At 55.1% G+C, this 42,845-nt stretch carries 39 protein-coding genes and 3 pseudogenes (1 of these 42 only partly in view); 14 read left to right on the top strand and 28 right to left on the bottom strand.

Going from position 1 to position 42,845, the window contains the following annotated elements:
* Both ACR0MQ_RS16905 and ACR0MQ_RS16900 read left to right on the top strand, forming a co-directional pair.
* A pseudogene (locus tag ACR0MQ_RS16905) lies at positions 1-95 on the top strand (bifunctional methylenetetrahydrofolate dehydrogenase/methenyltetrahydrofolate cyclohydrolase); the annotation flags it as partial.
* Entirely contained in the window at positions 92-574 is a 483-nt protein-coding gene (locus tag ACR0MQ_RS16900) for a hypothetical protein (protein ID WP_480609574.1), read from the top strand. The pseudogene ACR0MQ_RS16905 and the gene ACR0MQ_RS16900, both read left to right, overlap by 4 nt.
* Here ACR0MQ_RS16900 and ACR0MQ_RS16895 read toward each other — a convergent pair.
* On the bottom strand, positions 559-1,401 hold the full coding sequence (locus ACR0MQ_RS16895) for an EamA family transporter (RefSeq protein WP_480609571.1): 843 nt from the start codon (positions 1,399-1,401) through the stop codon (positions 559-561). The two genes, ACR0MQ_RS16900 and ACR0MQ_RS16895, sit on opposite strands and share 16 nt — an antisense overlap.
* Positions 1,402-1,542: 141 nt before the next feature.
* Between ACR0MQ_RS16895 and ACR0MQ_RS16890 the strand changes: the two genes are divergently transcribed.
* Positions 1,543-1,977: a group II truncated hemoglobin gene (locus ACR0MQ_RS16890; protein WP_480609568.1), complete on the top strand. Its 435-nt coding sequence runs from the start codon at positions 1,543-1,545 to the stop codon at positions 1,975-1,977.
* Between the two features lie 10 nt (positions 1,978-1,987).
* Here the strand turns inward: ACR0MQ_RS16890 and ACR0MQ_RS16885 are convergent, their stop codons facing one another.
* The 7 genes from ACR0MQ_RS16885 to ACR0MQ_RS16855 all read right to left on the bottom strand — a co-directional run bounded on the left by ACR0MQ_RS16885 (position 1,988) and on the right by ACR0MQ_RS16855 (position 8,883).
* Positions 1,988-2,698, bottom strand: a complete 711-nt coding sequence (locus tag ACR0MQ_RS16885; RefSeq protein ID WP_480609565.1) for a type 1 glutamine amidotransferase — start codon at positions 2,696-2,698, stop codon at positions 1,988-1,990.
* 64 nt (positions 2,699-2,762) lie between these two features.
* Entirely contained in the window at positions 2,763-4,091 is a 1,329-nt protein-coding gene (gene glnT / locus ACR0MQ_RS16880; RefSeq protein WP_480609562.1) for a type III glutamate--ammonia ligase, read from the bottom strand.
* A gap of 80 nt (positions 4,092-4,171) precedes the next feature.
* Complete coding sequence (locus ACR0MQ_RS16875) at positions 4,172-5,500, bottom strand: FMN-binding glutamate synthase family protein (RefSeq protein WP_480609592.1); 1,329 nt, start codon at positions 5,498-5,500, stop codon at positions 4,172-4,174.
* Positions 5,501-5,520: 20 nt separating this feature from the next.
* Entirely contained in the window at positions 5,521-6,204 is a 684-nt protein-coding gene (locus tag ACR0MQ_RS16870) for a GltB/FmdC/FwdC-like GXGXG domain-containing protein (RefSeq protein WP_170474697.1), read from the bottom strand.
* Between the two features lies 1 nt (position 6,205).
* On the bottom strand, positions 6,206-7,135 hold the full coding sequence (locus tag ACR0MQ_RS16865) for a class II glutamine amidotransferase (RefSeq protein ID WP_480609559.1): 930 nt from the start codon (positions 7,133-7,135) through the stop codon (positions 6,206-6,208).
* A gap of 146 nt (positions 7,136-7,281) precedes the next feature.
* Positions 7,282-7,497, bottom strand: coding sequence for a hypothetical protein (locus tag ACR0MQ_RS16860; RefSeq protein WP_010437786.1), 216 nt, complete (start codon positions 7,495-7,497; stop codon positions 7,282-7,284).
* A gap of 12 nt (positions 7,498-7,509) precedes the next feature.
* Positions 7,510-8,883 carry an ammonium transporter gene (locus ACR0MQ_RS16855; protein WP_010437788.1) on the bottom strand — a complete coding sequence of 458 codons (1,374 nt, stop codon included), beginning with the start codon at positions 8,881-8,883 and terminating at the stop codon, positions 7,510-7,512.
* Positions 8,884-9,225: 342 nt separating this feature from the next.
* Between ACR0MQ_RS16855 and ACR0MQ_RS16850 the strand changes: the two genes are divergently transcribed.
* From ACR0MQ_RS16850 to ACR0MQ_RS16830, 5 genes are read left to right on the top strand one after another with little or no spacing between them, the layout of a single operon-like run.
* Entirely contained in the window at positions 9,226-10,371 is a 1,146-nt protein-coding gene (locus tag ACR0MQ_RS16850; protein WP_319544380.1) for an aminomethyl transferase family protein, read from the top strand.
* A 55-nt stretch (positions 10,372-10,426) separates the two neighbouring features.
* Positions 10,427-11,023, top strand: a complete 597-nt coding sequence (locus ACR0MQ_RS16845; protein WP_480609556.1) for a dimethylamine monooxygenase subunit DmmA family protein — start codon at positions 10,427-10,429, stop codon at positions 11,021-11,023.
* Entirely contained in the window at positions 11,020-11,982 is a 963-nt protein-coding gene (locus ACR0MQ_RS16840; protein ID WP_480609553.1) for a PDR/VanB family oxidoreductase, read from the top strand. The genes ACR0MQ_RS16845 and ACR0MQ_RS16840 overlap by 4 nt, the downstream gene beginning before the upstream one ends.
* Before the next feature lie 13 nt (positions 11,983-11,995).
* The gene (locus ACR0MQ_RS16835) at positions 11,996-13,063 is read left to right on the top strand and encodes a heme-dependent oxidative N-demethylase family protein (RefSeq protein WP_319544383.1); all 1,068 of its coding nucleotides are present in this window, start codon (positions 11,996-11,998) and stop codon (positions 13,061-13,063) included.
* 27 nt (positions 13,064-13,090) lie between these two features.
* The gene (locus ACR0MQ_RS16830; protein WP_480609550.1) at positions 13,091-13,588 is read left to right on the top strand and encodes a GNAT family N-acetyltransferase; all 498 of its coding nucleotides are present in this window, start codon (positions 13,091-13,093) and stop codon (positions 13,586-13,588) included.
* Here ACR0MQ_RS16830 and ACR0MQ_RS16825 read toward each other — a convergent pair.
* The 9 genes from ACR0MQ_RS16825 to ACR0MQ_RS16785 form a co-directional block, all read right to left on the bottom strand.
* Positions 13,566-14,222, bottom strand: a complete 657-nt coding sequence (locus ACR0MQ_RS16825; protein WP_170547530.1) for a helix-turn-helix domain-containing protein — start codon at positions 14,220-14,222, stop codon at positions 13,566-13,568. The genes ACR0MQ_RS16830 and ACR0MQ_RS16825 overlap by 23 nt on opposite strands.
* Before the next feature lie 596 nt (positions 14,223-14,818).
* Positions 14,819-16,102 carry a glycerate kinase type-2 family protein gene (locus ACR0MQ_RS16820; RefSeq protein ID WP_480609547.1) on the bottom strand — a complete coding sequence of 428 codons (1,284 nt, stop codon included), beginning with the start codon at positions 16,100-16,102 and terminating at the stop codon, positions 14,819-14,821.
* A gap of 7 nt (positions 16,103-16,109) precedes the next feature.
* A complete protein-coding gene (locus ACR0MQ_RS16815) occupies positions 16,110-17,087 on the bottom strand; it encodes an HpcH/HpaI aldolase/citrate lyase family protein (RefSeq protein ID WP_480609544.1) in 978 nt (325 codons plus the stop codon).
* 17 nt (positions 17,088-17,104) lie between these two features.
* Entirely contained in the window at positions 17,105-18,400 is a 1,296-nt protein-coding gene (gene glyA / locus ACR0MQ_RS16810; protein WP_480609540.1) for a serine hydroxymethyltransferase, read from the bottom strand.
* Positions 18,401-18,421: 21 nt separating this feature from the next.
* A complete protein-coding gene (locus ACR0MQ_RS16805) occupies positions 18,422-21,052 on the bottom strand; it encodes a phosphoenolpyruvate carboxylase (RefSeq protein WP_480609537.1) in 2,631 nt (876 codons plus the stop codon).
* Positions 21,052-22,023 (bottom strand): 2-hydroxyacid dehydrogenase, encoded by a 972-nt coding sequence (locus tag ACR0MQ_RS16800; protein ID WP_480609533.1) that lies wholly within the window; start codon positions 22,021-22,023, stop codon positions 21,052-21,054. Before ACR0MQ_RS16800 ends, ACR0MQ_RS16805 begins: the two co-directional genes overlap by 1 nt.
* Entirely contained in the window at positions 22,023-22,913 is an 891-nt protein-coding gene (sucD, locus tag ACR0MQ_RS16795) for a succinate--CoA ligase subunit alpha (RefSeq protein WP_170775622.1), read from the bottom strand. The genes ACR0MQ_RS16800 and sucD overlap by 1 nt, the downstream gene beginning before the upstream one ends.
* Positions 22,913-24,109, bottom strand: coding sequence for a malate--CoA ligase subunit beta (locus ACR0MQ_RS16790; protein WP_170775620.1), 1,197 nt, complete (start codon positions 24,107-24,109; stop codon positions 22,913-22,915). Before ACR0MQ_RS16790 ends, sucD begins: the two co-directional genes overlap by 1 nt.
* Before the next feature lie 28 nt (positions 24,110-24,137).
* Complete coding sequence (locus ACR0MQ_RS16785) at positions 24,138-25,379, bottom strand: pyridoxal-phosphate-dependent aminotransferase family protein (protein ID WP_480609529.1); 1,242 nt, start codon at positions 25,377-25,379, stop codon at positions 24,138-24,140.
* 218 nt (positions 25,380-25,597) lie between these two features.
* Here ACR0MQ_RS16785 and ACR0MQ_RS16780 point away from each other — a divergent pair, with 218 nt between their 5' ends.
* Positions 25,598-26,227, top strand: a complete 630-nt coding sequence (locus ACR0MQ_RS16780) for a response regulator transcription factor (RefSeq protein ID WP_010443368.1) — start codon at positions 25,598-25,600, stop codon at positions 26,225-26,227.
* A 62-nt stretch (positions 26,228-26,289) separates the two neighbouring features.
* Here ACR0MQ_RS16780 and ACR0MQ_RS16775 read toward each other — a convergent pair whose 3' ends face one another.
* Together ACR0MQ_RS16775 and ACR0MQ_RS16770 are read right to left on the bottom strand one after the other, a co-directional pair.
* Positions 26,290-26,985 (bottom strand): HipA domain-containing protein, encoded by a 696-nt coding sequence (locus ACR0MQ_RS16775; protein ID WP_480609526.1) that lies wholly within the window; start codon positions 26,983-26,985, stop codon positions 26,290-26,292.
* Positions 26,986-27,069: 84 nt separating this feature from the next.
* A pseudogene (locus tag ACR0MQ_RS16770) lies at positions 27,070-27,739 on the bottom strand (IS6 family transposase).
* Between the two features lie 338 nt (positions 27,740-28,077).
* On the opposite strand from ACR0MQ_RS16770, the gene ACR0MQ_RS16765 reads away from it, so the two are divergent.
* The 3 genes from ACR0MQ_RS16765 to ACR0MQ_RS16755 all read left to right on the top strand — a co-directional run bounded on the left by ACR0MQ_RS16765 (position 28,078) and on the right by ACR0MQ_RS16755 (position 33,494).
* Positions 28,078-31,677: an adenylate/guanylate cyclase domain-containing protein gene (locus ACR0MQ_RS16765; protein WP_480609522.1), complete on the top strand. Its 3,600-nt coding sequence runs from the start codon at positions 28,078-28,080 to the stop codon at positions 31,675-31,677.
* A gap of 26 nt (positions 31,678-31,703) precedes the next feature.
* The gene (locus ACR0MQ_RS16760) at positions 31,704-31,961 is read left to right on the top strand and encodes a DUF4242 domain-containing protein (RefSeq protein ID WP_010443373.1); all 258 of its coding nucleotides are present in this window, start codon (positions 31,704-31,706) and stop codon (positions 31,959-31,961) included.
* Between the two features lie 117 nt (positions 31,962-32,078).
* The gene (locus ACR0MQ_RS16755; protein WP_480609519.1) at positions 32,079-33,494 is read left to right on the top strand and encodes an FAD-binding oxidoreductase; all 1,416 of its coding nucleotides are present in this window, start codon (positions 32,079-32,081) and stop codon (positions 33,492-33,494) included.
* A gap of 153 nt (positions 33,495-33,647) precedes the next feature.
* Here the strand turns inward: ACR0MQ_RS16755 and ACR0MQ_RS16750 are convergent, their stop codons facing one another.
* The 7 genes from ACR0MQ_RS16750 to ACR0MQ_RS16720 form a co-directional block, all read right to left on the bottom strand.
* Positions 33,648-34,307 (bottom strand): DUF2461 domain-containing protein, encoded by a 660-nt coding sequence (locus tag ACR0MQ_RS16750; protein ID WP_480609516.1) that lies wholly within the window; start codon positions 34,305-34,307, stop codon positions 33,648-33,650.
* Between the two features lie 12 nt (positions 34,308-34,319).
* Entirely contained in the window at positions 34,320-34,664 is a 345-nt protein-coding gene (locus ACR0MQ_RS16745) for a TfoX/Sxy family protein (protein ID WP_480609513.1), read from the bottom strand.
* On the bottom strand, positions 34,664-35,062 hold the full coding sequence (locus ACR0MQ_RS16740) for an MAPEG family protein (protein ID WP_170543683.1): 399 nt from the start codon (positions 35,060-35,062) through the stop codon (positions 34,664-34,666). Before ACR0MQ_RS16740 ends, ACR0MQ_RS16745 begins: the two co-directional genes overlap by 1 nt.
* 24 nt (positions 35,063-35,086) lie before the next feature.
* Positions 35,087-35,473, bottom strand: a complete 387-nt coding sequence (locus tag ACR0MQ_RS16735; RefSeq protein ID WP_170775608.1) for a VOC family protein — start codon at positions 35,471-35,473, stop codon at positions 35,087-35,089.
* A gap of 68 nt (positions 35,474-35,541) precedes the next feature.
* Positions 35,542-36,777, bottom strand: a complete 1,236-nt coding sequence (locus ACR0MQ_RS16730; RefSeq protein WP_480609508.1) for an RNA polymerase sigma factor — start codon at positions 36,775-36,777, stop codon at positions 35,542-35,544.
* A 3-nt stretch (positions 36,778-36,780) separates the two neighbouring features.
* Positions 36,781-37,152, bottom strand: coding sequence for a YciI family protein (locus tag ACR0MQ_RS16725; protein WP_170775604.1), 372 nt, complete (start codon positions 37,150-37,152; stop codon positions 36,781-36,783).
* A gap of 121 nt (positions 37,153-37,273) precedes the next feature.
* Positions 37,274-37,639 (bottom strand): VOC family protein, encoded by a 366-nt coding sequence (locus ACR0MQ_RS16720; RefSeq protein WP_170775602.1) that lies wholly within the window; start codon positions 37,637-37,639, stop codon positions 37,274-37,276.
* A 263-nt stretch (positions 37,640-37,902) separates the two neighbouring features.
* On the opposite strand from ACR0MQ_RS16720, the gene ACR0MQ_RS16715 reads away from it, so the two are divergent.
* Both ACR0MQ_RS16715 and ACR0MQ_RS16710 read left to right on the top strand, forming a co-directional pair.
* A complete protein-coding gene (locus tag ACR0MQ_RS16715; RefSeq protein ID WP_480609504.1) occupies positions 37,903-39,645 on the top strand; it encodes an adenylate/guanylate cyclase domain-containing protein in 1,743 nt (580 codons plus the stop codon).
* 328 nt (positions 39,646-39,973) lie between these two features.
* Positions 39,974-40,870, top strand: coding sequence for a LysR substrate-binding domain-containing protein (locus tag ACR0MQ_RS16710; protein ID WP_480609501.1), 897 nt, complete (start codon positions 39,974-39,976; stop codon positions 40,868-40,870).
* A 164-nt stretch (positions 40,871-41,034) separates the two neighbouring features.
* Here the strand turns inward: ACR0MQ_RS16710 and ACR0MQ_RS16705 are convergent.
* Positions 41,035-41,174 (bottom strand): annotated as a pseudogene (locus tag ACR0MQ_RS16705) (IS6 family transposase); the annotation flags it as partial.
* Between the two features lie 151 nt (positions 41,175-41,325).
* A protein-coding gene (locus tag ACR0MQ_RS16700) for a caspase family protein (RefSeq protein ID WP_480609498.1) crosses the window boundary here: on the bottom strand, positions 41,326-42,845 show its 3' portion. It continues 799 nt past the right edge of the window; the window shows 1,520 of its 2,319 coding nt (coding positions 800-2,319); the start codon falls outside the window, past its right edge; it ends in the stop codon at positions 41,326-41,328.

Here is a 42,845-nt window from a genome sequence, read left to right as displayed (position 1 = left end):
TAGGCCCGATGACGATCGCCTGCCTGCTTGCGAATACGCTGACCGCCGCGTGCCGGGCGAATGGCCTGCCAGAGCCCGAAGGCCTGACAGCGTGAGATTTGCTGCTGCTCTTCACGCAGACGATGGCAAGTCGGCCAGTTCCAAAGTGCTACAACATTGGCGATTGGCGGGCCGCGCCATGCGTATGGTGATAGTATCAATTGGCCCCTCTCCGACGAATGTTGCACGCGTCCGCGCTTTGATAGCCCGCGCGGCACAAATAGACATGGCACTGGATCAGCAGCTCTGGGGCAAAGAAATGTCGCAGGACGAATGTCGAACTCAGATCAAACAACTAAACGAGTCGGTGGATGTCTATGCTGTCCTGCTTTTACCTGATGCGCCTGCGCATATTGACGTACTCAACTTGCGAAGTGAGTTACAGGGGCATAAAGACCTAATTCGCCCCGGTGCATGGCACTATCCCGGACCCGTTCGTCGGGGCGAAGTTGATTGCGTATTAAACAGTGCGATTGCTGCCCATCAGACCCAATGGGATGCGCTGGATAACGGAGATGCTCAGATCGCGAGATAGCCGATTCCCGCAAAAGCGATAATGCATCCAAGCCATTGAAAGAAAGCCATTTCCTCTCGCAAAATTGCCCAAGCCAAAACAACAGTCAACAACCCAAAGATCGAGGCTGCAACGGACGCGTATTGGGCATTAGGCAACCCACCGGCAGACACGACGCACAGAATTGCCACCGCATCGAGCGCACCCATCAGGCACAACAGGGGCAGGGCTCTTGCGCCCGGCCAAAGCGACTTGCGAGATGCAATGGCGATTACCGCCAGCACAGGGATAGCGGTCAGACGGCCAATCAGTGAAACAATGTACTCGTCGCCCAGTTCGGCTGCGTACTGACCCAAAGCGAATGTTGCAGCGAACCCTATTGCAGCGAGTATAGAAAAGGCAATCGTCGGCCCGGTGGCAGGGTATTCCGTACTGTCGTCGGATCGGGTCGATACAATGGACACGCCGACACCAATGGCAATGATCGCCAGCCATTGCCAGATGCTGACCTCGGAACCACGCCATATCGCAAGTGTGACAGACAAGACCGGATAGCTGGCGACAAGCGGTGCGACGAGACGTACAGGCCCGCGTTGAAATGCGGCATACATACTGAGGCCAGCCAGCAAATAAAAGCCGCCTGCTACAACTGCGTAGGATACTGCATTGGCGGACATGGGGGTGAACCCAGCCCATATTGCCACAAGTCCGAACTGTAGCAGCGCCCCGGCAACCAGTACGGCCATCAATGCGGCAATGACGCTCACGGACTGACTGATATATCTCACAGCAAGATCGTGAAAACCCCAGCACAATGCTGCCAGCAGACCCAGAGCAAGGGCGTTCATCCGGTCGCCTCATGTATCTGGTCATGCACGGACATTCCGTGTCCACCTTTCGATATCAACCGCGCTATCATGTCACTGGTGATAAACTTATTTTCCTGTTATGCAATATTTTTTGACGGCTGTAATTCGGGGAAGAGACGTATGTCATCGGCATTGGATCAAATCGGCGGTGAAGATCGACTTCGGGCTCTGGTCGAACGGTTCTATGACCGCATGGAGACCGATCCGGCAGTGCATTCGTTGCACAGGCTACATTTTCGCGGCCATGGATTGTCTCATACGAGACAGGCACAGTTTGAGTTTCTGAGCGGATTTCTGGGCGGTCGGGCTTATTATCGTGAGCGATTTGGTCATATGGACCTGCGGGAAATTCATGCGCATGTGCCGATACGCGAGGCCGACGCCGAGCTTTGGCTGGATACGTTTGACGCCGCGTTGGCGGATTGTGGAATGGACGGTCCGATGGTGGACAAAATGCGTAGAACTCTGCGCCGTGCCGCATTGATGCTGGTCAACGATGTCCCAGATTGGAGAGATGAAGCCGACAGCGGAAAGAACCTTGAGGTTCATGACTGATCAGGTGTGATCAAATCTGTCGCAGTTTGGCGTAGATGCTGGACGTAATCTTGAATTGTTCCTCGGCAATACGGTCGCTGTCAGAGACCATCTCCTGCACCGCATCTGCGCATCCAAGCCAATCCACAGCGCATTGATGATTTGCCGGATCGGTCATCCACGATTGGATCGTGCCCTGAACAAGTTCGGGGTGAAACTGCACGCCCCAGGCGCGATCTGAGACCCGCAAAGCCTGTACAGCACAAGCATCAGATTTTGCCAGAACCGATGAGTTGGGCGGTAGGTCGATGGCCTCAACCCCATGCCATTGTAGCACCCGGAATTGATGGGGCAGGGCCCCGAACAGCGGATCACTGCGCGCGTTGACAGTCAGATTGATGGAAAGCACACCGATCTCAGGCTTTTGCATCGGTGCACATTTCCCTCCCAACGCATCAACCAAGAGTTGGTGACCTAGACATATCCCAAAGTACGGTCGCTTGAGGTCTTGAATCCAGGTCCTGATCGCTTGTTTTTCGGACACGAGCCACGGATGCGCCTCGGTTTCCCAGACGTCCATCGGGCCGCCCAGAACCAGAAGAAAATCAAAATCGTCGAGTTGCGGGATTGGTTGGCCATCATACAGATGCACGACTTTGGCCGTATCACCGCATGATGAAATGTGCTCCAGAAACGCTCCGGGGTTTTCGCCCGACGAATGCTGGAAAATCAGGACAGTCATTAGGCACGGGCCTCCATCTGAGCGTCGGCATTGGGGCGGCAGTGGTCTGCAGCCCCAAGGTTTCTTAGATATCGAGCGTGTGGTCCTTTTCCCAGCGTGAGAAATGGCTGACGAACGAGTTCCACTCCTGATGCTTCATCTTCAGAAACGCGCTTGAGAATTCCTGACCCATCATGGCTTTCAACTCGGTATCGTTGTCATATTCGCGCAACCCGTCGAGCATGTTCAGCGGTAGTTTGGGGGCGTCGGTGACGGTGTGGCCTTCAGCATACATGTCAATGTCCCAGCGACGTCCCGGATCGGCCTTGGAGCGGATGCCGGACAGACCTGCGGCGATAATGACCGCCTGCAGCAGATAGGGGTTGGTGGCCCCGTCGGCCAGGCGCAGCTCGAACCGGCCCGGGCCTGGCACCCGGACCATGTGGGTGCGGTTGTTGCCGGTCCATGTCACGGTATTGGGGGCCCAGGTGGCTCCTGACATGGTGCGCGGGGCGTTGATACGCTTGTAGCTGTTCACCGTCGGGTTTGTGATCGCCGCCAGCGCGCTGGCATGTTTCATGATGCCGCCGAGGAAGTGCTTACCCTGTTCGCCCAGACCCACCTCGCCGGTCGGACCGTCGCCTTCGCCGGCAAAGACGTTGGTTTTGGCGTCCGCTCCGGGTGCATCCCAGACCGAGATATGGGCGTGGCAGCCATTACCGGTCAGCCCTTCGACAGGCTTGGGCATGAAGGTGGCTCGCAGCCCATGCTTTTCGGCCACTGACTTGGTCATGAACTTGAAGAATGAGTGCTTGTCGGCGGTTTTCAGAACGTCATCGAACTCCCAGTTCATTTCGAACTGGCCATTGGCGTCTTCGTGGTCGTTCTGATAGGGTCCCCAGCCCAGTTCCAGCATATAGTCGCAGATCTCACGCACCACATCATAGCGGCGCATCACCGCCTGCTGGTCATAGCAGGGCTTTTCGGCGGTATCGAACGGGTCGCTGATATGCTCGCCATCGGGGGTTAGCAGGAAGAATTCAGCCTCAATGCCGGTTTTGACATGCATTCCCATCTCGGCGGCCTCGCCAATAAGGCGGCGCAGAACATTGCGCGGGGCCTGGGCGACATCCTTGCCTTCCATCACGCAGTTACCTGCAACCCAGGCGACCTCGGGCTTCCATGGCAGCTGGATCACCGATGACGGGTCCGGCACCGCCAGCATGTCAGGATGTGCTGGGGTCATATCCAGCCAAGTGGCAAACCCGGCAAAACCTGCGCCGTCTTCCTGCATCTCGGCAATCGCCTGCGCGGGTACCAGCTTGGCCCGCTGCCCACCGAACAGGTCGGTGAACGAGATCATGAAATATTTGACGTCTTTTTCTTTTGCGAAAGCTGCGAGATCTGTCGTCACGATGGCTTTCCTTTCCCTGTTGAATTTTCGATTTCCAAAGCAAAAACGCGGCCCCCGTTAAGGAGCCGCGCAGTATCAGTTCAGAACCCTTCCTTGCCCGGGTACCAGCTTGTCCCGGCCAACGGGACACGCGCCATTGCGGCGGCCTCCATCGTCAGAGCACACAAGTCCTCGGGTTCAAGGTTGTGGAGGTGATTATGACCACAGGCCCGCGCGATGGTCTGCGCTTCAAGTGTCATCACCTTGAGATAGTTTCGCAGACGGCGTCCTGCCTCGACCGGGTTCAGACGCGCCGCCAAGTCGGGATCTTGTGTGGTGATACCTGCGGGGTCCTGGCCTTCGTGCCAGTCGTCGTAGGCCCCAGTGGTGGTGCCCAACTTTTGGTACTCGGATTCCCATTTCGGGTCGTTGTCGCCAAGCGCCACCAGCGCGGCGGTGCCAATGGCCACTGCGTCGGCGCCAAGGGCCATTGCCTTTGCAACATCGGCCCCGGTGCGGATGCCGCCCGAGATCACCAGTTGCACCTCGCGATGCACGCCCAAATCCTGCAGCGCTTGCACGGCAGGGCGAATGCAGGACAGCGTCGGTAGACCTACATGCTCGATGAACACGTCCTGCGTCGCGGCAGTGCCGCCTTGCATGCCGTCCATCACCACCACATCGGCCCCTGCCTTTACCGCCAGCGCGGTGTCATAATAGGGGCGGGTCGCGCCAACCTTTACATAGATCGGCACTTGCCAGTCTGTAATCTCACGCAATTCGAGGATCTTGATTTCCAGATCATCTGGGCCGGTCCAGTCCGGGTGACGACAGGCTGAACGCTGGTCGATGCCCTTGGGAAGCGTACGCATTTCTGCGACGCGGTCGCTGATTTTCTGACCCAGCAACATGCCACCACCGCCGGGTTTTGCGCCCTGACCCACAACGACCTCAATCGCGTCGGCCTTGCGCAGATCATCGGGGTTCATGCCATAACGCGAAGGTAAATACTGATAGACCAGCTTGCTGGAATGGCCGCGCTCCTCGGGTGTCATGCCACCGTCGCCGGTAGTGGTCGACGTGCCCGCTGCCGAAGCGCCTCGCCCCAAGGCCTCTTTTGCCGGGCCAGACAACGCACCAAAACTCATACCTGCAATGGTGATCGGAATGTCCAGTTCAATCGGCTTTTTTGCAAAGCGCGTGCCCAACGTTACCGAGGTGTCGCAGCGCTCGCGGTAACCTTCGAGCGGATAGCGACTGATGCTGGCGCCCAGAAACAACAGATCATCGAAATGCGGTACCTTGCGTTTGGCTCCGCCACCGCGGATATCATAGATACCGGTGGCCGCAGCGCGGCGGATTTCCGCATTGATCGGATTGGTGAATGTCGCCGACTGAATCGGCAGGGTGCGGGGGATCTGATCGTCCATGTCTTTCATACCCTTCTTCCTCAGTAAGCAGCGGCGTTGTCGACGTCGAAGTTATAAAGCTGACGGGCGGAACCGTAGCGTTTGAATTCTTCGGGGCTGGCATCCGCGCCTGCGCGGTCCAGCAGGTCCTTCAAGATATCCAGATGCTCGGGGCGCATCTCTTTCTCGATGCAATCGGCGCCCAGGCTCTTGACCGAGCCGCGCACGAACAGCTGCGCCTCGTAAAGCGAGTCTCCTAGTGCGTCGCCTGCATCACCGCAGACCACAAGATTACCGGCCTGCGCCATGAAGGCCGACATATGACCGATATTACCATGCACCACGATGTCGATGCCTTTCATCGAGATGCCGCAGCGCGAACTCGCGTTGCCCTTGATGACCAGCAGACCGCCATGGCCGGTGGCGCCGGCATATTGGCTGGCGTCGCCTTCGACAACGACCTGACCGGACATCATGTTCTCGGCCACGCCGGGCCCGACCGAGCCTTCGACCTTAACCGTCGCCTGCTGGTTCATTCCCGCGCAGTAATAGCCAGTTGAGCCCTTGACCGTAACTTCGATGGGCGCATCCAGCCCAACGGCAATGGCGTGGCTGCCTTTGGGGTTCACGACTTCCCAATTGGTCTGGTTAGTCTCGGTAGATTGCGACTGCAGGGTGGCGTTCAACCCACGCAGGCCATCTGCTTCAAGATCATAGGTTTGCATATCATGCGGCCTTTTCGTTGGTCGTGGGGCTGTCATTGTGGGACCAGAAGTAAACCGTTGCTGGCTCCGGCTCCCAGACGCGGGCCTCGTCGATACCTGGCAGGTTCACCAGCGCCCGATATTCGCTGCCAAAGGCCACGTATTGATCGGTTTCGGCCATCACCGCAGGCTTACAGGCGATCGGATCGCGGACCACGCCGAACCCATCCTTGGTGCCGACGACAAAGGTGAAGAAGCCATCCAGATCCTCAAGGCTGCTTTCCAGCGCCTCACCCAAGGTGGCCCCGTTCATCATCTTCCAGGTCAGATAGGCGGCTCCAACCTCGGTATCATTCTCGGTTTGGATCACTACACCTTCACGGCGCAGTTTGCGGCGCAATGAATTGTGGTTCGACAGCGAGCCGTTATGAACCAGACACTGATCTGGCCCGGTGTTGAACGGGTGCGCGCCCATCGTCGTCACGGCAGACTCTGTAGCCATGCGAGTGTGGCCAATGCCATGTGTGCCGCTCATACTGCTTATGTCAAAGCGCGCGGCCACGTCCTTGGGCAGGCCCACCTCTTTGTAAATCTCCAGCATCTCGCCCCGGCTCATGATCCGGACTGAAGGCCGGATTTCCGCCAACGCGGCCCGTGTTGCTTCAAACTGCGCTGCTGGAATGTCGAGAACTGTGTGCGTGTCATTATCAGTCTGGCTTACCACCACGCCCAAGTGCTGCCCCAGCTCTTCGGCTAGACCGGCAAAGTCGTCCTTGGGATTGGGCGACTGCAGTGTCACCTTGGTCTTACCACCTGATTCCTTGCCATAAATCGCTATCCCCGCGCTGTCGGGCCCGCGATCCGTCATCGTGATCAGCATGTCTGTCAGCATATTGCCCAGTTGGGGCGCAAGAGACTGGTCTTTGAGGAATAGTCCAACAATTCCGCACATGGCTGGCAGATCTCCTTGTGTGTTTCGCTATGATTCTACGGTACCAACAATTCAAACGGACATCAATAATCATAGGAAATAAATTTTCCTGAGAGGCAATGGGCAAGAGTTTAGATATATGCCCATTGCCAGCTTTCAAAGCTGGATCAGTATCGTTCCAGCTGTGCTTTCACTTTTTCTTCGTCGCCAGTGTGGCGGGCCTTCTCGAGGTGTTCACCTTCTCGGACAAATTGGATGCGATGCCAACCTATCCAGAATACGACGCCCACGATGACCATAAGGACTTCGTAACCTTGGAAGGGATAGATCGGTCCGACCTCGGCCAGATCAACAGCCCAGCTTGTATATCCATTTGTAGACATTCTTTTTCTCCCTTACTCAGCTGGTACGCCACGGGCAGCCAGTTCTTCTTTGTCGGCTGCAATGATCGCGGCTTTGGCGTCTTCATAGGCATGGTGTTCAGCGTAATCGAGGCCCTGAAGTTCGACTTCTTCCGGAATTCGAAGCACACCTGCGGCCGATTGGATTTTCGCAAGAATCCAACCAGGCAAGAAGCCAAGAACAAAGAACATGATGACCGCGCCGGTGATCTGGCCGACCGGGTTGATCGTTGCATAGCCTTCGTATGGCGATGAAGGAACTCCCCACAGGACAAAGCCGGAAATCACCAGGCCAACGAACCCTGCATAGCCATGCACGGCAACGGCACCAACGGCATCATCCAGCTTGAACCGACGCTCGACCCAATAGTGCAGCTTGTACACGATCACGACACCGATCGCGGCGATGATCATTGCCTGCACCGGGTGATAAAGATCGTTACCGGCAGATGCGGTGATAATACCGGCCAAACCGCCCGAGAACGTCCAAAAGGCGTCACCTTTGGAAATGACATACGCTGCCATCAACCCGCCAGACAGAGACATCAGGAAGTTGAAGGTAATCGCGGAAAGCGTAGTCGGAGCCAGATAGATATTGGTCGCGGTCCACGTGACACCCGTTATCTGACCGTCGATTGCCTCCGGAGATATCGCCGGGACATTACATGCGGCATAGAATCCCCAGAAACCTGTGTAGATCAGGAATATCCCGATGGTCAGCAACCATGGGTTATGCGGCGGAATATCCCGCGGCGTACCATCTTTGGCAAATTTGCCTAGGCGGGGACCCAGAACCATGATCACCCCAAGTGCATAGCCGCCTGCGATTGCGTGAATAACCCCGGAAGCATAAGCATCGTGGTACCCAAGAACGCGCACCATCCAACCGCCGTAGTGCCAACCCCACGCGGCGTCGATGATCCACCAGACTGAACCAATCATCACGGCATGGACCCACAAGGCCGAAGATCTAATTCGCTCGATCACAGAGCCAGATACAATCGAGGCTGCCGTCCACGAGAACAGCAGGAACGCCGCCCAGAAGACGCCGGTGATTCTGTCGCCCAGATTGGTCGCCATGGTGTCGGCCCATGGCAGATTTGCAGCGCCCGCTTCGGTATCTAAACCGCCCCAGAACGGAAAGTTCGGAAAGGCCCAGTAAATCCACCAGCCGAAGAAGAAGAACGTGACCGTCACCAGCGGGATGATCATGATGTTTTTCATCAATGTGTGCATATGGTTACGGGCACGGCTAGCACCGACCTCGTACATGCAAAAGCCCACATGGATGAGGAACATGAAAACGACCGTTACCCAGTAGTAGAACTCGGTAAAGACCGTCGTTAGTGCATTTAGATTACCATCCACTTCGTAGTCTCCCTGTTGTTGCAGCAGGAGATCTTTCTGCGAAGAATTTCCTGCTGGGAATAATTATCTACTCAGGGGACAATTTCATTGGCGACCTGTCAATAGATATGTGGGGCAAACATCTTTTAGGCATTTGGTTCATGCACTTTCAGACCCGTCAAAATACAACCCATAACATTGATAAATAACCACTTTTACCGTTCTCGATAATTTGTGCTAGGGTGCACAAATTGCAGCCCAATATTCCCAACAGGAAAAAAATCTGCACATGGGTGTTGATTTTCAATCTGACATCGGCCTCAATATGGCCAACAAAAAAGCAATCAACGGGAGAGCTGAACAATGGCCATTCTTTGGAGGACGTCCGCCCTTGCGCAGCGCCATGCCGAGATCGGCGGCGAGCTTGAGGACTGGAACGGTATGGGAACCGCATGGTTCTATGACCATAGCCCGGAACGCGCCAAAGCGGACTACGAAGCCATCCGCACCAAGGCGGGTCTGATGGATGTGTCGGGGCTGAAAAAGGTTCATGTGGTCGGCGAAGATGCGGCTTATGTCATTGACCGCGTCACCACGCGGAATGTGGAGAAAATCATGCCGGGCCGGTCGACCTATGCGTCGATTCTGAATGCCGAGGGCAAATTTGTCGACGATTGCATCATCTATCGCCTGTCAGTGAACACGTGGCTTGTCGTGCACGGCACCGGAACGGGGATGGAACAGCTGACATCGGTGGCCGCCGGTAAGAATTGTTCGGTCATTTTTGACGATGACATGCACGATATGTCGCTGCAGGGGCCGGTGGCGGTGGATTTCCTGGCCAAACACGTTCCCGGAATTCGGGATCTGGCCTATTTTGGCATTATGCAGACCAAGCTTTACGGCTGCCCGGTGATGATCTCGCGGACCGGTTACACCGGCGAGCGCGGATACGAAATTTTCTGCCAGGCCAAGCACGCTGTGCATCTGTGGGACAGCATCCTGGCCGAAGGCAAGGACATGGGTATTGTTCCGGTCCAGTTCTCGACGCTCGATTTGCTGCGCACCGAAAGCTACCTGTTGTTCTATCCCGGCGACAACTCAGAAACTTATCCGTTCGACGATGAAACATGCGGCGATACGCTTTGGGAGCTGGGTCTGGAATTCACAGTTTCACCGGGCAAGACCGGATTTATCGGCGCCGAGAACCACTATGCCTCGCAAGGCAAAGAGCGGTTCAAGATCTATGGTGTCAAGCTGGATGGCACCACCCCGGCGGATGAGGGTGCTGACCTGCTGCAAAACGGTGAAAAGGTCGGTGTTGTCACCTTTGGCATGTATTCCGAAATTAATGGGCACAATGTGGGTATCGCACGGATGCCGGTCGCCTGTGCCTCGCCGGGCACCGAGTTGACAGTGCGCAACGGCGATGGGACAGAAATAGCGGCAACTGCGGAAGAGATGCCGTTCTACGATCAAGACAAATCGATTAGAACTGCAAAAGGCTGAGTTTCAGGGGGCGCAACGGGCACACCGTGGCGCCCTTTTCCTATTTGAGGGCACAATGTCAAAGTTCGAATTTCCCAAGTCAATCGCAAGCCGCCCAGTCTGGGGTACGCTAGAGGTTCGCTCAGGTGAACATCATCTCATGATTGCAGAGGCCGAAGGGGCCGAAGCCGTTCTCGGCATAGCTACACCCGACCTGATGGCTAAGACCCATCTGATCTACATCCCGAAAGGCACGGATTTTTCAGAAAAGCTACAGGCGCTGAACCCTGCGCAATTCTACGAGGGCCCGTCTTATGCAGCCGCGCTGCACCGTATTCGCCGTGTATTGGAGGACGCGCATATGGGGTTGCAGGTCTATCTGACCGGCACCGAAGGCATGATGGGGCAGGCCATGAACGAGGTGATGGCCGTTGGCCTTCCGCATACTGCGATTCAGACCGAACATCGCGGTTCTGTTGCACGCCGGATGCAATGTGTACATTGCAAAGGCGTCACCGAAGATGTCGAAGTTGACCCGTTTGTCTGCGCGCACTGTGGGCTCAACCTGTTTGTGCGCGACCACTATTCCCGCCGCCTTGCCGCCTATCAAGGCGTCCGAGTTGATGCCGAGGACCATGGCAACGTGCCCGAGCCGAAGGGGATCTACGAATGAGTGGTGCTGAGAAAATTCAGGTCAAAGTGACCGAAATTACCCCGCTGAACGAATTGGTGACGCGATTCCGGTTCGAACGCGTTGATGGCGGACAATTGCCCACCTTTTCAGGCGGCGCACATACCGTCGTCGAGATGCAGGATGGCAGCATCACGCGGCTTAACCCTTACTCCCTGATGTCCGACCCGTTCGATCAGTCGTCTTATACCATCTCGGTCCGGCGCGATGATCAGGGCAGGGGTGGTTCGTTGTTCATGCACCGTCAGGTCAAACTGGGCGACGAGATGACCATCAGCTATCCGGTCAACCTGTTTTCGCTTGATCTGCGGGCCCGCAAACACCTGTTTTTGGCCGGTGGCATCGGGATTACTCCGTTTCTGGCGCAGATCAAACAGCTTGAACTTCTGCATGGTCATTGGGAACTGCATTATGCATGTCGTAACAATGCGTTGGCATCTTATGCCGACCAACTGACAAACCGGCATCCAAACGAAACACATCTGTACTATGACGACCAAAATCAACAGATCGATTTAGAAAACCTGCTGAGCGGTCAGCCTTTAGGCACGCATGTCTATGTCTGCGGTCCCAAGGGCATGATCGATTGGGTGCGCGACACTGCTGCCGCCGAAGGCTGGCCCGAGGATTGCGTGCATTACGAAGAGTTTCTGGCGCCGCAGCCGGGCAAACCATTCGAAGTGCGCTTGGCGACATCGGACAAAGTCATTCATGTGGGTGAGAACGAAAGCCTACTGGAAGCCATCGAACGCGAAGGCGTGGATGCGCCTTATCTGTGCCGTGGCGGGGCCTGTGGCCAATGCGAAACAGTTGTGCTGGATCACGACGGCAATTTCGTTCATCGCGATCATTGGTTGACGGACGAAGAAAAAGCCGCAGGCAAGAAAATCATGCCTTGCGTATCGCGTTTCGAGGGCAAGTCCCTTGTGCTGGACCGCTAAGAGGAGGCCCAACATGACCATTCAATTCAACGATGAGTCCTTCCGCGACGACTATACGTTCCACAACTCGGAATGGGCGATCAAACGCTTTCCGTTCCCGTTTCACGAAGACAGCTACATGTATTCGGTCAACATGGAGCAGCACCGGGGCGGCCCCGAGGGTTCGGTCTACGAGATGCGGTTTGATGTGGACGAACACTACGTGTCCGAGATGAAAGACCGTGCGATTGTTCTGGACCAAGATCCGCTGCGTTGTCAGTCTTTGCCGCATATGACCTTGGCGGGCTGGGATTTGTTGGAACTGATCATGGTTAGCAAATCCGAAGACTATCCGGGCCTGTTCGAGCTGCATCGCAACGGCAACCAGTGGCGATGGATCAACAAACCATTGGGAATAGATCACAGCTTTACCTTCATGGATGAAACCACGCTGCCTTACGGGCCGATGGAGTACATAACTCGTCAGGCGCAAGGCGATTTCGCAGTGCTGGACCAGCGGGACGAGATGCTGTGGATGGACGCAGGTATGGTAACGACCCAGGCCGACTGGAGCCTGGATTTCGACATCGGCATGAACTTTTTTGAATGGCACGCACCTGTTCCAAAAGCACATGAGATGGGGATTTTCAAGCGTGCGCTGAAGTTTCTGTTGAACATTCAACAGGGCGCTCCGGCGCGCCGATTGAACTGGACCATGACAGTGAACCCGCTGCTGGATACCAGCCCGGAAAACTACCACAAATGGGGCATCCAAAAGACAACACTGACGCCCGAAAACATAGCCCACAAACAGCATCTTCGGGTCGAGTTGCAAACCTTCTTCCGCCTGCCGCGGTCCAACGCGCTGGTGTTCCCGATCCGCTGCTATCTGTGCAGTTTTCAGGATCTGATGACTGTTCCAAAATGGGGTCGTCGTCTGCACCGCGTTGTACGTGATCTGCCGGTTGAACTGGCGACTTACAAAGGGTTCATCGACAACCGTCCAATGATGCTGGATTACCTCAGTCAGTTTGATGATGGATTGCCGACTTCCCCCGGAGTCTGGCCGGATCTGGAAACGGAACCGCCTTTGTCAAAATAAACGAGCATTATGAAGTGTTTTGGCTTTATGACTGAACCGGACAAAACACTTTGGCTAATTCCTAGAGATGATGCCGCATTGTATGACGCGCTTGCGCTGCTCCGCGCGTCATTTCAGTACATGGATGCCCGGATCGACCCTCCGTCTTCTATCCATAGTCTGACCGTGGGCGGGATGCAGGCGCATTGTCGGAAAGGCGGTGAAATCTGGGCCATGGGCCGACCGCTTATTGCGTGCATGTTTTTGACGCCCAAAGCGAACACTTTGTACCTTGGAAAACTGGCGGTGAAGGAAGGAATGCGGGGGCAGGGTATCTGTCGCACATTAGTAGATCACGCTGCAAGTCGTGCAGCAGACCTTGGTCTATCAGCGTTGGAACTGGAAACGCGCGTGGAACTCACTGAAAACCATCGCGTGTTTTCAAGGCTTGGGTTTACAATCGTAGGTGCCGGCAGCCACGTTGGCTATGACAGACCCACGGATTTCTTGTTACGCAAGCCGATCAGTTTGTCTGCGGATAACTGATCACTGAAATGTAGCGTGCTGGCAGGTTAACCAACCGTTCCGGTCCATGCGGCGCATCGGCGTCAAAGAACAAGGTATCACCCGGTTTCAGGTGGTATATCTTGTCGCCGTGTCGGTAATCTACCTCGCCCTCAAGCATGTAGATCGTCTCGATTCCGCCATGTTGAAACGTTGGGAACACGTCGGATTCAACGGTCAGGGTAATCAGGTAAGGCTCTACAATTACGCCAGAACCATTGGCACCAATATGCCCCAACAAATTATATTGATGGTTGGCGCGTGTTCCTTCGCGCTCTAACTCGACGCCCTCGCCTGCTCTGGTATGAACCGCCTCGCGGCGCTCTTCAAATTGTCTGAAAAAGCTTGTCAGAGGAACTGAAAGCGCATCAGCGAGCGATTGGAGAGTCGTTAAGGAAGGCGATGTGTTACCGTTTTCGATCTTGGATAACATACCAATCGACAATCCGGTCAGCTGAGCCAATTCCGCAACCGTAGTATTCTGCTGTTTGCGAAAAGCACGAACCTCGCGACCAATGGCAACTTCAAGAACTTTTTCTCTGTCACCCGAGCGTACAGAATGCGGGTCCTGTGTCAGATTGGTCGCCATTTCTTTGTCGTTATTTTTCAATTTCATTCTTTCAATGTCTTGCTACACTTGTCCAAACGGGCTCTGCAAGAAGACAAGCTGCATTACCCAATCCAGTTCGGGCTACCATAGCATCAATTTTTCCTGTTAGTAAAATATTCATGCTGGCAGAAAAATACTAGAAATCGAAATCCAATGGTTTTACGGCTTTCCGATAGCGTGCCTAACCTCAGTCATAAAGCCGTTGCGAATAGCAAATGAGATTACACTGAATCTGGATTCGTGGTCGTCCATAAGTCTTAATGTTCGTACTGAACGCAACTATTTCATAATCCAAAAGCGGGAAAGAGCCAAACATGGCTATTGGTCTACAACTCGGCTACAGCGGTTCATGCTACCAGCTTGAGCATTCGGAAGCCTGATTGCGCTCCGGCAGTTAATCGCTCCGCATCAATAATCCGACTTCACCAACTCGCAGTCTTTGGCGTCTGAAACTCCGCCACTTGCTCAGCTTGAAATTCGAACATCAGGATTTCTTTGTTGACCCGAAGTATATGTCACGACGCCTCTGCACCATTGATCACTTAGAAACCCGGAGATCGCTAATAACGGATCTAAAGATCTGCCGTTTTTTTCGCCCGCTTTCACGCGTTAGATCCAAGCAATAAAACCTGAATGTCGGCAACATTGGTTCCGGTTGCTCCGGTCATCAGAAGATCACCCGACAGCGTCAAAGCCTTATGACTATCGTTGCTTGCCAACAAGGAGGCAGGGTCATGTCCAGACGCATGGATTCGGGCGATCGTACCTGCATCCACTATCGCGCCAGCTGCCGGGGTTGGGCCGTCGCGGCCATCCGTACCGCCGCTAAGAAAAACCCAGTTGCCGGGTATCGTGCGCTCATGCGCCAATTGGGCGACGCGCAGCGCCAATTCCTGATTGCGCCCGCCGCAACCTGTTCCTGTCAGGCGTACAGTCGTTTCACCACCAAACAGCAAGGCGGTTGGTTGGTCAAATTTTGCAGACATGGCTGCCTGAAAAATCTGTTCGGCTGCATCGGACACGTCTCCAATCAACGCGTCGGACACAATTTCAGCCCTACAGATCTGCGTTGCACAGCGAAACGCGGCTTCAAGACTAATCGTGTTCGATCCAATCAGGTTGTTTGCCGCCTCAACTGCTATAGAACGTTCAGGAATACTCTTCTCCAGGTGGGCACGGGCGGCTTTTGGGAACCGGTGCCAAATTCCGGCCTCGATGCAGGTCCTGCGGGCGTCCGCGTGGCTGCCGATTGGTGAGGCAGTTGGTCCACTGGCTACGGCCCGAATGTCATCGCCTATGACATCCGACAGGATATACGCCGTGATCGGGGCAGGCGAACCGTGCCGCAAAAACCCGCCGCCTTTGAGCTGGCTCAGGTGCTGACGCACAAGGTTCATCCGAACGATGTCCAGCCCGGAAGATAGCAAAATCTCATTGACCGCGATTTTGTCCGAAAGAGTCAAGCCATCAACAGGCGCGGGGACCAAGGCCGACCCCCCACCAGAGATCAGTGCAATGATCTGATCCTGCTTACGTGCTGCGCTGAGCAAGGCGATGATCTGTCGCCCGGCTTTCAAACCGCGTTCATTCGGGATGGGATGCCCGCTGGTCAATACCGTCGCGCCGGGAACTTCATTCCAGTTGTCGCTGTGGGTTACAATCAGGGCGACGTGATCGCCCTGAACATGCTGCAATGCCTCCTCCATCATGGCAGGGGCAGCCTTCCCAATTGCGATCAGGATGCTGCGCCCGCTATGTTCTGGTGATGGCAATGGGTCTGATTGCAACCGTTGGCGCAGAGACATCGCTGGATCTGCTGCTGCGACGGCCTCGGCAAAGATGGCGGCGGCGCTGTCGCGCAGCGATACGGACGATTGCACAGTCATGATGCGATCAAGCTGCAGCAATCTGTCCGGCTTTTTCCACCAGCACTTCGGCCTGACGGATTGAGGCATAGTCAATCAGACGACCATCCAGAGAAACGGCGCCTTTGCCCGCGGATTCAGCCTCGGCCATAGCGACGAGAATTCGCTGTGCTTTGGTGACTTCGGCATCTGAGGGTGACATGACCTCGTTAGCCAGGGCAATCTGGCTAGGGTGGATGGCCCATTTGCCTTCACATCCCAGAACTGCCGCCCGTTTTGCCGCGGCTTTGTAACCGTCCGGGTCCTGAAAATCGCCGAAGGGTCCGTCGATCGGGCGCAGGCCGTTGGCGCGCGCGGCGACCACCATGCGAGCCAGCGCATAGTGCCACATGTCGCCCCAATGCGTCATGCGTCCTCCGTCAGCATCCGGGTCAGTCAGAACTGAATAATCGGGGTTTACACCGCCGATGATTGTGGTCCGGGCACGGGTAGACGCGGCATAGTCGGCAACCCCGAAATGCAGACTTTCGTTGCGTTTGGAGGCGGCCGCAATCTCGCCGACATTCTGCATGCCAAGCGCAGTTTCGATGATATGTTCGAACCCGATCCGTTTCTTGTAGCCTTTGGCGTCCTCGATCTGTGTCACCAGCATATCGACCGCGTAAACGTCAGAAGCTGTGCCAACCTTGGGGATCATGATAAGGTCCAGGCGTTCGCCGGCTTGTTCGACCACGTCCACCACGTCGCGATACATATAATGTGTATCCAGCCCGTTGATCCGCACCGACATGGTTTTGCTGCCCCACTCGATATCGTTCAGGGCTTCGATGATGTTCTTGCGAGCCTGTTCTTTTTCATCAGGCGCAACCGCGTCTTCCAAGTCGAGGAAGATCACATCTACATCTGATTGTGCAGCCTTTTCGAACATTCCGGGCTGGCTGCCTGGGACGGCCAGTTCACTGCGGTTCAGGCGTGCAGGGGCTTGGTCGATGTTATGAAAACTCATGATTTGGGTCCTTCGTATTACAGGTTCGGATAGATCGGAAACTTGGCGCAAAGCTCAGCGACCTCGGCTTTGACTTTTGCTTCGACTGCGGCATTGCCTTCTTCGCCATTGGCGGCCAGACCATCGACAACTTCGATGATCCAATCTGCGATTTGACGGAACTCGACTTCTCCAAAACCTCGTGTCGTGCCAGCAGGAGAACCAAGGCGGATGCCGCTGGTGATAGTTGGTTTTTCGGGGTCAAACGGAACGCCGTTCTTGTTGCAGGTGATATGCGCACGACCCAATGCTTTCTCGGTCGCGTTGCCCTTAACGCCTTTGGGGCGCAGGTCGACCAGCACCACATGGGTGTCGGTGCCGTGGGTCACGGTGTCGAGACCGCCCTTGATCAGTTGATCTGAAAGGGCCTGAGCGTTCACGATAACCTGCTTGATGTAGTCCTTGAACGAGGGCCGCAGCGCCTCGCCAAACGCTACTGCTTTGCCAGCGATCACATGCATCAGCGGACCACCCTGAATACCGGGGAAGATTGCCGAGTTTACCTTTTTCGCGATCGCTTCGTCGTTGGTCAGGATCATGCCGCCACGGGGGCCGCGCAGCGTCTTGTGCGTGGTGGTGGTCGCGACGTGCGCGTGCGGGAAGGGCGACGGGTGCTCACCCGCCGCAATCAGGCCTGCGATATGGGCCATGTCCACGTGCAGATACGCACCGACCATATCGGCGATCTCGCGCATGCGGGCAAAATCGATAATACGTGGAATGGCCGAACCGCCCGCGATGATCAGCTTTGGCTGGTGTTCTTTGGCCAGCGCTTCGATCTGATCATAGTCGATCAGATTGTCTTGCTTGCGTACGCCATAATGAACGGCGTTGAACCATTTGCCCGATTGGTTTGGGGCTGCACCGTGGGTCAGGTGACCGCCGGCATCCAGGCTCATGCCCAGAATCGTGTCGCCAGGTTTGATCAGCGCCTGAAAGACACCTTGGTTTGCCTGCGAGCCCGAGTTTGGCTGGACATTGGCGAACTCGCAGCCGAACAGCTGCTTGGCTCGATCGATAGCCAGATTTTCGGCAATGTCGACGAACTGACAACCGCCATAGTACCGGCGGCCCGGATAACCTTCGGCATATTTATTGGTCATCACCGAGCCCTGCGCTTCCATGACAGCGGCAGAGACGATGTTTTCCGATGCGATCAGCTCGATTTCATCGCGCTGGCGGCCCAATTCGGATGTGATCGAGCCAAATAGCTCGGGGTCACGATCGGCAAGGGATTGGGTGAAGAAACCTTGGGTGCGTTGCGGGGCGTTCACGTTGAAACCTCCTGTAAAGGGTTAGCCAGTCCAGCCAAGGCCAGCGGAAATGGCGTTCATGGATTGCAGCAAAGGCACAGGTACCGATCCTGCCTGCAGCTCACTTCGGGCTTGTCGCAGCAGTTCGACTTGTAGTGCGTGAATGCGGTCCAGTTCCGCCCGTTTGCGATCGAACCGCTCGCACAGGCGAGGAAAACGGTGACCGATGGTCTGATCGCCGGTCAGAAACTGTACTGCTCTGCAGGCCCTTTCGTATTCCGCTTCGATTGCCTGCGATATGTTCTGGCGGATTTCCGCGTCACACACCAACTCGCCGTATTGCGCAGCGATGCTCATATCTGCCTGATAAAGCGATTTCTCCATCTCATCGACGGCGAGACGGAACAGACGGGAGTGCTTAAACATGTCCTGCAACACTTCATCACCGCGCTGGCCCCGGAATTTACGGAAGCTAGCCATAGCGGCCCCAAACCCGTACCAACCGGTGATCAGGTGGCGGTTCTGCGACCACGCGAAAACCCACGGAATGGCCCGCAGATCATCCAGTCTGGCCGCGCCGAACCGACGGGCAGGGCGGGACCCGATCTTAAGGCGGGCAAGCTCTTCGACCGGGCTTGCCTGCTGGAAATAATCCAGAAAACCCGGCCTCTGAAGAAGCGAGACATAGGCTGTCTGCGACAGTTCAGACAAGGCATCCAGCGCATCGTCGAACTCGGGCCGGGCAGGGGTTTCGCCTGGGTTGGCTGTATGGCGCAGCGTGCTTGAAAGCAGCAATTCCAGATGCGCCACAGACGTCCCGCGGTTGGCATACTTGGTTGAAACAACCTCACCCTGTTCGGTCACGCGCAACCGTCCGGCAATCGTTCCATTGGGTTGCGCAGCTATGGCGCGTCCGGTAGGTGCGCCGCCCCGGCTGACCGAGCCGCCGCGACCATGGAAAAATGTGGCCTTGAAGCCTTGCGAAGCCAGTGCCGACACAATCCGGCGTTGGGCGCGCTCCAACTCCCATGTTGAGCAGAAATAGCCGCCATCCTTGCCGCTGTCCGAATATCCCAGCATCACCTCGATTACGTTACCGCCGGTTTTGAGGCTGCGGCGGGCAAGTGGAACGCCCAGTACATCCAGAAGGATCGCTGGAGCGTTGCGCAGGTCTGCAATCGTCTCAAACAGTGGGACCACTGATATATCCAGAGTTTCGGATCCAAACCCGGCGTAGCGGGCCAGTAGGTAGACGCTGAGAATATCATCGGCAGAACGGGTCATGGACAGGATGAACGGACCGATTGCCTTGGGATCTGGCTCTGATCGCACGCTGTAGACCAACGCCAGAAGGGCGAGCAATTCCTGTGCCTGATCGCTCAGCGCGTTGCGGTTTTGATAAGGCAGGTTCTGATCCGACAATTCGGTTCGCAAACGGGCAGACCATTCGGCCGTGCCATAGTCCGGAGCCTGGCCGGATTGTGACCAGATTTCGACCAGAACATCGGTTGTGACGGTCGAATTCTGGCGGATGTCCAATGTTGTGGTTCGGAACCCAAAAACCGTTGCGGCTCGGCGCAAAGGGCGGACATGCCGTCGTGCCAGAATATCGGCGTTGACCGCGCACAATGCGTTATCAAGCGCATCAAGATCACTCACAAATTGTGAGATGTGATCATAGCCGCCATCTGTCAGCCGATGGCGAATGGCATTAAGAGCTTGCCGAAAGGGTTCGTTACGATTGCGGCCAGCTTCTGGAAACCGGTTGATTATTTCTTGTATACGCGCCCTATTGAGATCGGGCAGCGGCAATATGAGGGCACTGATACTCAACCTGCTTGCAGCCTGTTCAAGGGCCTGACGGTAGAGGTCCAGAACCGTTTCACGCCCGCGTTGCAAAGCCACTGCGGTCATCTCGGTCGTGACATTCGGATTGCCATCCCGATCGCCGCCGATCCAGCTGTGAAAGCGGATATCGGGTGTTTCGTTCAGGGTCTTTCCCAGCATATGCAAGCAGGCCTGATCGAACCGATCCATGACCTGCGGGACGGCGTCAAAGATTGCATCCCGGAAGAATTGCAAACCCCACTCGATTTCATCGCGCAGGCTTGGGCGCGTCAGGCGAAGTTCACCGGTCAGCCACAGTAGATCGATCTCACCTTCCAATCCTTTCAGCAATTCGGCGCGCTCGGTTGGGGTCCAGCGTTGCGTTTCAAGACTGACAAGGTTGCGATAAATCCGCCGGTGGATTTCCAGTACAGTGACCCGTTTGGCCTCGGTTGGATGCGCGGTCAGGGTGGGGCCAGCACTAAGATCAGCGGTCAGTTTTTCCATTTGGCTGTCTGTCAGGGACAGGTCGGACAACACCTCGGAAAACCCGCCTTCGACCGCTTCGGGGCCGCTATTGGTCTCGGCCAGGCGACGATCTCTGACTTCGGCGTTTTCGTCGATGATGCGCAACAGTTGGAACCAGATCGACAGGGCCTGCAAATACGGAGTCGCCTCGGGTCCGGCGGGAATAGGCTGCAGCGGCGAAGACTCGGCCCATGTCGCTACATGAGGCGCCCGTTTCAGCAAAATGTTCCGCCACAACACCCGCAATTCCGAACGCAACCCTTCGGCATAGTTCGAAGGTTCTGGGGTGGGCTGAATATTCCGCGCCAGTGCTTGCATCAGATCACCTGATCCCGTGGAGTGCGGCCCGCAAAAAAGTCGCTGAGATTGTCGAGTACTCGGAACCCCATGGCTTCGCGGGATTCGCGCGTGGCGCTGCCCAGATGGGGCAACATTACCAGATTGTCGCACTGCAGCAGGTCCGGGCTGATCCGAGGTTCGCCGTCAAAGACATCCAGCGCTGCACCGCCAATCGTGTCGAACATCAGCGACTGTACCAGAGCGTGCTCGTCCACAACTTCGCCGCGTGCGGTGTTTATAAGGAATGCGTCAGGCTTCATCAGGTCGAGCCTGCGCCCGTTGATCAGGTGCCGGTTCGTCGATCCTCCGGGGCAATGCAGAGAGACGAAATCGCATTGTGGCAGTAAGTCATCGACCGTTTCGACCTGTGCTGCGTTGAACTGTTTCAGCACCTCGGCCGACACTGCGCTACGGTTCTGGACCAGAATTTTCATGCCAAAGCCGTGATGTGCGCGCCGCGCCATTTCCTGACCGATCCGTCCAAAGCCGATAATGCCAAGCGTCTTGCCGCTGACCTTCGTGCCGACAAGGTGGGTCGGACGCCAACCGGACCAGTTTCCAGCGCGCAATTCGCGCTCGCCTTCGCCAGTGCGACGGGCAACCATCAGCAGCAAAGTCATGGCCAGATCAGCCGTACACTGGGACAGGACATCCGGTGTATTGGTCACGGTCATCCCAAGATTGCGCACCGATGGTTCGCAGATATGGCTGTATCCCACACCGTAATTGGCGAGGATTTTGGTCTGTGCCGTTGGTACGTCCAGCGCCTCGGCGCTGAGCGTGTCCGTAACCGTGGGCAAAACCGCATCATAGCTTTTCAGCGCATCGCGGAATTCGGCCGGGGACATTGGTTTGTCTCCGGTGTTAAGCACAGCGTTGTAGTTCTCGGTCAACTGCGCTTCGACCGCAGCAGGCCAACGACGGGTGACAAGAACCGAAGGCTTGACCATCACGCAGCCTTTCCCATGACACGGGCGATCGTTTCACCGATGACGGCAGGGTTTTCGGCAACGGTCACACCGGCGGCGGACAGAATCTCGACCTTTTCCGATGCACTTTCACCGAAAGCCGAGATAATCGCACCGGCATGGCCCATAGTCCGCCCTTTTGGCGCGGTCAGACCAGCAACATAGGCGATGACGGGTTTCGAGATGTGATCGCGGATGTATTCAGCCGCTTCAGCCTCCTGCGGCCCGCCGATTTCGCCGATCATGGCAATAACCTCGGTGTCTTCATCCCATTCAAAGCGTTCGAGAATGTCACGGAATGAGGAACCGTTGATGGGATCACCGCCGATGCCGACGCTGGTCGAAACTCCGATACCACGCTCCTTCAACTGCGCCGCAGCCTCATAGCCAAGTGTCCCCGAGCGGCCAATGATGCCGACATTGCCCGGCAGGTAGATATGCCCGGGCATGATCCCCAACAGAGCCTTGCCGGGGCTGATCGTTCCGGCACAGTTTGGACCAGTCAGCACCATGCGCTTGTCCTTGGGATAGCGATACATGTAGCGTTTGACGCGGATCATGTCCTGAGCCGGAATGCCGTCGGTGATGCAAACGCAATAGCGGATACCTGCGTCGGCGGCCTCCATGATGGAATCCGCAGCAAAAGGCGGCGGGACAAACACAAGGCTGGCATCTGCGCCGGTCGCCTCGACGGCCTGTTTGACGGTGTCGAATACCGGAACGCCCTCGACGGTTTCCCCTCCCTTTCCGGGAACGACACCGCCTACGACATTTGTGCCATATTCCAGCATCTCCTTGGTATGAAAGCGCGCCATGCGTCCAGTGATACCTTGCACGATAACGCGCGTGTCGCGGTCGAGGAGAATGCTCATTACACGGCCCTCATCTTGGTGTTTTGGGTCAGATCGTTCTGCCATGCGCCCACGGCCCGTTCGGCGGCTTCCATTAGCGTTGTGGCGCGGATGATCGGCAGGCCGGACTTGGCGAGGATCTTCTGGCCTTCTTCGACATTTGTCCCGGCTAGCCGCACAATAACGGGGATGTCGATTTCCAATTCTCGAAGTGCCTGCACGACACCTTCGGCAACCCAGTCGCAGCGATTGATACCGGCAAAGATATTGACCAAAACCGCCTGGACATTGTTGTCGGACAGAACCAGGCGAAAGGCCTTGGCTACACGCTCCGGCGACGCCCCGCCTCCGATGTCCAGGAAATTTGCGGGCTCGCCACCCGCCAGTTTGATTGTGTCCATCGTGGCCATGGCCAGACCAGCACCATTCACGATACAGCCAATATTGCCTTCGAGACCGACGTATGAAAGCCCCCGATCCGCCGCGCGGCTTTCGCGCGGGTCTTCCTGGCTTTTGTCGCGCAGTTCGGCGATCTGCGGATGACGAAACAGGGCGTTGTCGTCAAAGCTCATCTTGGCGTCCAACGCCAGTACACGGTCATCCCCTGTGATGACCAGCGGGTTGATTTCGACCATGGTCGCGTCAAGTTCGCTGAACGCGGCATAACAGCCCTGCAACGTCCGGACCATCTGCTGAACCAGACGGGGTTCCAGCCCGAGATTGAAGGCGATCTCGCGTGCCTGAAACTCCTGCAGCCCGACGGCGGGTTCCACGATTGAACGGACAATGCTGTCAGGGCGTTCAGCCGAGATCTCTTCGATCTCCATTCCACCTTCCGAAGAGGCGACGATCATCACGCGCTGGCTGGAGCGGTCCAGAACAAAGCCCAGATAGATCTCGCGATCGATCGGCACGGCGGATTCGACATAAACGCGGTAGATGCCTTTTCCTTCCGGCCCTGTCTGGTGGGTCACCAGCTTGCGCCCGAACATCTCGTCGCAGGCTGCGTGGATCTCGTTTTCGCTGTCGCACAGCTTGACACCGCCGGCTTTTCCTCGGCCGCCTGCATGCACCTGGGCTTTGACAATCCACTTGTCCCCACCCAGCTCACGCGCGCGGTAGGCCGCCTGCTCGGGGCTGTAGGCCAGCGCGCCGGATGGTATGGCAACACCGAAATTCGAAAGAACTTCTTTCGCTTGGTACTCATGAATATCCATCTGCATTCCTCCCGTTCATGCAGTGTGATCAGGCCGCAATCGACGTGCCGTATCGGCTTTCGAGCAGCGCCTCGATCTCCTCGAAATCGACGTTGCCACCAAGTTCTCGCATCGCGTCTGCGAACAAACGGATGATCTGACTAATCGCCTGGCGATTGAGTTGATTGAGGATGCCGATCCGGACCTGTACCGGTGCGCTGAGCGTCGGCCAGATGCCGAACCCACGCGCACGGCAATTCTGCACAAGCTCCATCTCGCGCCCCGCCAGTTCCGGTGGCAGATTAAGGACCAGAAGACTGGGCATGTCTGAGGTCACCTCGCATCCCATTGCGGTAACGGCGTCACGCAGCACCTTTTCATGTGTGCGGTACGAGGCTGACCGCTTAGCCAATCCTTCAGTCAGCGTCAGACGAAGGGATTCATGGAAGGCGGCCACAGCGTACCCGGAATGGGTCCGGTGATAGGTGCCTTTCTCGACGTCCTCGCCATCAACGATGCCCCAATGACGGGCTTCGAAAATGGGATTGTGGACATAGCTATAAGCACCCGAAGATTTCAGGCTGTCGATATAAGTGTCCGTAAAGCTGACCGGTGCGTAGGTCAGCGGCAGACAGCACAGGCCCTTTTGCGGGCAAGACGCCCAGCCTGCGATGCCCGGGTAGTCATCAATTTGAAAATCCTCGACACCCAGAGACGAAACAGCGTCGATCAGACCCATAGCGCCATGGCGTTCACAAGCATCGGAGAACCCGCGCAGATCATTTATCCGGCCAGAGCCCGTTTCCCAATGGGCCATGAACGCCCAATTTGGTCTATGCTCGGCCAGTGCAGCCTCGACCATGTCGCCGGTTACCGACTGACCATGCGGTACATCGATCACGGTGACGCTGGCCGCTTGCGGGTCCAGCGGGTTGGCGGCATGCTCCTCCGGTGTTGCCGCCTTGATCCTGAGGGTCAGTGTATCGATGCCTGAAAAGGTGCCGTTGTTGAATGCAACAACCTTGTCGCCGGGCATGACGGCCGAAAACATGGTATCCAGCGCGCTCCAACCGGTGCCCGCGACCGCGAAGGTATAGATGTTCGAGGTGCCCCAGATCTCGCGTAGCATGAATTTGCATTCGACCATGCCGCGCAAAACATCACCCTGCATATGGTCAGCTACCCCTGCGCTTGCGAATGCCTGCAGAACGCGGGCGTCGGTATTGCCCGGTCCCGGGCCGGCAGCCAAGGTCTGGGGGATTTTGAGCGTGGGATAAATCTGGGAATTCATTCGATCCTCCTTGATCATTGGGGTGTTCAGCCACACCCAAATACCGTGTTGTGGATCAGGAAAGCCTTGCTTGCATCGGCACGCAACGTAACTTACTACTGCTTTAGGACTTCTAATAGAATGGGGAAAAACCTACCCGTTTTGGCAAGAATACTAGAGTATACTAATTTTAAACCTATACGAATGGGTAGTAAATTTGAATTTTGGATGTAAAATCAATGTCAGAGCTTCCACAACAACCGATTGACGTTATGTTGGCCGACAACAATCCGCTGGTGTTGTCGGCCATGTCGGAGATTTTTGAACGTGATCCGCGATTCTCTCTAGTTGCCACATCAGCCACCGCCGAAGGGTTTCTGGGCGCGGTCATGAGGGTACCAGTCAAGGTTTGCGTAATTGCATGGAATTTGCCGGTTCTCGGTGCGGCCAAATTGATCGAAGTTCTGCGGGAACAGGAAAACGTACCCCGATTTGTCATCTATGGCGATGAGGTCGGAGATGTTCCGCGCCTCGCCATGCAGGCAGGCGCGGCAGGGTTCGCATCCCGGTCGGGTGAGGTTGAAGTATTGCTGGAAACTTGCGCGGACGTGGCGGCTGGTAAAATGGTGTTTCCATTCATCGATGTACGGAAGATGCAGCAGGACCCAATTCACAGCCTTTCCCGCAAAGAGCGCGTCATCCTTGAAGCGCTGGCCAAGGGCCTATCCAACCGCGAACTTTCGAAGGACCTGCAAATCTCGACAAATACCGTCAAATTTCACCTGAGCAACATCTATGAAAAGCTCTCGGTTAAAAACAGGACGCAAGCGATTGCTTTCTACTATTCTTCTGGCGCAGCCTCAGATTAACCAAATTGCGCCTATGGCCGAGCATCTACTAGCGATCTCGCAATTCCGGTGGGTAAGGTAAACTATGTTAAAAGTGGCAGCATGATCTGCTGATCATACCGCATGAAAGGCAGCCGTCCGTCGTCGACCGCCATCGCAAGACGCATCCGATTTTGGCGAAATTGACCGTCATCTACGGCTTTCTGGGCGCCTAGCACATCATAGAGCGGGGTCATGCGGAATCCGCCTGGACGCAAAGCAACGCTGAAATTCTTGGCGTGCCTGTCTGTCGCTCCTAAGAGCCAAAACAGCACCTGTGTGCGGAAGAACGCGCGTTGACCTGCCTCGGGGTCATCACTACCCGCTAGCAACCCGACGCCTTCTTTGATCCTCGGCCCACTGTCTAGTTGGTATTTCTGGCTAGGCGGGAATGTGAGCGCTTGGCAAAAGTCTTCCTGCGGGAGGCGGATCAATCGACCATCCTTGGCCCAAGGCCGATCAAACCGTGTCACAACAAGGCTCCGCACGTCCTCGAAGTCGGCAATCGCGATCTCCGCCACCTCCATTCCCATGGCGCGACAAAAGCTCATGCAGAAATACTCGTTCTCGACGCTGTCGGATAAATCGATCCCTGCGCGCAGAACACCAAGCTGGGTTTTGAGGATATGGGTTGTAGGGGTGAGCCCGGACGGGCGGATCCACACGCCATCGAAGCGCAGCAGCGCCGTTTTCTCCTGCGCCCCTACTATGGAAATGCGGAAGTCGTCGCCTGCGTCCAAGCCAAGGGGCGCGCTCGCAAGGTTGCGCAGGGTTCTGTTGCAATCTTTTGGGAACGATGAACTGTTTAAGCGATTGCAGGGGAGCTAAACGGCCAGTGCTGCGAATTGACGAAACGGACAGATTCCGGGCGTGAACTGACCCTTGCGGATCATGTTCCCGACTTCGATTCCGTCCAGCGTCACGGACGCGGATGCGAAGGCTTTGAACCCCAGCATCGGGCGTGTTCACTTCTTGATGAAACGGTGGTCCTGCTCAACGATATTGTTCAAGTATTTCCGTCTGACCATCTCAATAGGGATCGGAGAGCCAAAGCTCTTAAGCATCTTGTTGATGGTATTAATGCCTGCGGTGTTGGCGCCGCTTTTGTCGATGACGATCTTTCGAGGCAGGCCATTGGCTTCCAGCATTCGGGCGAAGAACTTGGTGGCAGCTTATTTGTTGCGACGCTGGGATAACATGAAATCTAGTGTCTTGCCGTGTTTATCGACGGCTCGGTAGAGATAGACCCACGTGCTTTTAACTTTGATGTAGGTCTCGTCCATTCTTCAGGAACGGTCGCACGGCCTTTTTCGTCGACGCGCTGCTTCTGCGATCGCAGCGGGATACTGTGTGACCCAACGGTTCAGTGTGGTGTGATCAACCGATACGCCTCGTTCGCGCATGATCTCGGTAGGACACGCCTTGTCGAACATAGAAGAACACAGCAAAGAGGATCACATCCTTCGGATATTGTGCGCCTTTAAAGGAGATTATGAATAGACTTTCGACTTGATAATTCTGAAGGTCATTCACCTGTTGGTGGCGCTAGCGTCAATGGCTAAAAGTTTGCAACAGATCCCCGAGATGGGCTCGGTGCGGTCGTTCGTCGAATTGTGGTGAGTAACCGCACTGCCGACAAAGTCGCCTTCAAAGGCAAAATATAAAACGCGTGCCGCTAATCAACCAGTCGCGTAAATCTAGAATGCGAAGGCAAAAGTCGGAATTGTAGAGTGACCAGAAGACAGATGACAGCGGATGCCATTCATTGAATAATCAGTTCATTTTGAAAGCCTATTCTTGATTAGTGTCGCGTATCTCAGCATGATCCAAAGATGTCGGCTGGAATAGACAAGTGGTTAAACGATCTCGATCTGAGTCAGTACGCGGATGTATTTGCGGAAAACGATATTGATGCGCGCGTTCTGCCATTACTATCTGGCGACGACTTAAAAGAGCTTGGAGTTAGCCTTGGTCACCGCAAAATCATCCTTGCTGCAATTCACGAGCTAGACGGCCAAAGACCCGCAACCTCACCGTTACCAGCAGCTCGTGGTCAAGCGCCTGAAGACGAACAAGCGCTGACCTTAGACGATTCACAAAGTGATGATCTGCGCAAACAGAAGTATGTTGAACCGCCTACTGCAGAAAGGCGTCACGTAACAGTTTTGTTTGCCGATCTTGTCGGCTCGACTGAACTCACCAATCGCTTTGATCCCGAAGACATGCGGGACTTGCTACAGAACTATCAAGATGCCGTTGCAGGGGCCGTAAGCCGATACGGTGGCTACGTTGCAAAGTACTTGGGCGATGGTCTTCTTGTGTTTTTCGGATGGCCGCGGGCTTATGAGGATCACGCAATTCGGGCGGTAAAAGCCGGCCTTGAGTCTGTTCGCCGTGTCAAAGAACTCAAAACGCCTGACGGAGAGTCTTTGTCCGTCAGACTGGGAATTGCGAGCGGTGATGTTGTGGTCGGCGATACTATTGGCGAAAACACATATGAGGAAGGGGCCATGACTGGTCCGGTCGTCAACCTTGCGGCACGGCTTCAAGAACATGCAGAGCCAAACTCAGTCATTTTGTCAGTTGAAGAAACCGAGACAACTTTGCATCGGATATTTGAGTTTAAATCTCTTGGGCAGGCAGAGCTAAAAGGGTTTGCTGAACCACGTAGTCTGCAGAAAGTGGTGTCGGAACGCAGTGCGGAAAGCCGGTTCCGCGCCTCACATCGAGACGATGTCGACAGCGTCATGGTTGGCCGGGACTACGAAAAGGGTATCCTACTGCAATCATGGCAACGTTCTCAGAACGGTCACGGAGACGTTGTTCTACTCTCCGGTGAAGCCGGAATTGGAAAGTCAAGGCTTACAGAGGAATTCCTTGCAGAAATCACTGAAAACGACCAAGCCGATGTCATAAGGCTGAATTGTTCCCCCTATCTCAGCAGCAGCCCATTTCATCCGGTAGCCCAACGAATATCCCAGGATGCGGGTGTTGAACCGGACTTTGATGACAATCTGATCCTTGATCATGTCAGAAAGATGCTTGAAGGACGGCCAGGGTTGGATTGGGAACAAGTTCTGCCTGTCTTTGCAGCATTGGTCGCACCTCGTAGTGCGCTCGCCCAAAAGGTGCTCGAGATGTCGCCTCAGGAGCAGCGCGACACGACAATCCAAACATTGATCCACACAGTGCAGGTGCGGTCGAGCGTACGCCCGGTTATTCTTTGCGTAGAAGATGCTCATTGGATTGACCCATCCACACAGGCCTTGTTGGAGCGGTTTAAGTCGATATGCACCGATCTTCGCCTGATGATCTTGATAACCCACAGACCCGGGTGGGAATTCGCCCGTGTTGATGGGGACACACACGTACAGTCTCTGGTTTTGCGCCGATTTGATTCTGCGCATGTCTCAAACCTTGTCGAAAACATTACAGGCAAGAGACCGGACAAAGCTTTGATCACCACAATAATTGAAAAAACAGATGGTGTTCCACTATTCGTGGAAGAAGTGACCCGAGCCATTGTCGAATCCGGCGAGCAGGGGCAAGGCTACATACCATCGTCATTGAAAGGCGCGTTGATGGCGCGGCTCGATGCAGTATCGCCAGAAGCAAAACAGGTCGCCCTTACTGGATCGGTTATTGGCCGGGAGTTTGAGCCGAGCATATTATGTGCCGCGAAGGGCCTTGAAGAATCCGATATCAATAAATGTCTCGAAGAGCTTTCTCGAACAGGCTTGATCTTTGAAAGCGGACACAATCGCGGGCACTTCGTTTTCCGCCATGCCCTTATTCGCGATACCGCTTATCAATCCATGTTGAGTTCAACCCGGAGACAACAGCACGCAGACGTGGCGCGTGCTTTGATGCGGATAAGGTCATCTGAGATCGAGCGTCGCCCTGAACTGGTCGCGCGCCACCTTTCAGAGGCTGAGGACTGGAGTGCCGCGTTTGAAAAATGGCAGATTGCGACAGAAATGGCGTTGGTGCGATCTGCCAGCCAAGAAGCGATGACGAACGCCAAGGAAACTTTAAGAGCAGCCGAAAAACTTGGCTCAGACTCCAATACAGAATTGATCAAAGGCAAGATCTTGGTCGGCCGCAGCCATGACAGTCTGGGCCAATTGCCTGAAGGTATAGCAGTTCTGAAAGACGCTTCCAACGCGGCCCGGGCGGTGCACAACGTGGAGCTAGCCGCTGACGCGGCCAACCACTTCGCTGACTCATGCATGATGTCCAGCGAAAGGCACAGCGAGGCGATCGAACTCTGCGACAATGCACTGAAAGATTTGCCCGATGATGATGAAGTCCGTCGGTGCAGATTGATGAGCCAACTTGCGCGCGCCCATATGTTCGTAGGTCAGTTTTCCGAAGGTGCGCGTTTCGGGCAGCAGTCCATGGAGCTGGCCGCAAAACTGGGAGATTATAAATCCCAGTTCTTGGTAATGATGATGCATTTTGGAGCCCCATTCGTTGCGCGTAAGGGAAGAGAAACCCGCCATTGGCGCGAAAACCTGGAGGCTATGCATGGTGTGGCCGAGCATCTTGGCAGTATCGATCAAGGACGAAACCGGACTCTCAGCTTGTTTTTAGGTGCCGAGATGGCCGACCGCGAGTTGATGGACCAATCTCTGGGCTTGCTCACCGAGATTTCGGAAAAGGACAATCATCTGCAACTCTATTGGGTTCAGAAACACGCACGCGCCATGGTTGCAATTATGGACGGCGATTTTGAGCAAGCGGAAAAACACGCCACCGAGGCAGTGAAGATCGGTCGAAAGACCCATGGGGAACATGTTGAGGGCGTCTTCGGGGTCCAGATGTTCACCATCCGCCGCGAGCAAAACCGACTGCACGAGGTCGCGCCTGTGATCAAGAAATTGATGACGGACAGTCCCGAAGACATCTCGTGGAGACCAGGATTTGGCCTTATCGCGGCCGAGCTCGGGTACAAGGAACCTGCTGAACGTATACTGAACGAAATGGCCGACAATGGCTTTGATCTTCCATTCGACGCTATGTATTCAACGACCTTATCTTATCTGGCTGACATATGCGTCGCCATTGAACATCAGGGACATGCCAAGACGCTCTATGAATTACTGGCTCCGTACGAAGAACTGACGATCACTGCAGGGGCAACGACGGTGTGCGCAGGTGCGGCAGCGCGACGTCTCGGCGGTCTGGGCACGGTGTTAAAAGACTGGGATGCCGTAGACACAATGTTCCAGAAGGCTATTGAAATTGACACGCGCATGAAATGCCCACCTTGGATTGCGCACAGCAAAGCGGCTTATGCATCCGCATTGAGGCGAAGGGGACGCCCCAAGGATGTGGAACAGGCGTTTCAACTGGAAGGGGAAGCGTTGGCAATTTCGCAGAAATTGGGTATGGTTTCCCTAAGGTCAAAGCTCGAAGGAGTAGCGAGTTAAGGTACTTAAACTGTTTGGGGGACTTAATGCCTAGATACATAATTGAAAGAAATTTTGCCGAGCAGCTAAACGTCAGTGAAGATGACAAAATTCACATCAAAGAAATCAATGACGAAGTCGGCGTCGAATGGATTTTTTCGTTCCTCAGCGCAGATAAGCGCAAAACATACTGCTTGTACGAAGCCCCTGATGAGGAGAGCCTCAGAAAGGCGGCTGAGCGACTGAATATTCCTGCTGATGTCATAACACCTGTGGATCGGATTGATCCGGCAATATTTGCCTGATCAGCAGCCATTTTTACCCACCTCAATGAAACGACTTCGCGAGACAACGCGACGGAAATAGCAATTAGCTGAGGCAGCCTTGCAAGAAGCCCGACCTGACTATTGGGAGGCTTACGCATGTTTGATCTGAAAACACTCGACGGTGGTACGGCAACAGTGGACCAAGACGCGTTGGGCGCTCTTGATGCATCGCTTCGTGGCGGGGTCTACCAGAAAGGCACCCCGGAATACGAAGACGCAAGAACAACGTGGAACAGCATGTTCGAACGTTACCCGGGGTTCGTGATCCGCGCTCTGGGAGCAAGCGATGTGCAGAAGGCCGTGAATTTCGTACGAGACACTGGCCTCGTAATGTCGGTTCGGTCGGGTGGGCATCAGATTGCAGGGCACGCTGTCGCAGATGAAACAGTCATGCTCGATCTGTCCCAAATGCGGTCGGTTCACGTAGATCCTGTCAACAAAACTGCTCGGGTTGAACCGGGTGCACTGCTAGGAGATGTGGATCGTGAAACCCAGGCACATGGGCTTACCGTTCCCGTTGGAATCAACTCGACCACGGGCATTGCGGGCCTTACCCTTGGCGGCGGTTTTGGATGGACCACCCGGAAATTTGGCATGACGATCGACAACCTGCTCTCAGCGGAAGTCGTGACTGCGGACGGAGCCATTGTAACCGCATCCCCTACAAGCCACCCGGAACTTTTCTGGGCTATCCGCGGTGGGGGTGGAAACTTTGGTGTCGTAACCTCATTTGAATTCCAACTGCATGAGCTAGGACCCGATGTCCTGTCTGGCCTCATTGTTCATCCGATAGAAAATGCGCCAGAGCTCCTCGCTGAATTTGCTACGATTGCTGACAATTCCCCGGATGAGCTGACCGTCTGGAGCGTGATGCGAAAAGCGCCTCCTCTACCGTTCCTGCCAACTGAGTGGCATGGGCGAGAGGTGCTGATCTTTGCAGCCTGCTTTAGCGGGCCGATGGAGGAAGGTGAAAAAGCTATGGCGGCATTGCGCGCGTTAGGTGAACCAATCGCCGATGTGATATCTCCCCACAAGTTCGTAGACTGGCAGGCCGCTTTTGATCCTTTGTTGACGCCAGGCGCCAGAAACTACTGGAAGAGCCATGATTTCGATGCACTTTCTTCGGATGCAATATCAGCACTCTTGGAGGCGATTTCCAGCCTTCCTGACCCGGCGTGTGAAGTTTTTATTGCCCATGTGGGCGGAGCAATGGCGCGCGTCGAGGCCGGTTCTACCGCTTATCCCCAGAGATCTGCTCACTTCATCATGAATGTTCACACGCGTTGGGAGGATCCCAGCAAGGATGCCGAGTGCATTGCTTGGGCGCGAGATCTTTATGACCAGATGCGACCGCACGCGACCGGTAGTGCGTATGTCAACTTTATGCCCGAAGACGAAGCGGATCACATGGCAGGAGCATATGGTGACAACGGTGAGAAGCTTTCTAAGATCAAGGGCACATATGACCCCACCAACTTGTTCAGGGTAAACCACAATATCTTGCCTGCGTGATGGAATCCAGAACTGCATAATTTGATCCAGATTGATGTTGATTGGTTTGCTTTGTCGTCACGCCGCATTTCTCGTTCCTGCCGATCATCCAACCGGATCCAGGTTGCGGTGCGCCCGTAAAAGCCGCCATCCGTTGTGTTCGCAGTAGTGGGGTCACGTGATCCGCGAAAGCAGCTCAAACACTGGCATCAGTTTGGCGAACTCGGCGGCTGTGAGTTCCGTCAGATTCGACTTCAAAACAAAGGCTGGGGTCTCGGTATCCATCCAAACTGCAAAGCCTTTGCGCCGCAACGCTTCCTCATGGGGATGATCTTTGTCAAATCCGGGCGGGATGCGCTTCAACTCCGGGTCACCGATCCTGAAACCCCGATTTCGCATCTCTAATGTGATCTGGGTTAACTCTGCGCCCAGAGGACCCGCCATCGCATCGCGGAAAGTGTCCAAAGCCCCTTTGTCGTACTGGAACACCCCACATCCGAGTGACAGCTTTTCTGGGGAAAGGCCAAAGAACCACATTGGCGGCTGAAGCGCCTGTCCTGCCGGTAGGAACGCAAGGTGCAGATGCGCGTTGTAGGGTGTCTTGTCTTTGGAAAACCGAACATCGCGATGAATCCGAAAGATTTTGCTGCTATGATCCTGCCCAGTCAAATCGCGTAGCGCCAACTCCATATCTTCGGCGAACAGCTTGCTGGGCGCCTTAATGTGAGTCTCATATGCCGCCTTGTTCGCTGCAAACCAGTCCTTGGTATTGTTGGCCTTCAGTTCTTGCAGGAAGCCCACTGCCTCGGCAGCAAAACAATCGAATTTGGCCATAAGATCCTCCGTTCAGTCTTTCTTGGGCAACGCCGCGGCATGTTCTGGGCATAGCTGCAGCCACCGTAGCAAGGCTGCGTCATCGCAATCTGATGCGTCGACGCGAACAAAACCGCCCAGCTTGCGGGTTCCGTGAATCACAGCGCGGGCTGTGGGTTCCTGCAATGCCGTGGGCTCGTTCACCTTTCCCACCCTAAACATGAACCGACCCACGCCATCCTGATGTCTGCGCGCACCACAAACCATGTTGCCATTCAAAAAGAAGCACAGGCCGCCCATCATCCGCTTTTCGGAAATGCCCACATGCGCGGCCAGAGGATCTCGCATCCGGGCGTTGAGTGTTTCATCCACTGGCATCAGCTGTAGATCCAAAGCTGCCAGAGGATTGCCAGCGCAAGCACCAACATGGCCAAGGTCGTCAGCGCCGCCCCTACCGCACGCCCCTTGCCATTCACCGAAGTGCTGAGGCTGAAATAGTGGACGAGGCGGGCAAGCAGCAGCACACCACCGCAGGCGGCGACCAGCCAGGATGGGGTTCCTGCGATTTCTGCCCCCGCCAGGGCAAGCAATGCAAGCGGCACGTATTCGATGAAGTTCCCATGCGCCCGCATCAGCCGCAGCAAGTTTTCATCCTCACCGTGAAGCAAAGAGATCCCGGTCTTGGTGCGACGCACACCAACGGCGATCGCCATCGGAATACTCATCAAAACAAAAATAGCAGTGACGACCAGCGCGATCTGCGGAAACTGTTCCATGTTATGCCTCCTTTTTGATTGCGCTTAGGACGCCATGCTCTCATATGTGATTAGCGCAAACCGTGCCCCTTGCGGGTCAGTCAGAGTGGCCATGCGACCGACCCCCGGCATATCCATAGCAGGCTGGACAATCGCGGCACCTTTGGCCTCAGCCTTGGCGACACTGGTGTCCACGTCAGCCACGGTAAAGAAAATCGTCCAGGTACCATTATCCTCTGGCACCGGGGAAAAGCCACCAATAGCGGTTTCGCCAACAACGGCGGCTGAATAGCTTGCTCCGTCCTGCATGGGCATGTCATTGATCGTCCAGCCCAGCACCTCTTGATAAAAGGCTTTGGCTTTGCCCTGATTGGGGCCGGAATGTCCGATCCAGCCGGAGTTTCCGACAGTGGTCATCTCAAGAATACTCATGTGCTTCTCCCTTGGTTACGCCCGCCACATACGGGTCTGATCCAAGGACGCGCGATATCCAGCGATCCCTACACGCCGCGTAATTTTTTTTGGCTAATCTCTATTTTTTCCGTGATCGCAACACGTTCGGGCGCGGTTGGGCCAAGATTCATTACCGTTTCAAAGGCGGCAATCGCCGCGTCGTGATCGCCGGTTTCCTGCAAAAGCCCTCCGCGCATTGCGTGGAACCAGCGATAGGTGGACAAATCCTGCGCCAGAGTCTCCATCGCCTTTAACGCATAATACGGGCCGTGCAGCTTGGCCTGAGCCGCAATCTGATTGAGACGGATGACAGGTGTTGGCTGCAATGCGTAGAGAGCAGCGTAGTGACTTTCGATCGACGCCCAGTCCGTGTCATCTACCGAATCCGCATGGGCATGTGTTGCGGCGATTGCAGCCTGTACGATGTAAACACCATGATGACCAGTCCGCTGAGCCTTTTGCAAAAGACCCGTCGCCTCGGCGATGTCCGAGCGATCCCAAAGGCTGCGATCCTGATCGTCCAACGCGACAAGTTTTCCGTCCGTGTCAATTCGCGCATGACGCCTAGCGTGTTGAAACAGCAACAATGCCAGTAGTGCAGTTTGTTCCCCCATCGCAGGAAACAGCACCGACAGTAGACGTGCCAGGCGGATCGCCTCTTCACACAAGGTAAGCTTGATCTGATTTGGACCCTTTGAGGTTGACCACCCTTCGCTGAACATCAGGTAGACCATCAAGGAAACTTCACCCAAACGTGCACCCCGCTCAGCCGGGCTGGGTGTTTCGAAGGCAACCGGATTGCTCGCAATCTTCTTTTTTGCACGGGTGATCCGCTGTTCCATAGTTTTTGGCCTGATCAGAAATCCGCTCGCGATATCGTCTACGCTCAGCCCCAAAACCACGCGCAAGGCAATGGCAATCTGGTCCCGCCGGTCGAGTTCCGGATGGCAGCAAATGAATAGCAGTCGCAATACATCATCGCGCATTTCGTCAGGGTCCGGTGTTTCGGCGGGCATCAACTGAAATTCCTCACTGTGACGCGCCAGAATTGCCGCACGACGCTGTGATTTGCGCACATGATCAAGGCCCGAGTTGCGAGCGGTCGTCAGCAGCCAAGCTAACGGGTCGCGAGGTGGTCCGTCTTTGGACCAGACCGTCAGCGCCTTCAGGCAAGCTTCGGCAAATGCCTCTTCTGCCGTGTCGATATCCCGGAACAATCGGGTCAGGGCCGCAAGCGCGCGCGGTCGGTGCAGAGTAATTGTAGCCTCAAGCCAGTCTGACATGACCTATTCCGACGAGATTACGCCGCCCGCCCAGGCAACCGGGCGCACCTCTAGCCGTGCGACAGGGGATGAGATCATCTTTGCGTATTCCAACGCTTCATCAAGGTCTTTGAAATCAGCGGCATAGAACCCAAGGAAATTCTCTTTTGTCTCCGCAAACGGACCGTCGGTGATCAGGGGAGCCGTGCCTTCGGTCGTAGCTGGCTCGACCATAACAGCAGAGGTTGGCGGCATCAGTTTCATCGACACGAACTCGCCCAGGTCCGTTAATGCCGATTGCAGCGCGCTGTGTCCCGACATCACCTCCTCCTGGCGATCTTTGGGCAGCGCTTCGAACACGCCCGGCTCCCCATAAATCGTGATTGCGTATATCATTTTCGCCTCCATGCATCAGTCCCATGGTGCAAGGACGCGCGAGGACATGCAAATCCGACAACCGGTCCACAATGCATGGTCGCAAGATAGCCAGTTGGAACACCGAGAGGCTAATCGAATGCTAGGTGGGTTCCCAAAGCTCAATTGGGTTTCCCTCTGGATCATTGAGCCACGCGAATTTGCCATTCGGATATGGCGATTCCGGATCTCGGCGGACGTCGACACCATTGGATTCGAGCTGCGCGATCATTTTCTCAATGTCACGAACACGAAAATTCAGCATAAATGCCTTTTCTTGGTTCCCGAAATACTCTGTCACTTTTTCAAACGGGGCGAATACAGTCTCGCCTGCTTCCTGCGTCCAACACGGTGTTTCATAGTCGTTTGGTACGAGATCAATGCCCAAATTGTCACGATACCATGCTGCCAAAGTAGCAGGCTCGTCTGCCCTGAAGAAAAACCCGCCAAAGCCCAGTACTTTTTCCATCTTCGATTTCTAACCAGGAGACGCTATCGGAAAAGACTACTCCAATATGTGGGATTTGATAAGCGCGGCCCCTAAGAGACATTCGTCGCCCACCCGCGATGCTGCGGGCGCAGCCCGCTTTGCGGACCTACGCTGCGACTGCGAAAGCGGGTGCCAGTGGAACTGTCACAACAAGCACAAAGCCTATGATCAAAGGATGTGACCACTCAGTTATGGATGGTCTAATACCACGCCGGTCGTTATGCAGAGGAAGGGAGGTAAATTTGGAGCGACAGCTTGCAGCAATTCTGGTCGCCGATATGGTCGGCTATACTCGTCGCATGGAGCGAGACGAAGCTGGAACGCTTGATGCGTTGACCGCTCACTTAGAAGGTACCGTTGTACCTCTGATCAATCGTCACCACGGACGGATTGTCAAACTTATGGGTGATGGCATTTTGGCTAGCTTCATTAGTGCTGCAGACGCGGTTTCTTGCGCCGTTGAATGGCAACAATCACCCATGGAAGAGCCAGACCCGTTGCTTTTCCGCATTGGCATCAATCTTGGTGATATCCTCATGCAAGAGGATGATGTCTTCGGCTCTGGTGTTAACCTTGCCTCGCGTTTAGAGCAACTTGCCCCGCCAGGAGGTGTGCTCGTTTCGGACGCTGTCTATCGCGTGGTTGGCAACCGCATTTCGGTCGTGTGGGAGGATGCGGGCACACATACCATCAAGAACATTGCCGAGCCCGTTAGGGCCTGGCGCATTGGGGGAGCGGAGCAAGCACAGTCTGACGCGAAGCCAGCAGCTACACCCCATAAAGCTACCATCGCAGTCTTACCACTGCACAGTTTGAGTGACGACCCGGAGCAGGCATTCTTCAGCGATGGCATCGCAGAAGACATTATCACCGGATTGTCTCGATTTCGTACTCTTCAGGTTGTCTCCAGAAACGCATCTTTCCGTTTCAAAACACAGGAAACCGATCCGGCAGAGATCGCAGCAGAAGTGGGAGCCGATTATCTCGTAATAGGCAGCGTTCGAAAGGCCGGTAGTCGGGTAAGAATTTCTGTACAGCTCGCGGAAGCCAGTACTGGCTCGCAGCTATGGTCAGAACGATATGATCGCGAGTTGGAAGACATCCTGTCCGTTCAGGACGAGGTGGCCCGCAACATCGTTGCGGTCCTTCCGGGACGTGTTCAACACAACGTTGCCGACCGATCATCGCAAAAACCAGCAGATGAGATGAAGGCCTATGAGCTGATGCTTCGAAGCAAAGCTCTTCGAGATGGCCTAAATGCCAGGGATACGGCTAAAGCACGAGCTTTGCTGGAACGGGCCATTGCGCTCGATCCGTCCATCGCTCGGTCTTACATGTACCTCTCAGACACCTATGTTATCGATCTTTGGCTGGGATTGGCGGGCTCTGACGCTTCCGATCACATCCTGCATATCGCCCGCAAGGGTGCTGCACTGGACAACCGGGACGTCTACATTCAAGACCAACTGGGTTTTGCTTATCTCTGCGCAGGCCTCTGGGACGAAGCAAATGCACAGTTCGAAAAGACTTTATCGCAGATCGAAAACGAAGCGGAGTCCATGGCGTGGTGCGGTTATGCTTTTCTATTGCTGGGGAGGCACGAAAAAGCGAGAGAGGTCGTATCGGAAGCAATGCGATTAGATCCGTTGCATCCCCCTTCGATCGATTGGATCATGGGGCAGATAGAATTCTTTTGCGGAAACTACGAGGAAGCAATCGGCTTTTTGATGGGAGAGGCTCGGCTCAACTCGTTAGCTGCGGCATTCGTGGCAGCATCTTACGCGCATCTTGGTCGACAATCTGAGGCGGCGGCTGCATTGCAGGAATTTATCGCGGAGCGCCATGACGAATTTGGGAGTCGAGGCATCGAAGTGCCCAAAGATAATCTCTCCACTCTTGCGCGTGGTTATGAATCTATGTGGCGGTGTCGAGACGATTTCGAAGTTCTGGCGACCGGTCTGCACAAAGCTGGTTTGCCCGTCTGACTCACTTAATCAAAGGTCCGTGTAAGGCGTTATGCCAATCGTTCTCGGCGTCTGAGATTCCGGAATCTTGCCGTTCAACCCTGCTCATTCTGTTAGGATCATTTCGCTTTGCTAGCAATAATCGGAGCAACTCTTTGACTTTTTCGCACAAGGGGCCCGCACTTTTGACTCCTGAGGCCGGGACTTCACGATGTGATACAAAATCACGAGAATAGGCGTACTTCATGGATCTCTCCTTTAGTAGTCATGCACCTACTTTCTTAAAAATCTTGACATCCAACAAACGCCGTTTCTTGACACCCATTGTTCCAAAAAGTCACAATCGATCATGCCAAGAAACTTACCTCCCCTAAATCCGCTGCGTGCCTTTGAGGCAGCTGGGAGGTTGGGTAGCTTTACCCGTGCAGCGGAGGAATTGAACGTATCGCACCCCGCAATTTCCCGCCACATACGCGGGTTGGAAAAGCGATTGAACGTGCATCTTTTCCGGGCGCATAAATCTGGTGTTGCCCTCACCGAACAGGGACAAATCTACTTGGGACAGATCACGCCTGCTCTTGACCAAATTGCCATCGCAACTGACGCTCTGACGTCTGCGCCCAAAGGTGTTGTTACCATGACAACAGAGAGCGCCGTCGCGCAAAAATGGTTGGTGCCACGGCTACCACGACTGAAAGCCGCGCATCCAGAGATAGACCTACGTCTTTCGATCACAACAGAGGTCATGGATATTGAGGCGCACGATTTCGATCTGGGCCTAAGATATCTTCGCACCCACCCAGACGAAGGGTGCGACCTGTTGTTTCCATCTCTGGTCAGAGCTTTTGCCGCGCCAAACTTTGCGCCAATTATAGGTTCCGAGACTGACCTTAAAGTTCTGGCTACGGGCCCATTGATTGAAGAGGCAACATTCTGTCTTTGGCCAGAATGGTTCTCGAAATCTGGTTTAAAAGAGGTTCCTACTCTTGATCTGCCTCATCCGTTAGGAGCACTCCTGTCAATCCAATCGGCCGTGGCCGGCTTGGGGGCGGTTCTGATGGACAAGCACCTTTGTCAAACAGAAGTTGAGACGGGTGCGTTGGTGCGCCTTAACGACGTAGAAATTCCCTTTGGAGGATATTACCTCGCCACCAACCAGCGCGCGGGACGGCGGCGAGCCGTCCGTGTTGTTCGAGAGTGGTTGCAACAGGAGGCGCAATCGCCTGAAGGTGTGGCTACTGCTTAATTTTGCGATGCGCAGAATCAAACCGAGCGCACCGGTCGGTCCGCCTTGAATCCCTAATCGACCTCAGAGACAACGAAGTGTCTTTTGATTTGATTGCTCGTTAGCGGCGGGCTCCGCAGCGAAACCTGCCAAACGCAGCGAGCTGCACGTGCTTATTCAAGGATCAGCGTGACGTAATCTGCTGATATACCGTGTTCACCCAATATCTCTTCCGAGTCTCGGTATGAAACACCGCACCGAACACAAAAGAACACTGAGACAGGATCACGGCCTTCGGGTATTGCGCGCCTTTTTGCGAGATCATGAGCTGACATTCGGCCTGACACTTAATTGTATCATGAGCTCACTACATCCATGCCCGACATAGTAGTTCGTGGAATTGGTTGTGTAACATTTTGGTCGGGTGAGCTTTCCATGGTAAGCAACGAACGTCAGGTCAGAACCAAAACATACCGCTAAAATAAATCGAAACGCACCGGGTTTCTGGCCCAGTACACTCTTGCCGCTAGCAAGAGCCGTTCTTTCGGATCCTCCAGTGCGGCGTAGGGTATGGGCACTCTGTTCAAAGCAGTTGCGTTTTCCAGCGATTTTAGAGTCTGCGCGCCGACCTGGCCGTCTACTTTGATACTTTCACCTAATTCGTTCAGTGCCATCTGGAGAGCACGGTCCAAGGCCTCGCGTGGTACATTGTCCAACTGCGATTGTGCCTGGGCGGCTGCTTCAGTATCTGCCAACAACGCTGCCTTTGCAGCTCTGAGGGCGGCGTCTGCCGGACCTTTTCCTGAAACCTGACCGTCGAGGATGATATAAGCGCCGTTTGCCCCACCCCAAGCATCGCCCCTTGCAAGTGATACATCATACCACTCCAATGCTTCAGAGCGAGATCGGCCTTCAAGCTGGCCACGCAAGATCATCCGCGCGATGCTGGCCGGGGCAGTTGGGTGACCGCCTTCGGAGGCTGCCATGAAATATTGCAATGCCTTGTCATAGTCGACAGGGTTCCCGCCGAGGCCAAGCAGTGCGACATAGGCGAGGTTGTCGTAGCCATAGATGTCTTTTCGTAATTCAGACGCCCGGAGATATCGCATGCCTCTCTCCGGTATGTAATGCGCCGAGTCTTCCCGCAGGAAATACAGTCCAAGCTCGTTCATCGAAAATGTGTGTCCAAGTTCAACTGCACGCTCAAGAAGCTCAAACCCACGGCTCTTTTCCTGTTGGGTATCACCTTCTCGTAGCAGCTTTTTCCCAAGTCGGTGCATGGCGTACGGGTCTTGTTCCGCGGTGCCCTGTTCCAGCAGGCTGAGCGCTTGTTGAGGGTCATACGGAATTTTGGTTACACCACGGTCGATCCGTTCCGAGTCGAGCAGCATGGCCAAGGCAAATTTCGCCCGTATGTGGCCAGCTTGTGCCGCCGCAGATATATTGGCATGTGCATCTACCAGTTGACCGGCGGCCTGTTGCACCCGCCCAAGCTGATATCGAAAACGGGCATTACCAGGATATTCGGCGACAGCTGTGCCACACGCCTTCAGACCGGCCGGGATGTCCAGTTCGTTTGGAAGGCGAAATACACCGACACCATTGAGATCAAGTGCATCACCTGCTTCGATGTCGCATGCGTTAATGTCCAGCTGCAATGAGACGTCGACGCGTTTACGTTCCTGATCGGAGGTGACAACTTCAACGCTAAAACTGTCCCGAACGCCATTATTGCTAATCTCGACCGCACGGACATCTGAAATTTCAGGAGCATATGAAATCGAGGCGGTTTGCTGAGTATCTTCCAGCGCGATTACACCTTGTTCAGGGCGTTCGACAATCTGGACATCGGTGATTTCGGTCCCGAGCGCCTGCGACAACGTTTGGATCAGCGGAATGCTTTTGTCGAACTGCTGAACGAGGTCCAGCGACTGGCTGGTTTCGCTCGGTACGGCCTGGGGCTGCTGTTCAGCCTGGTATTGGGCCAGGTAAAAAG

It is taken from the genome of Ruegeria sp. AN6, from assembly GCF_056540425.1.
Note: the sequence above shows the minus strand (reverse complement) of the source record. Positions and strands in the feature narration are given on the sequence as shown.

Excerpts from the sequence above, each read along its gene's own strand:
- ACR0MQ_RS16895 (WP_480609571.1), bottom strand. The coding sequence starts at position 1,401 with ATGAACGCCCTTGCTCTGGGTCTGCTGGCAGCATTGTGCTGGGGTTTT.
- ACR0MQ_RS16890 (WP_480609568.1), top strand. The coding sequence starts at position 1,543 with ATGTCATCGGCATTGGATCAAATCGGCGGTGAAGATCGACTTCGGGCT.
- ACR0MQ_RS16885 (WP_480609565.1), bottom strand. The coding sequence starts at position 2,698 with ATGACTGTCCTGATTTTCCAGCATTCGTCGGGCGAAAACCCCGGAGCG.
- ACR0MQ_RS16875 (WP_480609592.1), bottom strand. The coding sequence starts at position 5,500 with ATGGACGATCAGATCCCCCGCACCCTGCCGATTCAGTCGGCGACATTC.
- ACR0MQ_RS16870 (WP_170474697.1), bottom strand. The coding sequence starts at position 6,204 with ATGCAAACCTATGATCTTGAAGCAGATGGCCTGCGTGGGTTGAACGCC.
- ACR0MQ_RS16865 (WP_480609559.1), bottom strand. The coding sequence starts at position 7,135 with ATGTGCGGAATTGTTGGACTATTCCTCAAAGACCAGTCTCTTGCGCCC.
- ACR0MQ_RS16860 (WP_010437786.1), bottom strand. The coding sequence starts at position 7,497 with ATGTCTACAAATGGATATACAAGCTGGGCTGTTGATCTGGCCGAGGTC.
- ACR0MQ_RS16850 (WP_319544380.1), top strand. The coding sequence starts at position 9,226 with ATGGCCATTCTTTGGAGGACGTCCGCCCTTGCGCAGCGCCATGCCGAG.
- ACR0MQ_RS16845 (WP_480609556.1), top strand. The coding sequence starts at position 10,427 with ATGTCAAAGTTCGAATTTCCCAAGTCAATCGCAAGCCGCCCAGTCTGG.
- ACR0MQ_RS16840 (WP_480609553.1), top strand. The coding sequence starts at position 11,020 with ATGAGTGGTGCTGAGAAAATTCAGGTCAAAGTGACCGAAATTACCCCG.
- ACR0MQ_RS16835 (WP_319544383.1), top strand. The coding sequence starts at position 11,996 with ATGACCATTCAATTCAACGATGAGTCCTTCCGCGACGACTATACGTTC.
- ACR0MQ_RS16830 (WP_480609550.1), top strand. The coding sequence starts at position 13,091 with ATGACTGAACCGGACAAAACACTTTGGCTAATTCCTAGAGATGATGCC.
- ACR0MQ_RS16825 (WP_170547530.1), bottom strand. The coding sequence starts at position 14,222 with ATGAAATTGAAAAATAACGACAAAGAAATGGCGACCAATCTGACACAG.
- ACR0MQ_RS16820 (WP_480609547.1), bottom strand. The coding sequence starts at position 16,102 with ATGACTGTGCAATCGTCCGTATCGCTGCGCGACAGCGCCGCCGCCATC.
- ACR0MQ_RS16815 (WP_480609544.1), bottom strand. The coding sequence starts at position 17,087 with ATGAGTTTTCATAACATCGACCAAGCCCCTGCACGCCTGAACCGCAGT.
- ACR0MQ_RS16805 (WP_480609537.1), bottom strand. The coding sequence starts at position 21,052 with ATGCAAGCACTGGCGCGGAATATTCAGCCCACCCCAGAACCTTCGAAC.
- ACR0MQ_RS16800 (WP_480609533.1), bottom strand. The coding sequence starts at position 22,023 with ATGGTCAAGCCTTCGGTTCTTGTCACCCGTCGTTGGCCTGCTGCGGTC.
- sucD (WP_170775622.1), bottom strand. The coding sequence starts at position 22,913 with ATGAGCATTCTCCTCGACCGCGACACGCGCGTTATCGTGCAAGGTATC.
- ACR0MQ_RS16790 (WP_170775620.1), bottom strand. The coding sequence starts at position 24,109 with ATGGATATTCATGAGTACCAAGCGAAAGAAGTTCTTTCGAATTTCGGT.
- ACR0MQ_RS16785 (WP_480609529.1), bottom strand. The coding sequence starts at position 25,379 with ATGAATTCCCAGATTTATCCCACGCTCAAAATCCCCCAGACCTTGGCT.
- ACR0MQ_RS16780 (WP_010443368.1), top strand. The coding sequence starts at position 25,598 with ATGTCAGAGCTTCCACAACAACCGATTGACGTTATGTTGGCCGACAAC.
- ACR0MQ_RS16765 (WP_480609522.1), top strand. The coding sequence starts at position 28,078 with ATGTCGGCTGGAATAGACAAGTGGTTAAACGATCTCGATCTGAGTCAG.
- ACR0MQ_RS16760 (WP_010443373.1), top strand. The coding sequence starts at position 31,704 with ATGCCTAGATACATAATTGAAAGAAATTTTGCCGAGCAGCTAAACGTC.
- ACR0MQ_RS16755 (WP_480609519.1), top strand. The coding sequence starts at position 32,079 with ATGTTTGATCTGAAAACACTCGACGGTGGTACGGCAACAGTGGACCAA.
- ACR0MQ_RS16750 (WP_480609516.1), bottom strand. The coding sequence starts at position 34,307 with ATGGCCAAATTCGATTGTTTTGCTGCCGAGGCAGTGGGCTTCCTGCAA.
- ACR0MQ_RS16745 (WP_480609513.1), bottom strand. The coding sequence starts at position 34,664 with ATGCCAGTGGATGAAACACTCAACGCCCGGATGCGAGATCCTCTGGCC.
- ACR0MQ_RS16740 (WP_170543683.1), bottom strand. The coding sequence starts at position 35,062 with ATGGAACAGTTTCCGCAGATCGCGCTGGTCGTCACTGCTATTTTTGTT.
- ACR0MQ_RS16735 (WP_170775608.1), bottom strand. The coding sequence starts at position 35,473 with ATGAGTATTCTTGAGATGACCACTGTCGGAAACTCCGGCTGGATCGGA.
- ACR0MQ_RS16730 (WP_480609508.1), bottom strand. The coding sequence starts at position 36,777 with ATGTCAGACTGGCTTGAGGCTACAATTACTCTGCACCGACCGCGCGCG.
- ACR0MQ_RS16725 (WP_170775604.1), bottom strand. The coding sequence starts at position 37,152 with ATGATATACGCAATCACGATTTATGGGGAGCCGGGCGTGTTCGAAGCG.
- ACR0MQ_RS16720 (WP_170775602.1), bottom strand. The coding sequence starts at position 37,639 with ATGGAAAAAGTACTGGGCTTTGGCGGGTTTTTCTTCAGGGCAGACGAG.
- ACR0MQ_RS16710 (WP_480609501.1), top strand. The coding sequence starts at position 39,974 with ATGCCAAGAAACTTACCTCCCCTAAATCCGCTGCGTGCCTTTGAGGCA.